The organism is Bradyrhizobium sp. MV1.5 (genome assembly GCF_055807615.1).
In genome coordinates this window covers 122,080-177,729 of the sequence record NZ_JBVVPL010000006.1, presented here as the reverse complement: position 1 = coordinate 177,729, position 55,650 = coordinate 122,080, and the positions used below count along the sequence as shown (strand labels likewise).

The following is a 55,650-nucleotide window of genomic DNA, read 5'->3' as shown; positions in this document are numbered from 1 at the left end:
TGCCCGTCGACGGTCGCGGTCACACCCGACGGCACCGCTACCGGCCTTTTGCCAACACGTGACATGGATCAAAAATCCTTCTCAGAACACCGTGAAGAGAACTTCGCCGCCCACGTTCGCTTCACGCGCACTGTGGTCAGCCATGATTCCCTTCGGCGTCGACAACACCGAAATGCCGAGTCCGTTATTGACCCGCGGCAGGTTCTTCACCGAGGCGTAAACGCGACGCCCGGGCTTGGAGACACGCTCGATCTCGCGGATAACGGGCTCGCCGTCGAAATACTTCAGCTCGATCTCGATCTCGCTGCGGCCCGAGGAGTGCTCGAGCGTGGCGTAACCGCGGATGTAGCCTTCGCTCTTCAGCACCTCGAGCACGTTCTCGCGCATCTTCGAGCCAGGCGTGGAGACCTTGTTCTTGGAGCGCATCTGCGCGTTGCGGATGCGGGTGATGAGATCGCTGATTGGATCGTGCGTAGACATCTAAACGACCCTCCTTACCAGCTGGACTTCACGAGGCCCGGGACCATGCCCTTGGAGCCAAGGTCCCGCATTGCGATGCGGGACAGTTTGGTCAAGCGATAGTTCGAGCGCGAACGGCCCGACAGCTCGCAACGCAGACGGATGCGGGTCGCCGACGAGTTGCGCGGCATTTCCGCCAACTTCAGGGTCGCGGCGAACCGCTCCTCCATCGGCAACGTCTTGTCGGCGATGATCGCCTTCAACCGCTCGCGCTTCGGGGCGGCGTTCTTCGTCATCCGCTTGCGCCGGTTGTTCTTCTCGATTGAACTCTTCTTTGCCATGCTTGGCTCCTGGGTATCCGCGTTTGAGAGGCTTTAGGTCAGCGTCTCACTGCCGGAACGGGAAATTGAAAGCGGTCAACAAGGCCCTCGTCTCGTCGTCGGTCTTGGCCGTGGTGCAGACGGTGATGTCCATGCCGCGGGATTCCGTGACCTTGTCGAAGTCGATCTCGGGGAAAATGATGTGTTCCTTGAGGCCGAGCGAGTAGTTGCCGCGGCCGTCGAAGCTCTTCGGGTTCAAGCCGCGGAAGTCGCGGACGCGCGGCAGCGCGACCGTCACAAGGCGATCGATGAACTCGTACATGCGGGCCTTGCGCAGCGTGACCTTGCAGCCGATCGGCTGGTTCTCACGCAACTTGAAGGTCGCGATCGCGACGCGCGAATAGGTCACGATCGCCTTCTGGCCGGCGATCTGGGTCAATTCCGCAGCGGCGTTCTCGGCCTTCTTGCGGTCGTTGACGGAATCGCCAACGCCCATGTTCAGCACGACCTTGTCCAGGCGCGGAACCTGCATGACGTTCTCATAACCGAACTTCTCGGTCATTTCCGTCCGGATCTTCGCGTCGTATTCCGCGCGCAGGCGCGGTGTGTAAGCGGCCTCAGCCATCGATCTCAGCTCCCGAGCTCTTGGCGATGCGGACCTTCTTGCCGTCCGCCAGAATCTTGAATCCGACGCGGGTCGGCTTCCCGTCCTTGCCGACATACGCGATGTTGGACAGTTGGATCGGCGACTCTTTCGAGATGATGCCGCCCTCCTGGGCCTGCGTCTGCTTCTGGTGACGCTTGACCATGTTAATGCCGCGAACCAGCGCCGTACCGGCGTCGGGACGCACTTCGAACACCTCGCCGGTGCGGCCCTTGTCGCGGCCGGTCAGCACGACGACCTTGTCGCCCTTGCGGATCTTCGCAGCCATCACAGCACCTCCGGCGCGAGCGAGATGATCTTCATGTGGTTCTTGGCGCGCAGCTCGCGCGGCACGGGCCCGAAGATACGGGTACCGACCGGCTCGGACTGATTGTTGATCAGAACGGCGGCGTTGCGGTCGAAGCGGATGACCGAACCGTCGGCGCGGCGGATGTCCTTGCGGACGCGCACTACGACGGCCTTCATCACGTCGCCCTTCTTCACCTTGCCACGCGGAATCGCTTCCTTGATCGAGACAACGATGATGTCGCCGATCGTGGCGTAGCGGCGCTTGGAGCCCCCGAGCACCTTGATACACATGACACGGCGTGCGCCAGAATTATCGGCCACGTCGAGGTTGGTCTGCATCTGAATCATTGATGCACCTCGTCCTCTTCTCTTTGCGCCAGCCCAGCCGGCGCTCAACATTTACCTGAAGTCAGTCGGCTAAAGCCAACAGATCAGGCGCTTTTCTTGTGTTCGCCCCGGATCACGACCCAGCGCTTCAACTTCGAAATCGGCTTCGATTCCTCGATCCACACCATGTCGCCCGGCTTGAACTCGTTGCTCTCGTCGTGCGCGTGGTAGTTCTTCGAACGGCGGATCGTCTTCTTGTAGATCGGGTGCGTAAAGCGGCGATCGACGCGCACCACGATGGTCTTGGCTTGCTTGTCGCTGACGACCACGCCCTGCAAAGTACGTTTCGGCATCTTCGTAAGCCTCTTACTTCTTCTTCGCGCGCGTCTGCGCGGCGACGGTCTTGATCCGGGCGATGTCACGGCGGGCCTCGCGCAGGCGCGAGGTGTTCTCGAGCTGCCCGGTGGCGCGCTGGAAGCGCAGGTTAAAGCGCTCCTTCTTCAGGTTCAGGATGGCGTCATCCTGCTGATCGGGGCTCAACGCGCGGATGTCTTCGATTTTCATCTGGGCCATGGCCATTACTCCGCAATACGCTCGACGAAGCGCGTCTTGATCGGCAGCTTGGCTGCCGCCAGGGTCAGCGCTTCACGCGCCGTCTGGGTGTTGACGCCGTCGATCTCGAACAGCACCCGGCCCGGCTTGACGCGCGCGACCCACAATTCCGGTGCGCCCTTGCCGGAGCCCATGCGGACTTCGGCAGGCTTCTTCGACACGGGAACGTCGGGGAATATGCGGATCCAGACGCGGCCGGCGCGCTTCATGTGGCGGGTCAGCGCGCGGCGAGCGGCTTCGATCTGGCGCGCGGTGACGCGCTCAGGCTCGGTCGCCTTCAGACCGAATTGGCCGAACGCCAACGTCGCGCCCGAAGACGCAACGCCGTGGATACGGCCCTTATGCGCCTTCCGGAACTTCGTTTTCTTAGGTTGCATCATGGCTTCAAGCCCTCAAATTCTCTGTGCTGGCGTCAGGCCGCAGCGTTGTCACGGCGCTGCCGGCCGCCGCGATCGCCGCCGCCACCAGTCTCACCTTCGGCCATTCTCTTGTCCTGGGCCATCGGATCGTGCTCGAGGATCTCGCCCTTGAAGATCCAGACCTTGACACCGCAGGTGCCGAAGGTCGTGAACGCGGTCGCAACGCCGTAGTCGATGTCTGCGCGCAGCGTGTGCAGCGGCACGCGACCTTCGCGGTACCACTCCATGCGCGCGATTTCCGCACCGCCCAGACGTCCCGAGCAGTTGATCCGGATGCCTTCCGCGCCGAGACGCATCGCCGACTGGACGGCGCGCTTCATGGCGCGGCGGAACGCCACGCGGCGCTCCAGCTGCTGCGCGATCGACTCGGCCACCAGCGTCGCATCGAGCTCCGGCTTGCGGATCTCGACGATGTTGATGACGACGTCGGACGAGGTGATGTCCGCGACCTTCTTGCGCAGCTTGTCGATGTCGGCGCCCTTCTTGCCGATCACCACGCCCGGACGAGCCGAGTGGATGGTGACGCGGCACTTCTTGTGCGGGCGCTCGATCACGATGCGGGCAACGGCCGCCTGCTTGAGCTCCTTGTGCAGGATCTCGCGGATCTTGACGTCCTCGTGCAGCAGCTTGCCGTATTCCTGCTTGCCGGCGTACCAGCGGGAATCCCAGGTCCGGTTGATGCCGAGACGCAGACCGATCGGATTGATCTTTTGACCCATCGTGTTCTCCTGCGTCCCTTAAGCCGCTGCTGCGGCTTCGACCTGACGAACGATGATCGTCAGCTGTGAAAATGGTTTGTAGACACGGCCCGAGCGGCCACGGCCGCGGGCGGCAAAGCGCTTCATCACGAGGCCGTTGCCGACGAAGGCCTGCGCCACGACGAGATCGTCGACGTCGAGGTCGTGGTTGTTCTCGGCGTTGGCAATAGCCGATTCCAGGCACTTCTTCACGTCAACCGCGATCCGCTTGCGCGAAAACTGCAGGTCGGCGAGCGCAGCAGCCGCCTTCCGGCCGCGAATGAGCTGGGCGACCAGGTTGAGCTTCTGCGGGCTCACCCGCAGCATCCGGGCGACCGCCTTGGCCTCGTTCTCGGCGAGGCTCCGTTCGCGCTTAGGTTTGCTCATCGTTTAATCCTCAAGCCTTCTTGGCTTTCTTGTCCCCGGAGTGGCCATGGAAGGTACGGGTCGGCGAGAACTCGCCGAACTTGTGACCGACCATTTCCTCGTTGACGGCCACCGGCACGTGCTTCTGACCGTTGTAGACGCCGAAGGTCAGGCCGACGAATTGCGGCAGGATCGTCGAGCGACGGCTCCAGATCTTGATGACGTCATGACGGCCGGACGAGCGCGCGGCATCTGCCTTCTTGAGCAGAGAACCCTCAACGAACGGGCCTTTCCAGACTGAACGAACCATGTCCGGCGTTCCTTACTTCTTCCGCTTGTGGCGGCTTAGGAGAATGAATTTGTTGGTCGACTTGTTCGAGCGGGTCTTCTTGCCCTTGGTCGGCTTGCCCCACGGAGTAACCGGGTGGCGACCGCCCGAGGTACGACCTTCACCACCGCCGTGCGGATGGTCGATCGGGTTCATCGAAACGCCGCGATTGTGCGGCTTGCGGCCCAGCCAACGGTTGCGGCCGGCCTTGCCGATCGACGTGTTCATGTGATCCGGGTTCGACACCGCGCCGATCGTGCCGCGGCAACGGCCGTGCACCAGGCGCTGTTCGCCCGAGTTCAGACGGATGATCACGTAGTCCTGGTCGCGACCGACGAGCTGGGCGTAGGTGCCCGCGGAACGGGCGAGCTGGCCGCCCTTCCCGATCTTGACCTCGATGTTGTGGATGATCGTGCCGACCGGCATGTTGCCGAGCGGCATGACGTTGCCCGGCTTCACGTCGACATAATTGCCGGCAACGACGGAATCACCGACGGCCAAACGCTGCGGCGCCAGGATATAGGCCTGGGTGCCGTCTTCGTACTTGACCAACGCGATGAACGCGGTGCGGTTCGGATCGTACTCCAGCCGCTCGACCGTCGCGGGCGCATCGACCTTGTCACGCTTGAAATCGACCGTACGCAGTGTCCGCTTATGACCGCCGCCGCGGAAGCGCACCGTGATGCGACCGGTGTTGTTGCGGCCGCCAGAGGAGTGCTTGCCTTCGGTGAGCGCCTTGACCGGCTTGCCCTTGTAGAGGGCCGAACGATCGACCATGACCAGCTGGCGCTGGCCCGGCGTCGTGGGATTGAATGTCTTCAGTGCCATCGTCGTACGACCTTACAGACCGGTGGTCACGTCGATCCGGTGACCCTCTTCGAGAGTCACGATCGCGCGCTTGGAGTTCGACTGCGAGCCGAGATTGCCGCGGAAGATCTTGGTCTTGCCCTTGCGGACCAGCGTGTTGACGCTCTTGACCTTGACGTCGAACAACTTCTCGATCGCTTCCTTGATCTGCGGCTTGGTCGCCTTCGCGGCCACCTTGAACAGCACCTTGTTGTGCTCCGAGGCGATTGTGGCCTTTTCGGTCACGACCGGCGACAGGATCACGTCGTAATGGCGAGGCTCGATGTTCTTCGTCATTTGAAGCGCGCCTCCAGCGCATCGATGGCGGCCTTGGTCAGAACAAGCTTCCGACGGCGCAGGATGTCATAGACGTTGATGCCCTGGATCGGCAGCACGTCCATGTTCGGGATGTTGCGGGCCGCAGCGGCGAAGCCGTTGTTGAGCTCCGCGCCGTCGATGATCAGCGCGTTGGTCAAACCCAGACCGGAGAAATGACCGAGCAGCGCCTTGGTCTTGGCAGCTTCCAGCGCGGCCTTGTCGATCACGATGAGATCGCCGTCCTTGGCCTTGGCCGAGAGCGCATGCTTGAGGGCGAGCGCACGGACCTTCTTCGGCAGGTCGGTGGCGTGCGAACGCACCACCGGACCGAAGGCACGGCCACCGCCGCGGAACTGCGGCACGCGAGCCGAGCCGTGACGAGCACCACCGGTGCCCTTCTGCTTGTACATCTTCTTGCCGGTGCGCCAGATCTCGGCGCGGCCCTTGGCCTTGTGCGTACCGGCCTGGCGCTTGTTGAGCTGCCACTGCACGCAACGTGCAATGATGTCCTGGCGCGGCTCGAGGCCGAAAATGGTGTCGGAAAGCTGGACCGAGCCGGCTTCCTTACCTTCGAGGGTCGTGACCTTCAATTCCATCTCACGCCTCCTGCGCAGCCGGAGCAGCGTCCGCTTCGCCAGCAACCTTGAACTTGCCGGGCTTCGGAGCTTCCTTCGGCAGCGGCTTCTTGACGGCGTCGCGCACGCGGATCCAGCCGCCCTTGGAGCCGGGAACGGCGCCTTCGACGAGGATCAGACCGCGCTCGACATCGAGCTGGACGACCCGAAGGTTGAGCGTGGTGATGCGGTCGACGCCCATGTGACCGGGCATCTTCTTGTTCTTCCAGGTCTTGCCCGGGTCCTGACGGCCACCGGTCGAACCGATCGAACGGTGCGAGACCGAGACGCCGTGAGTGGCGCGCAGACCGCCGAAGTTCCAGCGCTTCATACCGCCGGCAAAACCCTTGCCGACCGAAGTGCCGGTGACGTCGACGAACTGACCGACGACAAAGTGGTCGGCCAGGATCTCGGCACCAACGGGGATCATCTGATCCGCGGAGACGCGGAATTCCTCGACCTGCCGCTTCGGCTCGACCTTGGCGACCGCGAACTGGCCGCGCTCCGCCTTGGGCATGTACACGGTCTTGCGGCTGCCAGAACCAAGCTGGAGCGCGACATAACCGTTCTTCTCTTCGGTGCGGTGGCCTACGACCTGGCAATTGCCGAGCTTCAGCACGGTCACGGGGATATGTTCGCCGGCCTCTGTAAAGACCCGCGTCATCCCGACCTTTTGTGCGATCACTCCGGAGCGCATCGGCGTGCTTCCTGTTCTTTCTGTCCGCTAGTGGCGAACGTGATCCAAAAATCTTAGAGCTTGATCTCGACGTCGACACCGGCGGCCAGGTCGAGCTTCATCAAAGCATCGACGGTCTGCGGGGTCGGATCGACGATGTCGAGCAGGCGCTTGTGAGTGCGCATCTCGAACTGCTCGCGGCTCTTCTTGTCGACGTGCGGCGAACGGTTGACGGTGAACTTCTCGATGCGGGTGGGCAGCGGAATGGGTCCGCGGACCTGCGCGCCGGTGCGCTTCGCCGTGTTCACGATCTCGCGGGTCGACGTATCGAGGATACGATGGTCGAACGCCTTGAGACGGATGCGAATGTTTTGGCCGTTCATTGCCGTGGTCTTTCTTCAGTGGGGTGGCGAATAGCGAATAGCGAATGTCACATTCGCTATTCGCCGATCCCTATTCTCGTAATTACTCGATGATCGAGGCGACGACGCCGGCGCCGACGGTGCGGCCACCTTCGCGGATCGCGAAGCGGAGCTTCTCTTCCATCGCGATCGGCACGATCAGGTGCACTTCCATCGCGATGTTGTCGCCCGGCATCACCATCTCGGTGCCTTCCGGCAGATGCACGACACCGGTCACGTCGGTGGTGCGGAAGTAGAACTGCGGACGGTAGTTGGTGAAGAACGGGGTGTGGCGGCCGCCCTCTTCCTTGGTGAGGATGTAGGCCTCAGCCTTGAACTTGGTGTGCGGCTTGACCGAACCCGGCTTGCACAGCACCTGGCCGCGCTCGACGTCCTCGCGCTTGGTACCACGAAGCAGCGCACCGATGTTGTCGCCGGCCTGGCCCTGATCGAGCAGCTTGCGGAACATTTCGACGCCGGTGACCGTGGTCTTCTGCGTGGCGCGCAGACCGACGATCTCGATTTCCTCGCCGACCTTGACGATACCGCGCTCGACACGGCCGGTCACGACGGTGCCACGGCCCGAGATCGAGAACACGTCTTCAACCGGCATCAGGAACGGCAGGTCGACCGGACGCTCCGGCTGCGGAATGTAGGCGTCGACCTGCTTCATCAGCTCGAGGATGGCCTCATGGCCGAGCGTCTTGTCGGAATCTTCGAGAGCGGCGAGCGCCGAACCCTTGATGATCGGGATGGTGTCGCCCGGGAATTCGTACTTCGAGAGCAGCTCGCGCACCTCGAGCTCGACGAGTTCGAGCAGTTCCGGATCGTCGACCATGTCGCACTTGTTGAGGAACACGACGAGCGCGGGAACGCCGACCTGGCGGGCGAGCAGGATGTGCTCGCGGGTCTGCGGCATCGGACCGTCAGCGGCCGACACGACCAGGATCGCACCGTCCATCTGGGCAGCGCCGGTGATCATGTTCTTCACGTAGTCGGCGTGGCCGGGGCAGTCGACGTGCGCGTAGTGGCGGTTCTTGGTTTCGTATTCGACGTGCGCCGTCGAGATCGTGATACCGCGCGCCTTCTCTTCCGGCGCCTTGTCGATCTGGTCGTACGCCGTGAACGTCGCGCCGCCGGCTTCGGCGAGGACCTTGGTGATCGCCGCGGTCAGCGACGTCTTGCCATGGTCGACGTGACCGATGGTGCCGATGTTGCAGTGCGGCTTGTTACGTTCAAACTTTGCTTTGGCCATTTGACTCTCCGTTCAATCGTCAGTTCGAGACCGACGACAATCAGGCAAACTTCTTCTGGACTTCTGCCGACACGTTGGCCGGCGCTTCTGCGTAGTGGTCGAACTGCATGGTAAAGGTCGCGCGACCCTGGCTCATCGAGCGCAGGTTGTTCACGTAACCGAACATGTTCATGAGCGGCACCATCGCGTTGATGACGTTGGCATTGCCGCGCATGTCCTGACCCTGGATCTGACCGCGCCGGGAATTCAGGTCGCCGATGACGGAGCCGGTGTAATCTTCCGGGGTCACCACTTCGACCTTCATGATCGGCTCGAGCAGGACGGACTTGCCCTTCTGCAAGGCTTCGCGGAATGCAGCACGCGATGCGATTTCAAAGGCGAGCGCCGACGAGTCGACGTCGTGATACTTGCCGTCGACGAGCTGAACCTTGACGTCGACCACGGGGAAGCCCGCAACGACACCAGAGCCCATCACGCTGTTGAGGCCCTTTTCGACGCCGGGGATGTATTCCTTCGGAACCGCACCGCCGACGATCTTGGATTCGAACTCGTAACCCTTGCCGGGCTCGTTCGGCTCGACCACGATCGACACTTCCGCGAACTGACCGGTACCGCCGGTCTGCTTCTTGTGGGTGTACTTGACCTCGGCCCTCTTGGTGACGCGCTCACGGAACGCCACCTGCGGCGCGCCGATGTTGGCATCCACCTTGTAGGTGCGGCGAAGAATGTCGACCTTGATGTCGAGATGGAGTTCGCCCATTCCCTTGAGGATGGTCTGGCCGGACTCCTGGTCGGTCGACACGCGGAAAGACGGATCCTCCGCGGCGAGCTTCGCCAGCGCCACGCCGAGCTTTTCCTGGTCGGCCTTGGACTTCGGCTCGATCGCGATCTCGATGACCGGCTCGGGGAATTCCATCTTTTCGAGGATCACCGCCTTGTCGGGATCGCACAGCGTGTCACCGGTGCGCGCTTCCTTCAGGCCAGCCAATGCGACGATGTCGCCGGCATAGGCTTCCTTGATGTCTTCGCGGTTGTTCGCATGCATCAGCAACATGCGGCCGATGCGCTCCTTGCGGTCGCGCGTCGAATTGATGACGCCGGTACCCGACATCAGCGTGCCGGAATAGATGCGGCAGAAGGTGATGGTGCCGACGAACGGGTCATCCATGATCTTGAAGGCCAACAGAGCCAGCGGCTCCTTGTCGTCCGGCAGGCGAACGACCTCGTTGCCGTCTTCGTCGACGCCCTTGATGGCGGGCACGTCAACCGGCGACGGCAGATAATCCACGACCGCGTCGAGCAAAGGCTGCACGCCCTTGTTCTTGAACGCCGAGCCGCACAATACCGGGAAGAACGCGCCAGTCAGCACGGCCTTGCGGATCAAGCGCTTCAGCGTCGCCTCGTCGGGCTCCTTGCCGTCGAGGTAAGCGGCGAGAACGTCGTCGTCGAGCTCGACGGCGGCTTCCAACAGCTTCTCGCGATATTCCTTGGCCTTCTCGACCATGTCCTCGGGAATATCGATGTCCACGAACTTGGCGTCGAGCTTCTCTTCTTCCCAGACCACGCCCTTCATACGAACGAGATCGACCAAGCCCTTGAAGTTATTCTCGGAGCCGATCGGAAGCTGGATCGCGATCGGCTTCGCGCCGAGGCGGTCGACGATGTCCTGCATGCACTTGTAGAAGTCAGCGCCGGTCTTATCCATCTTGTTGGCGAAGACGATGCGCGGAACCTTGTACTTGTCACCCTGGCGCCAGACCGTCTCGGTCTGGGGCTCGACGCCCTGGTTCGAGTCGAGCACGCACACGGCGCCATCGAGCACGCGCAGGCTGCGTTCGACTTCGATGGTGAAGTCGACGTGGCCGGGAGTGTCGATGATGTTGAGACGCTTGCCTTCCCAGAACGCGGTGGTCGCGGCCGACGTGATCGTAATGCCGCGCTCCTGCTCCTGCTCCATCCAGTCCATCGTCGCGGCACCTTCGTGCACTTCGCCGATCTTGTGGCTCTTGCCGGTGTAATAGAGGATGCGCTCGGTGGTCGTGGTCTTGCCGGCATCGATATGCGCCATGATACCGAAGTTACGGTAGTTCTCTATGGCATGAACGCGGGGCATGGAGTGTTCCTTAGATTCCGTGTGTCGCCGTTACCAGCGATAGTGCGAGAAGGCGCGGTTGGCTTCCGCCATCCGGTGCACGTCTTCGCGCTTCTTGACGGCGTTACCCCGGTTGTTCGACGCGTCCAGGAGCTCCGCAGAGAGCCGCTCGGTCATCGTCTTCTCGTTGCGATCGCGCGCAGCCGAGATCAGCCAGCGAATGCCCAGCGCCTGACGGCGCACCGAGCGAACTTCGACCGGAACTTGATAGGTCGCGCCGCCGACGCGGCGGGAGCGCACTTCGATCGTCGGCATGACGTTCTCGAGTGCCTGCTCGAACACGCCGAGCGGGTTCTGCTTGGTCTTGCTTTCGATGAGGCCGAACGCGCCGTAGACGATGCCTTCGGCGACCGACTTCTTTCCGGCGTACATCACCGAATTCATGAACTTTGTGACGATGATGTTCCCGAACTTCGGATCGGGAAGGACTTCGCGCTTTTCGGCAGAATGGCGACGAGACATGGACCTGGTTCCCGCTTACTTCGGACGCTTGGCGCCGTACTTCGAACGGCGCTGCTTACGGTTCTTGACGCCCTGGGTATCCAGAACGCCGCGGAGGATGTGGTAGCGCACGCCGGGCAAGTCCTTGACGCGACCGCCGCGGATCATGACCACCGAGTGCTCCTGGAGGTTATGGCCCTCACCGGGGATGTAGCCGATCACCTCGAAGCCGTTGGTCAGGCGCACCTTGGCAACCTTACGGAGCGCCGAGTTCGGCTTCTTCGGGGTCGTGGTGTAAACGCGCGTGCAAACACCGCGCTTCTGCGGCGACTGCTGCAGTGCCGGCACCTTCTTGCGCGACTTCTGCACTTCCCGCGGTTGAGCGATCAGCTGGTTGATCGTCGGCATCCTGGCATTACCCTTTGTGTTCTGCCGCGGCCCGTCGCCGGGTCCGCAAATTCTTTCGAGCTACCCGCCCGACGAGGCCGCCTTGCGCGGAACAATCCGCACAAAGCGAAATCGCGCCAACCACCCATCAACGGGCGGAAAGCGCTTCGACGCCACAGAGGACCGCAGTAGTTGAACCGGTCAGCTTGAAGCTGCGGTCCGCGCACCGAGGTCATGCATCCGAATTCGATCTCGAGAGAACATGCTCACGAGACCTAAAATCGCACTGGCATTGCCTAGCTATGATCGACAGCGTTTGAGCGGCATTCGTCGAGGTTGGTGCCCGTCCTGGCGATCCCCAGGGGGATCAAACGGGTGGCCCGTTCCGACGTTGGCGATGCTCACCGCCTGTCGTTAAGTGAGGGGGTTCTATAAGTCGGAGTCGGTCAAGTCAAGGCGAAACGTCAGTCAGAAGCGCTTCCCGCGCCTGTCGAATTCGCTCCCTGGGCCGGTCGCTGCGCCTTCGCGAGGTGGAAATGAAGAGTGCGTCCCGCCACCGCGAATCCTATTTATACCCGGATTAAATATACTTTTATAACCATTGGCTAAGGCTTTCTTTCCTGTTGCAGCGTCAATGTGCCGCCTTGGGCAGAGATTGGCGCCATGCGGTACACCGACATTGCCATTGTTGGCGGGGGATTGTCCGGCTCGACGGCCGCCGCGATGCTCGGCCGTAGCGGCATTTCGACCATCCTGATCGATCCGCATGAGAGCTATTCTGCGGACTTTCGAGTCGAAAAACTCAGTGGTCACGTGCAGGTCGGGCGATTCCTGCAGACGGGAATCGCCGAATCGGTGCTGCGCCGCGCGACCTTTGTGGGTGAGAACTGGATCGCGCGCTTCGGCCGCCTTCTCGACAAGGCGCCGAGCCGGCAGTTCAACATCCTCTACGATTCCCTCGTCAACGCTGTCCGCGACGAAATTCCTGCCGGCGTCGAGCGCATCTGCGCCAAGGCCGTCTTGGTCGAGACAAGTGCGGAGCGGCAGAAGGTCACTCTCTCCAACGACGAGATGGTCTCCGCCCGGCTGGTCGTGCTCGCCAACGGCCTCAATGTCGGCCTGCGCCATCAGCTGGGAATCACGCGAAAGATCGTCAGTGCCTGCCATTCGATTTCGATCGGGTTCGACGTGGTGCCCGCGGGACGGGACTCGTTCGACTTCCCGGCGCTGACCTATTTCTCGGAACGGCCGAGCGACCGCATCCCCTACCTGACGCTTTTTCCGATCGGGACGCGGATGCGCGCCAATCTGTTCGTCTACCGCAGCTTCGACGATCCCTGGCTGCTTGAGCTGCGCCGCGCGCCCGCCGAGACGCTGAACGCCGCGCTGCCACGGCTCAAGTGCATCACCGGACCATTCGACATTCCCGGTGAGCTGAAAATCCGCCCGGTCGATCTCTATGTGAACGATGCCAGCGGCCAGCCGGGTCTCGTGCTGGTGGGCGATGCCTTCTCGACCTCCTGCCCGGCCGCCGGCACCGGATGCGACAAGGTCTTCACCGACGTCGAGCGGCTCTGCAACCTCTACATCCCGCGATGGCTGGCCTCCGACGGGATGGATACCAGCAAGATCGCCACCTTCTACGCAGATCCGGTCAAGCGGGCGTGCGACGATTGGTCGGCGGCGAAGGCGTTCGACTTCCGATCAGTCTCGATTGCGACGAGCCCCTATTGGACGGCGCAGCGCTGGGCGCGCTTCATTGCCTGGTCGGTTCAGGGGCTATTGCGACCGCTTGGAGGCGCGCTCCACCTGGAGCCGAACTTCCTCGGTCACTCCTCCTCATCGTCCTCGTCGAGATCGTCTTCATCCTCGTCGTCATCGTCGCTGTCTTCGTCGACGTGAGCCGGCGCGCCATGCGGTTGGTGGATCTGGTCGTTCCACAGCTTGCGATAGGTCCCGTTCTTGGCGAGCAGCTCGGCATGCGAGCCGCGCTCGATCGCCCTGCCCCCTGAAATCACGATGATCTCGTCCATCTCGACCACCGAGGTCAGGCGGTGGGTCGACCAGATCATGGTGCGGCCCTTGGCAACCTTCAGCAGCGTGCGGTTGATCGCGGCTTCCGTGGTCTGGTCGAGCGCCGAAGTGGCTTCGTCCAGCAGCAGTACGGAGGGATTTCGGATGACCGCGCGCGCGATCGCGATGCGCTGGCGCTGGCCGCCCGACAAAGTATCGCCGCGCTCGCCCACCGGCGTGTCGTATCGCTGCGGCAGGCTCATAATGTAACGGTGGATCTCGGCCTTCTTGGCCGCCTCCTCCACCTCCTCGTCGGTCGCGCCCTCCTTGCCGAGCCGGATGTTCTCCCGGATCGACATGTTGAACAGCATGTTCTCCTGGAACACCACCGCCATGCTCCGGCGCAGGGAATCCAGCGTTACCTTGCGGACGTCGACGCCGTCGATGGTGACGCGCCCCTCATCCGGCACATAGAGCCGCAGGATCAGATTCAGCAGCGTGCTCTTGCCGGAGCCCGAGGGACCGACGATGGCAATGCGCTTGCCGACATTGAGCTTGAGGCTGAGATTGTCCAGCACCGGCGTCTGGCTGCCTTCGTACTGGAATGTCACGTGGTCGAAGGTGATGTCGTTGGTGATGCGGGGCAGATCGGGCGCGCCGGCACGATCGGCGCTGCGCGTGGGCTCGTCGAGCAGCTCCTGCATATGACGGATAGCGGCTGCCGCGGAGATCGACACGGGGATGAAATGCATCACATGGGCGATGTTGTAAGACACCTCCCAGAACGCGCTCTCGAAGGTGACGAAGGTGCCGATGGTAATCTGGCCCTTGGTCGCCAGATACGCGCCGATCGCGAGCACGACGAGGTGCAAGAGCAGCACCGATATGGTGACCGTCCGCTCCACCATGGTCGACAGGAACGCCGCCGAGGCCATCCTGTTTCGCGTCTCGTCGTTGCGAAAGGTGAAGAATCCGAACATCCGGCGTTGCAGGCTGAACGCCTTGATCACGGCCTGCGCCGCGACGTTCTCCTGCACCATGCCGAGCAGCGCGGACTCATTGAGCTTCTGCTCGTAATTCGCCTGAACGGCCTTCGGCGTCAGCATGCGCGGACCGATCAGCGTGATCGGAAACACCAGCAGCGCAACCGCCGCGAGCTGCCAGTTCAGGAACACCATCAGGATGATGCCCGCGATCAACTCCAGGAATGGCAATGCCGCGCTGTTGGCGAAGGTCTTGACTGAGCCCTCGAAGGCCGCGAGGTCGACTGAGAAGCGCGACAGGATCTCGCCGCGCTTGGTTCGGCCGAAATAGGCCGCCGGCAGGTCCTGGACGTGCTCGAACAGCCGTTTGCGGACGTCGGAAATGATGCACGCCGCGAGCCGCGCATCCCAGCGCTCGTACCAGACCGCGACGATCGAGGTGAAGATGCCCGCGACCGCGAGCACGCCGAGGATCTTGTACAGCGCCTGAAAATCCTCCTCGCCGAGCGCGTCGTCGATCAGGTATTTCAGGCTGAGCGGCATGATGACGTTGAATAGCGTCTCGACGAAGACGCCGAACGCCACGAACGACAGCATCTGCTTGTAATTGACCAGGAAGGGTTTGACGAAGCCCAAGATGGTCGCGAGCGCGCCGGCAGCCTCGCGCGCGGTAAAGACGACAAGGTCCTCGTCCTCATCGTCGTCATCGAGCTCCAGCCCCCCATCCTCCTCGTCTTCATCGTCCTCGTCGTCTTCGAGGTCCGGCTTGGCGGTAGGGACAAGCTTGTCGTCGAGCTCGGCCGCCTGTTCCGCGGCGAGCTTCTGTTTGTCGGGCGGGAGGGGCTTGGACGCCATGAAACCAACCGATGCTGACGGCCGGCATGACCGCAGAGAAAGACGGAAATAGCGGAAACCGCTATTGCATCGATTCTATGCGATCAAGATGAATTCGGCAAAACAATTGGCGAAGGCGCCCGTTTCAGGCGGCTAGTCGTCTTCCTCGTCCTCGACCTTGTCGAAAAAGGAATAGCGCAGGGAATCGGCGTCGGCGTACCACTGACCCGGACCCTTGTTGGCGGCGAGCGTCGCCTCCCAGAGCGCGTCGGTGCAGTCCTTGCGGTGCATCGACAGCTCGAAGCCGTTGCCGAAGAACAATTCGGACCATTCCCACCAGGTGCCGAGCTTCTTGACCCCGCGCAGGAGGTCGTAGCGGTCGATCAGTGCCGGCGCCATGTCCGAGGTGACCGAGCCGAACACGAGCCCGGTCTTGACCACGCGGTTCAGCTCCCTGATCGCACGAACCACCTGCTTCGGGGAAACATGGCAGAGGCTGGTCTCGAACACGAAGTCGAACGCGCCGTCCTTGAACGGCATGTCGGTGATCGAACCGAGCTTGTTGTACTTCTTCAAGGCCTTTGGCGTTCTGGCGTGAATGGTGCGGTTGTTCTCGATGCCGAAGGCATCGATGCCGCGATCGCGCAGCGCGCCGACAAGCTCGCCGCTGGCCGAGCCCGCGATCAAGAGCTTCGTGCCTTTGGCCTTGCCCCAGACGATGCCAATCAGTTTTGTGAGATAGTCGGGATCCGTGAAGTGTTGCCACGCTTCGCTGTAGGGACCCTGGCCGCGATAATTCTCAAAATAGTCACGATCGATCTTGTCCGAGAGCGGCTTGTCGTCCTGCGAACGCTCGCGGCGCAGGCGCATCATCTCGGTCAAGATGATGTCGGTCGCCGCGTCCGAGGAATCGAGCAGGCCGTTCAGCGTCGAGTCGAACAGATAGTCGCCGACCACCACGATTCCGGGATGTTCCTTCGGCTCGGGCCGGTGATTGGTCATGACGTCACGTACGGGCAAGCCGCCCGGAATCGCGTTCACCGACGATAGCCAGCGGTGGATCTTGCCTTCCATGAAATGCGCGCGCGCATCGCCGAGCGATATCGGCAGCGATTTCAGCGCGGCATCGATCAGCTCCTGGTCGGAGAGATTCGCAAAGGCCAGCGCGTCGGAGCCCGGAATCAGCCAGTTCAGCACGCCGTGCTTGCCCACATCGTGGCGCGCGCCCTCGTTATAGACGCAGCAACCGCCAAAGGCTTCCGACATGAACCAGGCGCCGGCGATCTTGTCGCCCCAGAACGGCGTGTCGAACAGGATCGAGACACGCAAATAGTGCGCAGGACGGTCGAAGTACGAGACGTGCTTGACCATCGACTTGCGAAGCTGTTCGCCCTCCCAGCCGACGGTCCCGAGCCAGGAATGCGGCAAGCAGACCAGCACAAGGTCGAAGTCGCGCGTCTCCGGCCCCTTGCCGTTCATCATCTTGAGTTGATAGCGGCCGGTCGGCGCCTTGCCGACCGTGAGGACGCGATGATTGAGCTGGATGTCGGCATTGACCTCCGACTGGAGGCACTCGATGAGCTGCTCGTTGCCGTTCTGGATGGAATAGAGGCCGATATAGCCGTCGACGTCCATCAGGTAGTTCTTGAGCGCGTTGAGCCCGTTGGTGTTGTGGCTCTCGGTCGCGAGGTCCGAGCGCGCCATCACCTTGAAGAATCGCTTCGCGGTCTCGTCCTCGACCTCCTCGTCGAGCACCTGTTCGGCGGTCTTGTAGGCCCAGGGATTCTCGTTGTCGTGCGCGCCGACGCCCTCGTAATACTCGATCGGCGTCATCGCCTCGGCGCAGCGCTTACGGAACGCCTCGATCGCGGCCGCGGTCTTGGCGCCGTATTTGCGGCGCATGCCCGCGACGTCGTTGAGGAGCTCGCCGCCGAACTGGACCTGCTCGGCGTCCATCGGAATGGTCTGCAAGCCGAAATGCTGGATCAACTCGCGCAACGGATCCGGCCCGGTCATCGAGTAGTCGTAGATCTCGGCAACGCCGGCCTCGTACATCGCGGGCGCGGAATCGAATTTGCGCGTGACGATCTTGCCGCCGAGCCGGTCGGATGCCTCGTAGATGGTGACGCGGCAGAGATCGCCGAGCTTGCGCTTCAGATACCAAGCGCTCATCAGCCCGCCGGGGCCGCCGCCAACGATTGCGAGATCAAGCATGAGAATTCCGTGGTCTCCGGCCCGCCCCCTTCACGGGACCACCGGTCTAAGCTCTCCTAGCAGAAGCGCTTTTGCGCCTGAAGGAAAGATGAACAAAGGTTGATCCTGCACCGCAACAGGAAAACAAAGCAGCAAAAAGGCCGGCTTGCGCCGGCCTTTTCAGTGTCCTCGGTATTCCTACGGATGAACGATTATTCCGCAGGTGGCAGCGCCATCGGCTCCACTTCCGGCGCCGGCGGCACGACGGCCGCCTGCTTCTCGCGCTCGTCGAGGATCATCTTGTCGCGCTTCACGGCGACTTCGCGGATCTTCGCCATGGAGGCGCCGGTGCCTGCCGGAATCAGCCGGCCGACGATGACGTTCTCCTTGAGGCCTTCGAGCGGATCGACCTTGCCGTTGACCGCCGCTTCCGTGAGGACGCGGGTGGTCTCCTGGAACGAGGCTGCCGAGAAGAAGGAGCGGGTCTGAAGGCTCGCCTTGGTGATGCCGAGCAGAACCGGCGTTCCCGTGGCGATCTTCTTGCCCTCTTCCTTGGCCTTCGCGTTGATCTGGTCGAACTCGATCTTGTCGATCTGCTCGCCCGAGATCATGTCCGTGTCGCCCTGGTCGGTGACTTCCACCTTCTGGAGCATCTGACGGACGATCACCTCGATGTGCTTGTCGTTGATGAGCACGCCCTGGAGCCGGTAGACCTCCTGGATTTCGTTGACCAGATAGGCCGCGAGTTCCTCGATGCCCTTGACCGCCAGAATGTCGTGCGGCGCCGGGTTGCCTTCCACGATGAAGTCGCCCTTTTCGACGACGTCGCCGTCCTGAAGGTGGATGTGCTTGCCCTTCGGGATCAGGTACTCGCGCGCCTCGTCGGTCTTATCCATCGGCTCGATCGAGATGCGACGCTTGTTCTTGTAGTCGCGCCCAAACCGGATGGTGCCCGCGATTTCGGCGATGATCGCCGCATCCTTCGGACGCCGAGCCTCGAACAGTTCCGCCACCCGCGGCAGACCGCCGGTGATGTCGCGCGTCTTGGCGCTTTCGGTCGAGACACGGGCGAGAATGTCGCCCGCCTGGACCTTGGCTCCGACGTCGACCGACAGAATGCCGTCGACCGACAGCATGTAGCGGGCATCGCCGCCACGGGCGAGCTTGAGCACCTTGCCGTCCTTGCCCTTGATCACGATGGCGGGACGCAGGTCCCCGCCGCCGCGCATCGAGCGCCAGTCGATGACCACGCGCTTGGCGATACCGGTGGCCTCGTCGAGCGTTTCCGAGATCGACTGTCCCTCGACCAGATCCTCGAAGCCGATGGTGCCTTCGACCTCGGTGAGGAGCGGACGGGTGTAGGGATCCCATTCGACGATACGTTGGCCGCGCTTGACCATGTCGCCCTCGTCGACGTGCAGGCGCGAACCGTACTGAATACGGTGCGTCGCACGCTCGGTGCCGTCGGCATCGACGATCGCGATCACCATGTTGCGAACCATCGCGACCAGGTGGCCTTCGCTGTTGCGGGCGATGGCCTTGTTCCTGATCACGATCTTGCCGTCGAAGTTGGATTCGACGAAAGATTGCTCGTTCAGCTGCGCCGCACCGCCGATGTGGAAGGTGCGCATGGTGAGCTGGGTGCCCGGCTCGCCGATCGACTGGGCCGCGATGACCCCGACCGCTTCGCCATGGTTGACCGGCGTGCCGCGAGCGAGATCGCGGCCGTAGCACTTGCCGCAGATGCCGTTGACGAGCTCGCAGGTCAGCGCCGAGCGGATCTTCACCTCCTGGACGCCGCCCTGATGGATGGCATCCAGATGGCTCTCTTCCATCAGCGTACCGCGCTTGAAGATCACCTTGCCCGTGCTGTCACGCACGTCTTCGCAGGCCGTGCGTCCGAGGATGCGCGAGCCGAGCGAAGCGACCACGGTGCCGGCATCGACGATGGCGCGCATCTTGATGCCGAGCTTGGTGCCGCAATCGTCCTGCGTGATGATGCAATCCTGCGCGACGTCGACGAGACGACGGGTCAGGTAGCCGGAGTTCGCGGTCTTCAACGCGGTGTCCGCGAGGCCCTTGCGGGCGCCGTGGGTCGAGTTGAAGTACTCGAGCACCGAGAGGCCTTCCTTGAAGTTCGAGATGATCGGCGTCTCGATGATCTCGCCCGACGGCTTGGCCATCAGGCCGCGCATGCCGGCGAGCTGGCGCATCTGGGCCGGCGAACCGCGGGCACCGGAGTGAGCCATCATGTAGATCGAGTTGATGTCGGCATCCGCCCCGCTCGCCGTCTTCTTGGTCGAGGAGATCTCCTTCATCATCGCCTTGGCGATTTCTTCCGTGGCCTTCGACCATGCGTCGACGACCTTGTTGTACTTCTCGCCATGGGTGATCAGACCGTCGTTGTACTGCTGCTCGAAATCCTTCGCCAGCGTACGGGTGGTATCGACGATCTTCCACTTGGAGTGCGGCACGACCATGTCGTCCTTGCCGAACGAGATGCCGGCCTTGAACGCGTTGTAGAAGCCGAGCGCCATGATGCGGTCGCAGAAGATCACCGTCTCCTTCTGACCGCAGTGGCGGTAGACCTGGTCGATGACGCCGGAGATCTCGCGCTTGGTCATCAGCTTGTTGATGATCTCGTACGGAACACGCGGGTTCTTCGGCAGCAGATTGCCCAGCATGACGCGGCCGGCGGTGGTCTCGATCCAGCGCTTGGAGATCTTGCCGGTATCGTCGATGCCTTCCCACCGGTACTTGATCTTGGTGTGGAGGTGGATGACCTTCGCGTGCAGCGCGTGCTCGAGCTCCGCCATCTCGCCGAAGATCTTGCCCTCGCCGGGCAGGCCTTCGCGCATGATAGAGACGTAGTAGAGACCGAGCACGATGTCCTGCGACGGCACGATGATCGGCTGGCCGTTCGCCGGATGCAGGATGTTGTTGGTCGACATCATCAGGACGCGCGCTTCCAGCTGCGCTTCGAGCGACAGCGGAACGTGCACGGCCATCTGGTCGCCGTCGAAGTCGGCGTTGAACGCGGCGCAGACCAGCGGGTGGAGCTGGATCGCCTTGCCCTCGATCAGCACGGGCTCGAACGCCTGGATGCCGAGGCGATGCAGCGTCGGTGCGCGGTTGAGCAGCACCGGATGCTCGCGAATGACCTCGTCCAGGATGTCCCAGACCTCGGGCCGCTCCTTCTCGACCAGCTTCTTGGCCTGCTTCACGGTGGTGGACAGACCCTTGGCGTCAAGCCGCGAGTAGATGAACGGCTTGAACAGCTCGAGCGCCATCTTCTTCGGCAGGCCGCACTGATGCAGGCGCAGCTCGGGACCGACCACGATCACCGAACGGCCCGAATAGTCGACGCGCTTGCCGAGCAGGTTCTGACGGAACCGGCCCTGCTTGCCCTTGAGCATGTCGGCGAGCGACTTCAGCGGACGCTTGTTGGCACCCGTGATGACGCGGCCGCGGCGGCCGTTGTCGAACAGCGCGTCGACGGCCTCCTGAAGCATGCGCTTCTCGTTGCGGATGATGATGTCCGGCGCGCGCAGCTCCATCAGCCGCTTCAAGCGGTTGTTGCGGTTGATGACGCGGCGGTAGAGGTCGTTGAGGTCCGAGGTCGCGAAGCGGCCGCCGTCCAGCGGCACCAGCGGACGCAGGTCCGGCGGAATCACCGGGACCACGGTCATGATCATCCATTCCGGCTTGTTGCCGGAGTGGCGGAACGCTTCCACGATCTTCAGGCGCTTGGCGAGCTTCTTGTGCTTGATGTCGGAGTCGGTCTCCTGCATCTCCGCGCGCAAGGTCAGCTCGAGCTTCTCGAGATCCATGCCCTTGAGCAGCTCGCGGATCGCTTCCGCGCCGATCATGGCGGTGAAGGAATCCTGGCCGTATTCGTCCTGCGCCTTCAGGTACTCGTCTTCCGACAAGAGCTGACGGTCCTTCAGCGCGGTGAGGCCCGGCTCGAGCACGACGTAATATTCGAAGTAGAGGATCCGCTCGAGATCCTTCAACGTCATGTCGAGCAGGAGGCCGATGCGCGAGGGCAGCGACTTCAGGAACCAGATGTGGGCGACGGGGGCCGCGAGCTCGATATGGCCCATGCGCTCGCGCCGGACGCGCGACAGCGTGACCTCGACCGAGCACTTCTCGCAGATGATGCCCTTGTACTTCATGCGCTTGTACTTGCCGCACAAGCACTCGTAGTCCTTGATCGGCCCGAAGATGCGGGCGCAGAACAGGCCGTCGCGCTCGGGCTTGAAGGTACGGTAGTTGATGGTTTCCGGCTTCTTGATCTCGCCGTACGACCAGGACAGAATCTTCTCGGGGCTCGCGATCGAGATCCGGATCTGGTCGAAGACCTGAGCCGGCGTCGTCGGATTAAAGAGATTCATAATTTCTTGGTTCATCGTCTTCTCCTCGCGTGCCGGTCGCCTCCGGCAGCAAATTCGAAAATCACTATGCGGGGCGCCCTGCCCTCGCGACTCCAGGACTGGGCGCCGATGCCCGGCCGTTCAGGCCGGGCATGAGGGTCGTATTACTCGGCCGCTTCCGCCGTTCCCGGTCCGACCTTGGAATTGTGCAGATCGACGTTGAGGCCGAGCGAACGCATTTCCTTGACCAGCACGTTGAACGATTCCGGAATACCGGCCTCGAAGGTGTCGTCGCCACGCACGATCGCCTCGTACACCTTGGTACGGCCGGCGACGTCGTCTGACTTCACGGTCAGCATCTCCTGGAGCGTGTACGCCGCGCCGTAAGCCTCGAGCGCCCACACTTCCATTTCGCCGAAACGCTGGCCGCCGAACTGCGCCTTGCCGCCCAGCGGCTGCTGGGTAACGAGCGAGTACGGACCGATCGAACGCGCGTGGATCTTGTCGTCGACGAGATGGTGCAGCTTGAGCATGTAGATGTAGCCCACCGTCACCTTGCGATCGAAGGCATCGCCGGTGCGGCCGTCATAGACGGTCGACTGGCCCGAAGCGTCGAGACCGGCAAGCTTCAGCATCTCCTCGATGTCGGCTTCCTTGGCGCCGTCGAACACCGGCGTCGCGATCGGAACGCCGCGGCTCAGATTGTGACCGAGCTCGATCAACTCGTTGTCGTTGAGCGACTTGATCGTCTCGTCCTCGCCGTAGACCTTCTTCAAGGTTTCCTTCAGCGGCCTGATGTCCTGCTTCGACAAATAGGCATCGACCGTCTGGCCGATACGCTTGCCGAGGCCGGCACAGGCCCAGCCGAGATGGGTCTCGAGGATCTGTCCGACGTTCATGCGCGAGGGCACGCCGAGCGGATTGAGCACGATGTCGGCATGCGTACCGTCTTCGAGGAACGGCATGTCCTCGATCGGCACGATCTTCGACACCACGCCCTTGTTGCCGTGGCGGCCGGCCATCTTGTCGCCGGGCTGGATCTTGCGCTTCACCGCGACGAAGACCTTGACCATCTTCATCACGCCGGGCGGCAATTCGTCACCGCGCTGAAGCTTTTCGACCTTGTCGAGGAAGCGCTGTTCCAGCCCCTTCTTCGACTCGTCGTACTGCTTCCGCATGGCCTCGATCTCGGCCATCAGCTTGTCGTTCGGCGAAGCGAACAGCCACCACTGCGACTTCGGGTACTCCTCGAGCACCGCACGGGTGATCTTGGTGTCCTTCTTGAAGCCCTTCGGACCGGCGATGCCCTGCCGTCCTTCGAGCAGCTCGGCAAGACGGTTGTAGACGTTGCGGTCCAGGATCGCCTGCTCGTCGTCGCGGTCCTTGGCCAGACGCTCGATCTCTTCCCGCTCGATCGCCAGCGCACGCTCGTCCTTGTCGACGCCGTGCCGGTTGAACACGCGCACCTCGACGATGGTGCCCTGCACGCCCGGAGGAACGCGCAGCGAGGTGTCGCGGACGTCGGAAGCCTTCTCGCCGAAGATGGCGCGCAGGAGCTTTTCCTCCGGCGTCATCGGGCTTTCGCCCTTCGGCGTGATCTTGCCGACCAGGATGTCACCGGCGCGCACTTCCGCGCCGATGTACACGATGCCGGCTTCGTCGAGGTTCTTCAGCGCTTCTTCCGACACGTTGGGAATGTCGCGGGTGATTTCCTCGGGTCCGAGCTTGGTGTCGCGGGCCATCACCTCGAATTCTTCGATATGAATTGAGGTGAACACGTCTTCCTTCACGATCCGCTCGGAGAGCAGGATCGAGTCTTCGAAGTTGTAGCCGTTCCACGGCATGAACGCGACCAGCACGTTCCGGCCGAGCGCGAGCTCGCCGAGATCGGTCGACGGACCGTCGGCGATGATGTCGCCCTTCTTGACGATGTCGCCGACCTTCACCAGCGGACGCTGGTTGATGCAGGTCGACTGGTTGGAGCGCTGGTACTTCATCAGCCGGTAGATATCGACGCCCGACTTGGTCGGATCGAGATCTTCCGTGGCGCGGATGACGACGCGGGTTGCGTCGATCTGGTCGATCACGCCCGAACGGCGCGCTGCGATCGCAGCACCCGAGTCACGCGCAACCACGCCTTCCATGCCGGTGCCGACGAACGGCGCCTCGGCGCGAACCAGCGGCACCGCCTGGCGCTGCATGTTCGAGCCCATCAGCGCGCGGTTGGCGTCGTCGTTCTCGAGGAACGGGATCAGCGCGGCTGCGACCGAAACGAGCTGCTTCGGCGACACGTCCATGTAGTCGACCTTGTCCGGGGTCACCGGCAAGACTTCGCCGGCGTGACGGCAGACCACGAGATCTTCGGTGAAGCGGCCCTTCGGATCGAGCGGCACGTTGGCCTGCGCGACCGTGTAGCGGCCCTCTTCCATCGCCGAGAGGTACACGACCTCGTCGGTGACGCGGCCGTCCTTGACCTTGCGGTAAGGGGTCTCGACGAAGCCGTACTTGTTCACGCGCGCGAAGGTCGCGAGCGAGTTGATCAGGCCGATGTTCGGACCTTCCGGCGTCTCGATCGGGCAGATGCGGCCGTAATGCGTCGGATGCACGTCGCGCACCTCGAAGCCGGCGCGCTCGCGGGTCAGACCGCCCGGTCCAAGCGCCGAGAGACGGCGCTTGTGGGTGATCTCCGACAGCGGGTTGGTCTGGTCCATGAACTGCGAGAGCTGCGAGGAGCCGAAGAACTCGCGCACGGCGGCGGCCGCCGGCTTGGCGTTGATCAGGTCCTGCGGCATGACCGTGTCGATGTCGACCGAAGACATGCGCTCCTTGATCGCGCGCTCCATGCGGAGCAACCCGATGCGGTACTGGTTCTCCATGAGCTCGCCGACCGAACGCACACGGCGGTTGCCGAGATGGTCGATGTCGTCGATCTCGCCCTTGCCGTCGCGCAGATCCACCAGCGTCTTGATGACGGAGAGGATGTCTTCCTTGCGCAGCGTGCGCTGGGTGTCGGGCGCATCGAGGTCGAGGCGCATGTTCATCTTGACGCGGCCGACCGCCGAGAGGTCGTAGCGCTCGGCGTCGAAGAACAGCGACTGGAACATTGCCTGCGCCGAATCCAGCGTCGGCGGCTCGCCGGGACGCATCACGCGGTAGATGTCGAACAGCGCGTCCTCGCGCGTCATGTTCTTGTCGGCCGAGAGCGTGTTGCGGATGTAGGCGCCGACATTGACATGGTCGATGTCGAGCAGCGGCAACTCCTTGTAGCCCTGCTCGTTGAGAGCCTTCATCGACTTGTCGGTGATCTCTTCACCGGCTTCCGCGTGGATCTCGCCGGTCTTGGGATTGACGAGGTCCTCGGCGATGTAGTTGCCGACCAGCTCCGCATCCGACAGGCGCAGCGCCTTCAGGCCCTTCTCCTGCATCTGACGCGCACCGCGCACGGTGAGCTTCTTGCCGGCTTCGAGCACGACCTTGCCGGTATCGGCGTCGATCAGGTCGTTGATGGTCGAGTAGCCGCGGAAACGATTGGCGTCGAACGGAACGCGCCAGCCTTCCTTGATCCGCTTGTACTGGATCTTCTTGTAGAAGGTGCTGAGGATCGCCTCGCCGTCGAGGCCGAGCGCGAACATCAGCGACGTCACCGGAAGCTTGCGGCGACGGTCGATACGCGCATAGACGATGTCCTTGGCATCGAACTCGATGTCGAGCCAGGAGCCGCGATACGGGATCACGCGGGCGGCGAACAGCAGCTTGCCCGACGAATGGGTCTTGCCTTTGTCGTGGTCGAAGAACACGCCCGGCGAACGGTGCATCTGCGAGACGATGACGCGCTCGGTGCCGTTGACGATGAAGGTGCCGTTCATCGTCATGAGCGGGATATCGCCCATGTAGACGTCCTGCTCCTTAATGTCCTTGACCGACTTCGCGCCGGTTTCCTCGTCGATATCGAACACGATGAGGCGCAGCGTCACCTTGAGGGGGGCCGCGAAGGTCATGCCGCGCTGGCGGCACTCGTCGACGTCGTATTTCGGCGGCTCGAACTCGTAGCGGACGAATTCCAGCATCGAGGTGCCCGAGAAGTCGGAGATCGGGAACACCGAGCGGAACACCGCCTGCAAGCCCTCGTCCGACCGCCCGCCCTGGGGCTCGTCGACCATCAGGAACTGATCATAGGACGCCTTCTGAACCTCGATGAGGTTCGGCATCTCGGCCACTTCCTTGATGTGTCCGAAGAACTTGCGAACGCGTTTGCGACCGGTGAATGTCTGCTGCGCCATCGTGGCCTCTCATTTTCGTCGCCCGATTTGGGCGCGCCCTCCGGAACGCGGCGACCGCCGCTCCCCGGGTTGAATTTTTTCGAACCCGTCTTGGGGGCCGGAGACTCAGTTTCAGGCAGGAATGTCCTGAATCTGTTCTTCAGACCTTCAAAACGCAAAACGACGCGCGGGGCGCAGGAGCGCGCCCGCCCGTCACAACCATCCTCTTCACGGACTGCAAAAGCCCGAAATAGCTTGCTCTCCCAACGGCTTACAGGGAATGCGACATCCCTGCCCACCGCGCTTTCGTGCTGCCGACCCGATATGGGGCGACATTAGTGCAGATTCGAGGGATAAACCCTCAAATCCCCACACTTTTTCGTGTTCGACCTGCGTCGGGCGGTTCCGTCGCACGCCTTTTGCATCTGGCCCATCCCTTTCGGGGAGTGGACCGAGATCCCGGTTGCGCTGATGCTGACCGGGATCTCGTGCCAGTAAGCGATGCTTACTTGAGCTCGACCTTCGCGCCAGCCTTCTCGAGCTGGGCCTTGAGCTTCTCGGCTTCGTCCTTGTTCACGCCTTCCTTGACAGGCTTCGGCGCGCCCTCAACGAGGTCCTTTGCTTCCTTGAGGCCCAGGCCGGTGATGGCGCGGACTTCCTTGATGACCTCGATCTTCTTGTCGCCGGCGGCGGCAAGAACGACCGTGAACTCGGTCTTCTCTTCGGCCGGAGCGGCGGCAGCGCCACCACCAGCCGGGCCGGCCACGGCGACAGCCGCGGCAGCCGAAACGCCCCACTTCTCTTCGAGGAGCTTCGCGAGTTCGGCAGCTTCGAGCACGGTGAGGCTCGAGAGGTCGTCAACGATCTTCTGCAGGTCAGCCATTGTTCAGTTTCCTTGAATGTAAGTCTGGTTCGGGTTTGAGTTTTGCGAAGGGCGTCAGGCCGCTTCGCCCTTTGAGGCATAAGCCTGGATGACGCGCGCGAGCTTGCCCGCGGGCGCGTTGGCGAGCTGAGCGATCTTGGTCGCCGGGGCCACAAGCAGGCCGACGATCTTGGCGCGCAGTTCGTCAAGCGACGGCAGCGAGGCAAGTGCCTTCACGCCGTCGACATTCAGGACGGTCTTTCCCATCGAGCCGCCAATGATGACGAACTTTTCGTTCGCCTTGGCGAATTCGACGGCGACCTTTGGCGCCGCTACCGGATCGTCCGAAGTGGCGATCACGGTCGGTCCCTTCAGCATGGGGCCGATGGCAACGACGTCAGTGCCTTCAAGAGCAATTTTGGCGAGACGGTTCTTCGAGACCTTCACCGAGGCGCCAGCCTGCTTCATCTGCGAGCGCAGCTTCTGCATCTGGGCAACGGTCAGGCCGGAATATTGGGCAACGACCGCGACGCTCGTGGTCTTGAAGACCCCATTGAGCTGTTCGACCGCTTCCTTTTTTGCCGCTCGTTCCACAGCAAGCTCTTTCCGGTTGGCGGTCATCGCGAAAGCGGGACCGCCGGGTTGCACCCATCGTCCCGCCCAAACCTGAACCTCAGGGCCAAACCCATCGGACACGCCGGGCAAGACGACAATTCAAAGCCTGCCCTCCGGGAGCCCACAGGGGCCCACGGCGTGTCGAGGTCCGAACCAAACCCATTCCGCAACCGACCCTAAGGTGGTCACGAAGTGAAATCCGGTCTTCACCCGTCTATGCAGGCCATGCGATTAAGCCGTTGAGAAATCGAAATTCCCCGCGGGCGCCTGCAGTCTTGGACAGGACAAGGTCAGCCGGCGAACCGTCCGACCTCTGCCCGCATCCCACAACCGACGAATTTCCCTCCTTTTCCGGCAAATCCTCACGGACGGCCTGAAAAGGAATGATCTCCATCTCTTGTTTTCGGAATGCGTGCACGAACGCGCCAGCCGAGGCCGGCACGTCCGGAAGCGGTTCTTTAACCGCTCGGGGCCTGCTTGCCAAGAGCAAAATTCACACCAGTTCCAACCCCTTGCCGCTCGCGCTTGACCGTAGCCAAAAAGGGCCGGTTTCAGCTCATTTGACCCCGTAAGGCAGCTTCTTGCCCTCGAAAAATGCGGTCAGGTTCGCCAGCACGCAGTTCTGCATGGCGACGTGCGATTCTAGGGTGTGGCCGCCAATATGGGGAGCGAACACGACGTTGGGCAGCGCCGTCAGCGCGTCCGGAGCGTGCGGTTCCTTGTCGTAGACATCGAGACCGGCTCCGGCGATGGTCTTGTCGGTGAGCGCCACCACCAGGGCTTTCTCGTCGATCACCGAGCCGCGGGAGATGTTGACGACATAACCGTCCGCCCCGAGGCGCTTGAGGATATCGGCGCTGACGGCATGCTGGGTCTCGGCTCCTGCCCGGACCGCGATCATCAGCACGCTGCACCAGTCGGCCAGCGCCTCCAGGGTCGGGAAATATTGATAGGGCAGATCGAATTTGCTGCGGCTGAAATAGCCGATTTCGCTCTCGAAGGATGCGCAGCGCGCTGCGATCTTGCGGCCGATCTCGCCCATGCCGTAGACGCCGATGCGGCGGCCCGGCATCCCGGCCTGCGGACGCATCATCGGCGAGGGCTTTGACGCCGCCCAATCGCCGCTACGGACGTACTGGTCGGCCACCAGGATTCGCCGCGTCGCCGCGAGCATCAGGGTCATCGCGATGTCGGCGACCGAGGCCGCATTGGCACCCGGGCTATGGCCGACCGCAATGTTGCGGGCAGCAGCGGCCTTCAGGTCAACACCGTCATAGCCGGTGCCGTAGCAGACGATGGCCCCGAGCTTCGGAAACAGGTCCATCGCCTCCGCGCCCAGCGGCGTGCCGCCGGCGGTGAGCACTGCGCGGATATCGCCGAGCGCGTCGGCCGAAAACATCTCCCGCGCCGGCTTGCCGCCGGTGTCGAGCAGCTCGAACCGCTCGGCGAAGCGCGCCATCATCGTCTTGGGAAAGCGCGAGTAGATCAGGACCTTGTCAGTCATTGTTCTTGTTTCCGGTGAACGCCGTCACAAACGACGAGGGGCGGAATCGGTTGCCCAATTCCGCCCCTCGCCTCATACAATTTACAAACCTTAGCCGAGAATGGTGCCCGGCTCGACCTTCACGCCGGGGCCCATCGACGAAGACACCGCAACGCGCTGGATGTAGGTGCCCTTGGAACCGGCCGGCTTGGCCTTGGAGACAGCGTCAGCCAGAGCCTTGATGTTCTCGACCAGTTTTTCCTCGGTGAACGAGGCCTTGCCGACGCCAGCCTGCAGGATGCCGGCCTTCTCGACGCGGAACTCGACCGAGCCGCCCTTGGCGCCCTTTACGGCGCCGGTGACGTCCATGGTCACGGTGCCGATCTTCGGGTTCGGCATCAGGCCGCGCGGGCCGAGCACCTTACCAAGGCGGCCGACCAGCGGCATCATGTCGGGGGTTGCGATACAGCGGTCGAAATCGATCGTACCGTTCTGCACCTTCTCGACCAGGTCCTCGGCGCCGACGACATCGGCTCCGGCAGCCTTGGCCTCGTCGGCCTTGGCGCCGCGGGCGAACACGCCCACGCGGAGCGTACGGCCGGTGCCGTTCGGCAGGGTCACAACGCCGCGGACCATCTGGTCGGCGTGACGCGGATCGACGCCGAGATTGATCGCGACCTCGATGGTTTCGTCGAACTTCGCTTTCGCGCGTTCCTTGACCATCTTGATGGCGTCCGCGAGCGGGTAAAGCTTTTCGCGATCAATACCTTCGCGGGCTTTGTTCAAACGTTTTCCGATTGCCATGAGCCCTTACCCCGCCACTTCCAGACCCATCGAACGGGCAGAGCCCTCGACCATCTTCATGGCCGACTCGATCGAGTCGCAATTGAGATCCTTCATCTTCTTCTCGGCGATCTCGCGCACCTGCGCCTTGGTCACCGCACCCGCCTTGTCACGGCCCGGCGCCTTGGAGCCGGACTGGATCTTGGCAGCCTGCTTGAGGAAGAAGGACATCGGCGGCGTCTTCATCTCGAAGGTGAAGGAACGGTCCGCATAGATGGTGATGACCACCGGGATCGGGGTGTTCTTCTCTTCCTTCTGGGTCTGGGCGTTGAACGCCTTGCAGAACTCCATGATGTTGAGACCGCGCTGACCGAGCGCGGGACCGATCGGGGGCGAAGGATTCGCCGCACCGGCCGGGACCTGAAGCTTCAGGTATCCGGTCACTTTCTTTGCCATGTATCACTCCTGTTGGGCCGGCCTGGGCCGGCGGTTTCAGGTTCGTGGTCTGGGTCGGATGCGGCTGGCAACCGCCCTCTCCCTCCCACGGCCTCTTTTTGCGCGAGACCGAAGTCTCACGCCTACGCGATCAGACCTTCTCGACCTGACCGAATTCCAGTTCGACCGGCGTGGCGCGGCCGAAGATCGACACGGCGACCTTCACGCGCGAGCGCGCCTCGTCGATTTCCTCGACCACACCCGAGAACGAGGCAAACGGGCCATCGGCCACGCGCACGTTCTCGCCGATCTCGAACGACACCGACGCCTTCGGCCGCTCCACGCCCTCTTGAACCTGGTGCAGAATGCGCATGGCTTCGGCTTCCGAGATCGGCATCGGCTTGTTTTCCGCGCCGAGGAAGCCGGTCACCTTCGGCGTATTCTTGATCAGATGAAACGCCTCGTCGGTCAGCTTCATCTTCACCAGCACGTAGCCCGGGAAGAACTTGCGCTCGGCGTCGATCTTGCGGCCGCGGCGCACCTCCGTGACCTTCTCGGTCGGAACCAGCACCAGCTCGAACAGCTCCTCGAGCCCGCGCTGCTTGGCCTGCTCGCGGATCGATTCGGCGACCTTCTTCTCGAAATTCGAATAGGCGTGGACGATGTACCAGCGCTTGTCAGACAATTGAGCCGTTGCTGTTGCCATCAGTGAATGCCCAGAAGGAAGGTGATGAGGTAACGGATGATCTGGTCGGCAGCGAAGAAGAAGATCGAGGCCACGGCGACCATGACGAACACCATGATGGTGGTGATCGTGGTCTCGCGGCGGGTCGGCCAGGTAACCTTGGCGGTCTCCGAGCGCACTTCCTGCAAGAACTTGAACGGGCTGACTGCCATCGTTTGATGTCCAACGTCCGTCGACAGACGCGAATGAATTTCAGGGATCCGAACAGCCGCCGTTGGCCCAGCCCTCTGTCTCGAAGGATGAGCCGGAAACCGGGCTCGATTGTTCGGGGATTTCAAAGCCGCGCCGGAGATCCGCGTCTAACGGGCCGGCTGCGAGTGCGGGGTATCTACTGCGGATGGGACCAAAGGTCAAGATAGAGAGGATCCGCCAGGGTAAACCGACTCCGCGGGCGACCGACCAGAGATCAGGCCGATCAAGGGCTTATCTGCCGCCTGCAATGCGCCGTCCCAGGGCCTCAGCCAGTTCCTCGCAGGACGACACCACCGGGCCCCCTCAGCCGCCGCCCCTCAAGGTCAATCGGCCCGATCGATCATCGAAATGCCCGGCAACGGCACAACGAACTTTCCGCCCTCGGCGAAATAGCCGGCATGCTTGGCCCGGATCGGATCCACATAGCGCCAGGCGAAGACGACGACGAACGCCGGCTTGCGCTCGTAAAGGGCGGCGGGCGGCAGGATCGGGATGTCGTATCCCGGGCCGGCCATCACGTTCCCCTTCTTGGGGTCGTCGTCCACCAGGAAGTCGATCTTGTTCTCCAGGCCGAACTGCGGCAGCAGGGTCGTGGTCCCGACCGAGACGCCGTAGCCGGCCACGAGCCGGCCGCGCGCATGGGCGGCATCGGCCATCGCGACCAGCTCGTCGCGGATCGCGGCGATCCTCTTCGCATAGGGCACATAGTAGGCCGGCTGGTCGACGCCGAGCCGGTCTTCCTCGGCAATGAAGCGCGCGACCTCCGCGGACGGTGTCTTCGCGCCGCCAGCACGCTGCACCGTCACCCGGATCGAGCCGCCCTTGGTCTCGATGTGCCGGACGTCGATCAATTCCATGCCAAGCCGCGCGAAGAAGCGCGTCAGCGGCTTGATGTTAAAATACGACAGATGCTCGTGATAGACGGTGTCGAGAAGGTTCTTCTCGGTGACGTCGACGCCATACTGCGTTTCGAACACGAACAGCCCGTCCGGCGCAAGCACGTCGCGAACGCCGATCACCAGCGGGTCGAGATTGTCGACATTGGCGATCATGTTGTTGGCGATCACGATGCTGGCCGCGCCATGGCTTTGCAGGATGCGGCGGCCGATGGCATCGGTGAAGAAATCGCCGATGGTCTCGATTCCCGCTTCCGTCGCACGCCGCGCGATGTCGACGGCGGGATCGACACCCAGCACCCGCATGCCGCGCTCCCTGAAGAAACCGAGCAGCGATCCGTCGTTGCTGCCGAGCTCGACGACCAGCGAGCCCGGCGCGATGGCGAACCGGCTGACGACGTCGTTGGCATAGGCTGCGAAGTGCTCCCGCAGACCAAGCGAGAGCGAGGTGGTATAAACGTAGTTTCGGTACTGGATCTCTGGATTGCCGACGTGGAGAATCTGCAGGTGGCCGCAGTCCGCGCACAGGTGCAGCGCCATCGGCACCGCGGCCCGAAAGACGGGATCGTCGACGCTTGCGTCCGGCACCTGGAAGTTCGGCGTGCCAATGGGCATGCCTGCCATCGGGACGACAAGCTCTTGCTTGTCCGAATGACAGAGGCGGCAGGTATGACGGACGTAGAACAGGTTTTTCATCGTAGGACCGTAAGACGGAGACATGCGAACAGGTGAGGCAATCTCACCCCGTGGTGATCAGATCGACGGCACCGCCTCAGGACGCCGGATATTCCGCCCGACCGATGATGAGGTCGATCGCGGCCATCATCCAGAACTGATGCGTGGTCTCGACGATGTTGTAGCTGCGGCTGTCGACGTAATAATTGACGTCGCCGAGATTGCGCAGCGGATTCTCCGCGTTCATGCCCGACAGCGTGACCACATCGAGCTTCATCGTCCGCGCCTGCGCGACCGCATTGAGAATGTTCTTCGAGCGTCCCGACGAGCTGATCGCGACGAGGCAATCGCCGGCGCGGGCGCTCAGCCTCACAGCATGCGCAAGCCAGTCCTCGAAACCGTAATCATTGGCGAGGCACGACATCATGCTGGCATCGCTGAAGCAGAGCGCTGGCACCGATGCGTTCTTCGCCAGATCGATCGCGAGATGCGAGGCGATGCCGGCCGACCCTCCATTGCCGATGAAGATGACGCGGCCGCCCCGCTCGCGCGCACGCAACCAGGCCGTGCGGGTGGCGGAAATCCTGGCGAAAACCCCGTCGTCAATTGCCGTCGCACGATGGAGCCGCCCTACGTAGTCGACAAGGAAAGCCTTGTGATCGGGATCGACGGACTCGGCAGGCATGGGCTCGCGGCTCGACGGCGACATGACGCCCTGATACCGGCTATCACCAGCGATTGCAAAGGTATATTACCTTCGAAGTTGACCAGCAGCCGATTCGGTTTCCACCTTACACACAACATTGGCGGGCCTGTTTCGCTGGGCATTCGCATCACGGATGTTCCTATGAAATGCATCGTTACCGGTGGCGCCGGCTTCATCGGCAGTCACCTCGTCGACCGCCTCCTCGACGATGGCCACGAGGTCATCGCGCTCGATAATTTCGTGATTGGACGCCCCGAAAATCTGGCCTCGCGCGTCGATTCGAGTCGACTCAAGATCGTACGGGCCGACGTCACCGAACTCGAATCGATCACGCCGCATTTCGAGGGCATCGACTGGGTGTTCCATCTCGCCGCGCTAGCCGACATCGTTCCCTCGATCGAGTCCCCGATCCCGTATCACCGCGCCAATGTCGACGGCACGGTCAACGTTCTCGAGGCTGCACGGCAGGCCGGCGTCAGCCGCTTCGTTTATGCCGCGTCGTCCTCCTGCTACGGAATTCCCGACGTCTATCCGACGCCGGAGAGCGCCGAGATCCGGCCGATGTATCCCTATGCCCTCACCAAGAATCTGGGCGAGCAGTGCGTCATGCACTGGTGCCAGGTCTACAAGCTGCCCGCGGTCGCGCTGCGCCTGTTCAACGTGTACGGGCCGCGCCATCGCACCACGGGCACCTACGGTGCCGTGTTCGGCGTGTTCATGGCGCAGAAGTTCGCCGGCAAGCCCTTCACGGTGGTCGGCGACGGCGAGCAGACCCGCGACTTCACCTTCGTCAGCGATGTCGCCGATGCTTTTGTGACCGCCGCGCGCTCCGAGGTCTCGAACGAAGTTTTCAACGTCGGCTCCGACAACACCTACAGTGTCAACCGGCTGATCGAGCTTCTCGGCGGCGACAAGGTCCACATTCCCAAGCGTCCCGGCGAACCCGATTGCACCTATGCCGACATCACCAAGATCAAGCGGGTCCTGAAATGGACGCCGAAGGTAAAATTTGAGGGCGGGGTCGCGACGATGCTGAAGTCGATGGATCAGTACAAGGACGCCCCCCTGTGGACGGTGGACAAGATCGCGGACGCCACGAAGGGCTGGTTCAAATATCTGGGGGACAACAACGACGCGGCGTCCGGCGCGCCGCAGAAGGCAAGCCAGTGAACAGGTTCACCCGGTATCGTTGCCGCGAATCGATCAATTCCGGGCCGCCCGGCTGAGGCCGGCTGGCGCTTTAGGTTATTCACATGGGCAATATTCCGACCGACAGACCCGCGTTGAACGACCAGCTGGCGGCGCACGAGAAGATCAAGACGATCGAGGAACTGGGCGAGATCGCGCGGTCCACGCAAGCGCGGGGCCGGAAAGTTGCACTCTGCCACGGCGTCTTCGACCTCGTGCATCTCGGCCATATCAGGCACATCCAGGCGGCGCGCAACGAGGGCGACGTCGTCATGGTGACGATTACCGCCGACCGTTACGTCAACAAGGGACCGGGTCGGCCGATCTTCCCCGAAAACATGCGGGCCGAGATGCTGGCCTCGCTCGCGACGGTCGATTGGGTCGGCATCAATCACACCTCCAGCGCCGAGCCGATCCTGGATACGGTGCGGCCGGACATCTATGTGAAGGGGTCTGACTATGAAAACCCCGAGGACGATGTAACTGGCAAGATCCAGAGCGAGCGCGACGCCGTCGAGCGTCACGGCGGACGCATCGTGTTCACGCGCGACGTGACGTTTAGCTCCTCGTCGCTGGTGAACCGGTATTTCGACATCTACGACCCTCCACTCCGCGACTACCTGCAAAAGGTCCGCGAAGGTGGCGGCGCCGATCGCCTGCTGAAGCTGATCGACAAGGTGCAGGACATGCACGTCGTGCTGGTCGGCGACACCATCATCGACGAATACCAGTACGTCACGGCGCTCGGAAAGGCCTCGAAGGAAAACATCGTCGCCACGCTGTTCAAGAGCGGCGAGCAATTTGCCGGCGGCGTCATTGCCGCGGCGAACCATGTCGCGAGCTTCTGCAAGTCGGTGGAGATCGTCACGACGCTGGGTGGCAACGACTACCCCGAGGAGTTCATTCGTGAGCATGTCCGCCCGAATGTCACGTTGACGCCGATCCGCCTTCAGGGCCGTCCGACGACCCGCAAATCGCGGTACGTCGAGCTCGGCTATCTGCACAAGCTCTTCGAAGTCTACACCATGGACGATACGCCGCTCGACGAGGCCGATCGGAAGGAGATCGACCGTATCACGACGGAGCGCGTCCGTGGCGCGGACGTGGTGATCGCCACCGATTTCGGTCACGGCATGATCGCGTCGAGCACGATCGACACCCTGATCGCCAACTCCAAGTTCCTGGCGGTCAATGCCCAGAGCAACAGCGGCAATCACGGCTACAATTTGATCACGAGGTATCCGCGGGCCGACTACATCTGCATCGATGCGCCGGAGGCGCGTCTGGCCGCAACCGACAAGTTCAGCGACATCGCGTCCGTGATCGAGGCCGGCCTGCATGGCAAGATCGACTGCGACAACATGATCATCACGCACGGCTCCTTCGGCTGTTACCCCTTCTCGTCGAAAACCGGCGTCACGCGCGTCCCCGCCTTCACCAAGACCGTCGTCGATACCGTCGGCGCGGGGGATGCCTTCCTGACGATCACCGCGCCGCTGGTCGCCGCCGGCGGCAATATCGAGGACGTCGCCTTCATCGGCAACGCGGCCGGCGCGATCAAGGTCGGGATCGTCGGCCACCGCAGTTCGGTCGAGAAGGTGCCGCTGGTCAAGTTCGTCACCGCGTTATTGAAGTAGCGCGACGGCAGATACTGGAGAACGACAGTGATTGGTCAAAAATGGAATGTGATGGTCACCGGTGGTGCCGGCTATGTCGGTAGCGTGCTGGTTCCCCAGTTGCTCGCTGCGGGCCACAAGGTCACCGTGCTCGATCTGTTCATGTATGGCGAGGACGTGTTCGATGGCGTCCGCAACAATCCCGATTTGCGCCTGATCAAGGGCGACATCCGTGACGAAGCCGCGATCAACGAGGCCCTGCGCGGCAACAACGCCGTGATTCACCTCGCCTGCATCTCCAACGACCCGTCGTTCGAGCTGGATCCGGGGCTCGGCAAGTCCATCAATTACGACTGCTTCCGGCCGATGGTGCGCGCCGCCAAGAAGGCGGGCATCAAGCGCTTCATCTACGCCTCCTCGTCCAGCGTCTACGGCATCAAGGACGAAGCCGAGGTGACCGAGAACCTGTCCTGCGAGCCGCTCACGGACTACTCGAAGTTCAAGGCGATGTGCGAGACCGACCTTGCCGACGAGGCCGCGCCCGGCTTCGTCACATGCACGGTTCGCCCCGCCACCGTCTGCGGCTACGCACCGCGGCAACGGCTCGACGTTGTCGTCAACATCCTGACGAATCTCGCGGTCAACACCGGCCGCATCCGCGTGTTCGGTGGAACGCAGCGCCGGCCCAATCTGCACATCGAGGACATGTCAGCCGCCTATCTGTTCCTGCTCCAGCAGGATGACGCAAAGATCGACGGCAAGACCTACAATATCGGCTACGAGAACCATTCGCTGATGAAGATCGCCGACATCGTCAAGTCGGTGGTCGGCAGCAATGTCGACGTCGTCGTCGAGCCGACCGACGATCTCCGCTCCTACCACGTCTCTTCGGAGAAGATCCGCCGCGAGCTCGGCTTTGCGCCGACCCACACGATCGAGCAGGCCGTGTCCGGACTCGTGAACGCCTTCAAGGGGGGCCGCCTGCCGAACTCGCTCAACGACCCCCGGTACTTCAACATCAAGATGATGCAGAACATCAGCCTGAAGTGAGCGGCGTGCGGATCGGCATCGATTTCGACAACACGATCATCTGCTACGACAAGGTCTTTGCCGCCGTCGCACGTCAGCGTGGGCTGGTGCCGGAAGGATGGGAGGGGCTGAAGACCGACCTACGGGATCATCTCCGGTCCCGCGCGGGCGGCGAGCTCGCCTGGCAAGGACTGCAAGGCTTCGTCTACGGCAAGGGAATTGGCGGCGCCGAGATCTATCCCGGAGTGCGGGAATTCCTGGCGGCGTGCAGGCAGACCGGCGCGAAGGTCTCCATCGTCAGCCACAAGACCCGATTCGGTCATCAGGACCCCGACCGCATCGACCTGCGTGACGCCGCGCGCAGCTGGCTACGGGAAGCCAGCCTGATCGACGCTGCGGATGCGGCGCTGGCCATCGGCGACGTCTATTTCGAGGACACACTGGCCGCCAAAGTCGCGAGGCTCGCGCGCCTGGAGCTCGACGTCTTCATCGACGATCTCGTCGACGTCTTCGAGCAACCGCATTTTCCGAAGACCACGCGATCGATCCTGTTCACGCAGGCGCAGCCTCCCCACCCCGAACACTGCAAGCCGATCGCGACATGGGCCGATATCCGCCGCGAGGTGTTTGCGGCATGAGCGAGACCGACATCACCGCGCCGGATGCGATAGCGATCGGCAGCCGCCTGGCCGGTGCGCGTGTCGCAACCGCCCAGCCGGCACGGTCCGGCGGCAACAACAGGGTGTTTCGGCTGGAGATGGCGGAGGGACCGCCCCTCGCCCTCAAGCATTATCCGTCCGACGGGCGCGATCGCCTGGGACAGGAGTATGATGCGCTCTCGTTCCTGGCGCGCCACGGCATCACGTCGACACCGCAGCCGGTCGCGAAGGACGCAGATGCGTTCTGCGCGCTGTACCAATGGTTCGACGGCGAGGCCGCGGTGCTGCGCCCCCAAGGCGACGATGCCGATCAGCTCGCCGATTTCCTCATCGAGCTGCAGAAGCTGCGCGAGGCCGAAGGCGCGCAAAATCTGCGCAACGCCTCAGCCAGCATCTTTTCGCCCGAAGCGGCCATCGCCCAGTACGAGCAGCGGCTGGACGGACTGAGGCGGGCTTCGGATGATCATCCCGACCTGCGCGCGTTCATGGAAGGCAGCCTGGTTCCCAGCACTGGCGTCGCGATTCGGCAGCTCCGCCGGCGCTACGCGGAACTGGGCTGGGATCCAACGGCGGACCTCGCGCCCAGCCATCGCGCGCTAAGTCCGTCCGATTTCGGACTGCACAACGCGTTGCGCGCCGAAGACGGGCGCTTGCGATTCATCGACTTCGAATATTTCGGCTGGGACGATCCGGTCAAGCTCGTGTCCGACACCGCCATTCACCCCGGCAGCAACCTGCCTGAAGCGAGCGCGAATCGCTTGATCGAACGGCTGTCGCGCGCCTTCGAGGCGAGCGATGACGCGTTTGCGATCCGACGTGACGTACTGTATCCTGTGTTCAAGGGAATCTGGTGCCTGATTGTCCTGAACGCCTATTTGCCGGACAGCCGCTCCCGGCGCGCAATGGCTGCGCAAGGTGGCGATGTTAGGATCCGCCTCGCCGGTCAGCTCGACAAAGCCCGCCGGCTTCACCAGACGATTCGGCCAACCGATTTACCGAAGTGACCCAGATCTCACCTCACGCTGAAGCCGCCCTCACCTGCACGCTGGATGAGCGCAGCCTTTATCTGCGCCGCCTGGTGCTCGGTTCTGTCCGCTCCGCGGGGCGCGGACATGTCGGTCCGGCGTTGTCGCTGATCGAGATGGTCCGCGTGCTCTACGACGACGTGCTGCGGATCGATCCGGACAACCCGCGCGATCCGGCCCGCGACCGCGCGATCCTCAGCAAGGGACACGGCTGTCTGGCACTCTATGCGCTGTTGGCCGATCGCGGCTTCTTTCCTTTGTCGGAGCTGGACGGTTTCTGCGGCCCCGACAGCATTTTAGGCGGACATCCCGAGTACGGTATGGTGCCGGGTGTCGAGGCCTCGACCGGCGCGCTCGGACACGGCCTGTCGATCGGTGTCGGCCTCGCGCTCGCCGCGCGCATGCGCGAGCGCTCCTATCGCACCTTCGTCCTGCTCGGCGACGGCGAGATCAACGAGGGGTCTGTGTGGGAAGCCGCCATGGGCGCCGCCAAGCACGGGCTCGACAATCTGGTCGCGCTGATCGACTACAACAAGCTGCAGAGCTACGGGCCCACCGATTACGTCCTGCCGCTGGAGCCGCTCGCGGACAAATGGCGCAGCTTCGGCTTTGCCGTCCAGGAGCTCAACGGCCACGACGTCGGCGCCCTGCGCACCGTCCTGAAGCAGGTCCCGGCCGTTCCGGGAAAGCCCACCGCGATCATCTGCCATACCGTCAAGGGCAAGGGTCTGCCGGCCGCGGAATCCAACGCCGATTGGCATCACAAGAACAAGCTCACCGACGGCGAGCTCGACGCCATCCGCGTCGCCGTCGGCGATTTTTGATCGGCTCCTCATGCGCAACACCGCGATGAACATGGTCCACAAGCTCGCCGCGCGCGACGAGCGTGTGCTCTACATCGGCTCCGATCCCGGCGCGGGCACCTTGCGCGCGATGAGCAAGGAGTTTCCCAAGCGCCATCTGATCGAAGGCATTTCGGAAGCACACATCATCGGCATGTCGGCCGGTCTCGCGATGGAAGGCTTCGTGCCCTACGTCAACACCATCGCCACATTCCTCACCCGCCGCTGCTACGAGCAAGTCGCCGTCGATCTCTGCCTGCATAATCTACCGGTGCGGCTGATCGCCAATGGCGGCGGGCTCGTCTACGCGCCGCTCGGCCCCACTCACCAGGCGATCGAGGACATCGCTATCATGCGGGCGCTGCCGAACATGACGGTGGTCTGCCCGTGCGACGCCGACGAGGCGGCGCGGCTGATGGAGCAAACGCTCGACTGGACCGGACCGATCTACATCCGGCTCGGCAAAGGTGGCGACGCAATCGTCTCGAAGGCCGAGCACGGCTTCGAGATCGGCAAGGCCATCCTGATGCGGCCCCCCGGCGACGTCGTCATGGTCACGACAGGCATCATGCTCCAGCGCGCACTCGCTGCGGCGGATCTGCTGGCGGCGCAGGGCATTCGCGCCGGCATCCTGCACATGCACACCGTCAAGCCGCTCGACACCGAGGCGCTGCTGCAAGCGATCCGGGGCACCAGGCTGGTCGCGACGCTGGAGGAGCACGTGCCCTCCGGCGGCCTCGGCAGCGCGGTCGCCGAGGCGCTGATCGACAAGCTCGGCTCCGGCCTGCCCGCGATGCTGCGGTTGTCGCTGCCGGACCGGTTCATGCACAATTACGGATCGCAGGACTCGCTGCTGAAGAAGCACGGACTTTCCGCCGACGCCATTGCGACCTCGATCGCGCGCGCGCTCCCCGCCTCGCACACCTCCTCTCCGCAACTTCATTCCACCTGACGGGCCCCATGCAGGACGTTCGATATTCCTATCTGCTCGAGCAATTCTCCGACCCGGCACCGATCCTGGCCGAGATCGGCCGACTGGTGGCGACGGGTGACTTCACCCTGGGCAAGCCGGTCGCCGAATTCGAACGGCGCTTTGCCGAGCTGATCGGCGTGCGTCACGCCATCGGCGTCGGATCGGGCACCGATGCACTCAAGTTGCCGCTCAAGGCACTCGGCATCGGCCATGGCGACGAGGTCATCACGGCCGCCAACACTTTCATCGCCACCGTCGGCGCCATCGCCGAGACCGGCGCGACCCCGGTGCTGGTCGACTGCGACGACTCCTTCTGCATGAACGTCGATTACGTCGAAGCCGCGATCACGGAGAAGACCAAGGCGATCATGCCGGTTCAGTTGACCGGCGAGGTCACCGACATGGGCAAGCTGATGGCGATCGCCCAGCGCCACAACATCCCCGTGGTCGAGGATTCCTGCCAGGGCATCCTGTCGGAGTTCGCGGGAAAACGGTCCGGCACCCACGGTATCGCGGCCGGCTTCTCCCTGCATCCGCTCAAGAACCTCAACGTCTGGGGCGATGCCGGTGTCGTCGTCACCAATGACGATGGGATGAACGAGCGGCTTCGTCTGATCCGCAACCACGGCATGAAGAATCGCGACGAGATCGCGATCCTCGGCTGCAATTCGCGGCTCGATTCCCTCCAGGCGGTCGTCGGCAACTGGCTGATCGGCCAGACCAGCGAGATCACGCGCCGTCGGATCGAGAACGCGGCCTATTACGATTCGGGCCTTGCCGGCCTGCCCGGCCTGCGCATTCCGCCGCGCCGGCCCAACGTGAAGCACGTCTACCATCTCTACATGGTGTTCGCCGAGCGTCGCGACGAGCTCTACAAATACTGCCTGGACAACGGCATCGAAGCGAAGATCCACTATCCCATCCCGCTGTATCAGCAGGAAGGTCTCAAGCACCTCGGCTACGCGCCGGGCACCTTCCCGGTCACCGACCGCCATGCCCAGGAGGTCATCAGCTTCCCCGTCGACCAGCATCTGACGCGCGCCCAGCAGGACCGCGTCATCGAGATCGTCCGGAAGTTCTGCCATGGACGCTGACACCGGCTGCCGACGCATCGGTTACGTCAATCTTCCCGCGCAATTCGAGGAAGAGCGCGGCGAGATCATGCAGGCGGTCGAGGGTGTGTTCCGCCGCGGCGATTTCATCGGCGGCGCGGCCGTCGCGAAGCTCGAAGAGGAGCTCACAACGTATCTCGGCTCGCCGCACGTGCTGACGCTGAATTCCGGCACCGATGCGCTGATCCTGTCGTTGCGGGCGCTCAACATCGGTCCCGGGGACGAGGTGATCACCCCGCCGAATTCGTTCGTGGCATCGACCGCCGCCATCATCGCCGTCGGCGCGAGGCCCGTGTTTGCGGACGTGCTACCGGACCAGAATATCGATCCCGCCGCAGTCGAGGCCGCCGTCACCTCGCGGACCAGGGCGATCATGCCGGTGCACCTGACCGGGCGCATGGCCGACATGAACCCGCTGATGGCGATCGCCGCCAAGCATGCTCTCGCCGTGATCGAGGACAGCGCGCAGGCCGTCGGCTCGACCTATGAAGGGCGGATGAGCGGAACCATCGGAACGTTCGGCTGCTTCTCCGCCCACCCCCTGAAGAACCTCAATGCCGCGGGCGACGCCGGGTTCGTCGTCACTGCCGACGCCGAGCTTGCCGCGAGGATTCGCCGCCTGCGCAATCACGGCCTGATCAATCGCAGTGACGTCCAGGAATGGGGCATCGTGTCACGCCTCGACACGGTCCAGGCCGAGGTGCTCCGGATTCGCTTGCGTCACCTGCCCTCTGTCATCGGACGCCGGCGCAGCAACGCCGCGCAATACCGCGCCGAACTCGCCGGCCTTCCCCTGTTCATCCCGGTTTGCCGCAACATCGAGTTCAACACGTTCCACACCTTCGTCGTGCAGACGGACCGTCGCGACGACTTCCAGAAATATCTTGCCGACAAGGGCATCGAGACCGCGATCCACTATCCGGTGCCGATCCACCTCCAGCAGGCGGCGGCGCATCTGGGTCACGGTCGCGGCGCGTTCCCGGTGACCGAGCGGCAGGCGGATCAGATCCTCACGCTTCCCATCAACCAGTTCCTCTCGGCCTCGGATATCAGCTATGTTTGCGCGACCGCCCGGGAGTACTTTGCATGACGGACACGGCTTTCCTCGAGGCCGATGAGCAGGCAATGGCGCAACGCTTCATCGACGACGGCTTCGTCACTACGCCGGCCGACGATCGCGCCGGGCTCGACCGGATCCAGCGGCGCGCCGCCGAACTCGCGGCGGACTATCTGAAGCTGCCACACGGCAACGACCCCTACGCGATGCTCGACACCATCCACACGCGGGTGAGCGTCGATGATCTCAACGGCCTGCGGCTGCACGTCTTCAACGGCCTCAACGCCGAGCCCTGGTTCCGGCCGACCTATTTCCGTCTGGCGCGCTCGACGATCGAGACCATCGTCGGCAACGAGCTCTGCATGCAGCGCCGCGTCAATCTCAGCATCCAGCTGCCCGGAGACGATTCGTCGCTGCTCGCCACCCATTCCGACGTCTGGTCGGGCGACTCGCCGTTCGAGGTCGTGGTGTGGGTACCGCTGGTCGACGTCCACCGCACCAAATCGATGTATCTGCTGCCGCCATCCCTGAACGGCGAGATGCAGGACCGGATGGCCAGCCTGCGCAGCGCCGAGGAACTCTACCAGACCATCAAGCCGCACGCGACGTTCATCGAGATTCCCTACGGTCACGTGATGCTGTTCAACCAGACCCTGATGCACGGCAATCGCATCAACGAGGAAGCCGGCTCGCGCTGGAGCATGAACTGCCGTTTCAAAAGCATCATGTCGCCCTACGCGGACAAGCGATTTGGCGAATTCTTCGAACCGATCCTGCTGCGTCCGGCGACACGTGTCGGCATGCAATACAGGCTCCCGGGAGGTTTCCATGGCTGAGCGAGCCGGCCATCGCGGCTATATCGGCGCCCGGCCGCTGAACGGCAGCCGTACTCCCCAGCACGTCCAGAACATCGTAATTCGCGACTATGCGCGGCGGAAGAATCTGCATTATCTGCTCAGCGCCGCCGAGCACACCATGCAAGGCAGCTACATGGTGCTCGAGGACATCCTCGACGAGCTGCCCCGGTTGCGCGGCCTGATTCTCTACAGCATCTTCATGCTGCCGCCCGACGAGGCACGGCGGCGGGAGATCTATGACCGCGTACTGAGCGAGGGCTGCGATCTGCACGCGGCCGTCGAGGAGATCACGCTGTCCTCGCGCGACAACATCCAGGCCGTCGAGGACATCCTGCTCGTCAACAAATTCGCGACCATCCTGTGACGACGCCGCGGACCGGTTGAGGACAATGACCGAGATCAACCTGCTCCAGCCGATGCACGCATCGACCAAGCGGAACTACGTTCAGCGGGTCGTCGAGCACGACAAGGCGGAATCCGCCACCGTCGCGCGGCAATGGGGGCGCGACTACTGGGACGGCGACCGCCGCTATGGCTATGGCGGTTACCGCTACGACGGACGCTGGCGCCCGCTCGCCCAGACCCTGATCGACCGCTATGGCATCAAGTCCGGGATGAGCGTGCTCGATGTCGGCTGCGGCAAGGGCTATTTGCTCTACGAGTTCACCCAGCTCGTCCCTGGCCTCACCATCGCCGGCATCGACATCTCCGACTATGGCATTGCCAACGCCAAGGAAGAGGTGCGACCGCAATTGAAGGTCGGCAGCGCCGTCGAGCTCCCCTACCCCGACCACAGCTTCGATCTCGTGGTGTCGCTCGGCGTGCTCCACAATCTTCCGCTCGAGGACGTCTTCCGCGCCGTGTCGGAGATCGAGCGCGTGGGGCGCGGCACCTCGAAATATCTGATGGTGGAGTCGTTCCGCGACGAGCGCGAGAAGGCGAACCTGCTCTACTGGCAGCTCACCTGCCTGAGTTTTCATGGTCCGGAGACGTGGGCCTGGATCTACGACAAATGCGGCTACCGGGGCGACCATGGGTTCATCTTCTTCGAATGAAGCAACGGGCCTGCGCCGGCCGGCCTCGCTGCGAGCGCAAAATCCCGAAGTGTATTATTCGGACGACGCCATCGTCACGGCGAACGACGCCACGATCGCGGAGCTGAAGCGCATCGCCGCGGGCAATCCGCGTCTGCGCAGCCGGCTGTGCACGCATCCTGATCCCTCGTCCGGCCTGCACGAGATGCTGATCGTGCATCATCGCGAGGCGTATGTGCGGCCTCACAAGCACTTTGGCAAACCTGAATCGTTTCATCTGATCGAGGGCACTGCGCAGGTCGTGATCTTCGAGGATGACGGCCGCATTCGCGACGTGCTCGAGATGGCGCCGTACGGCCGGGGCGCGCTCTGCTACTACCGGATGCCCGAGCAGTTGTTTCACTCGATCCTGATCACCTCGGAGTGGCTGGTGTTTCACGAAACCACCGCGGGTCCGTTCGATCCCTCCCGCACGGCATTTCCCGACTGGGCACCGGATGGCAGCGATGCCGCGGCAGTGCAGAACTATGTCACATCGACCGGTGCGCTCGCCGCGGAGCATCTGGCCCATCGCCATACTTCACGAGCCATTCGAGCAGAGGTTCCTACCGATGACTGATCATTGCCGCCTCTGCCATTCGAGCAATTTGCGCCCGGTCATCGACCTCGGACAGATGCCGATTGCGCATCGGCTTCGGCACAGCCGCGACGAACAGGACGAACGGTATCCGTTCGAGGTGCTGGCGTGTGGCGAGTGCGGCCTGCCCCAGATCGTCAAGCCGATCGATCCCGACATTCTGTACCGGCAATTCAACTACAATTTCAGCAGCTGGAAGCCGGAGCCGCACCAGGTCGACGAGCTCGATACCATCGCCAAATTCTCGAGCCATCAATCCGTGTTCGAGATCGGATGCAACGACGGCCTGTTCATGGACAGGCTTCGCGAACGCGGTGCGAAGGTTTTGGTGGGCGTCGAGCCCAACCCGGTGTCGGGCAAGATCGCCCGCGAGCGCGGCATCAAGGTCTATGCCGACATGATCAGCCCGGCGCTGTGTCATGACGCGGTCGCCGAGGCCGGCAGGTTCGACCTCGTCGTCTCGCGCCAGGTGCTGGAGCACATCGTCGATTTCGAGAACTTTTTCGACTGCGTGAAAATCGCGCTGCGCGACGACGGGCTGCTGTTCATCGACGTGCCTGATTTCGCGCCCGGCTCGACGGCAGGTGATCTCTCGGTCCTGTGGGAGGAACACGTCAGCTACTTCACCGAGCCGACGCTGCTCGCGCTGCTGGCCCGTCACGGCTTCGAGGCGATTTCGGTGAAGAAATACAATTTCAGCGGCGGCAGCCTCGCGATCGCAGCCCGGCGCGCGACGCGCGACGTGAGGCCTCCGCCCGCTCCTGCCGGCGTCGGCGAAAGGTTCGGCCAGCGCGCCAGGGAGTACGGCGCGCGTCTTCGCCCGATCCTCGCCAAGGCCCGCGCCAACGGCGCCGAGATCGCCATCTATGGCGCCGGCTGCCGCGCCTGCACCTTCACCAATGCCCATGAACTCGCGGATCTCGTCGACCTCTCGGTCGACGACCAGAAGGAGCGCCAGGGCTTGTTCCTGCCCGGCACCGGCATTCCGATCCGCCCGCCGGAGAACCTCGCCGGCAAGTCGGATCCGCTTGTCTGCCTTCTGGCCGTGAACCAGGAGAACGAAGACAAGGTCGGCAGACGGCTGCGCGAAAACGTGAAGCGTCCGCTCCACATCGTATCGATCTTCGCGCCCTCGGACATCTGGAGCGAGCTCGATCGCCTCGAGGCCGCCGCAGGGTCGCGGCATGGCTGAGGACAAGCTCTTCAACTATTACGAACGTCAGGACGTCCTGCCGACGTTCGGGAATTTCAAATCCGCCGCCGAACTCGAAGCCTATGCCGGCCTGCGGCGCGAGTTGTTTTCAGACAAGCTGGTGCTGCCGCCGCGGTTGTTCCGCGACGCAGACGTGCTTGAATTCGGCCCTGACTCCGGTGAGAACGCGCTGGTGTTTGCCGGCTGGGGCGCGAACATGACGCTCGCCGAGCCGAACCGGCATGCGCACGCGAAAATCCAGGCTTACTTCGCGCATTTCAACCAGGCTCAACGTCTGCGCGAACTCGTATCGTTCGATGTCGAAGGATTTCGCAGCGATCGTCGCTTCGACATCATCGATGCCGAAGGATTCATCTACACGGTGCAGCCGACTGAAAATTGGCTCGGCATCTTTCACCGGCTGCTCAACCCGGACGGCTACGCCGTCGTGTCCTACTACGAGCGCTATGGCGGCTTCTTCGAGCTCGCGCTCAAGGCGATTCATGCGGCCGGCAAGGTGCTGACGGGCCGTCCCGCGCTCGAAACGGCGAAGCTGCTGTTCGACGCGAAATGGAACAGCATTCCGCACACGCGCAGCTTCGACTCCTGGCTGATGGACGTGCTCGAAAATCCTTTCGTCCGGCACCGCTACTTCCTCGACGCGGGAGCCTTGTGCAAGGCGGCGCATGAGCAGGGATTCGACATCCATTCGGGGTGGCCCGTCTATCGCGACAGCCTGGACGTCTACTGGCACAAGAAGGTCCTCTCCGACGACGAGAAGCTGCGCCGCGCGACGCGCCACCTCGGTCGCAGCCGTCTGAGCTTTCTCGGTGGACGGAAGCTCTATCTGGCCGGCAAGACCGAGATGGTCGAGGCGATCTCGGCTTCGATCGAGACACTGGTTGTCGATGTCGATGCGATGATCGACGATCCCTTCGGCGCCAGCCTGCCCCGTGTGATCGCGAGCCTTGCGTCGCTGCGCGAGACGATACCGGCGACGGACATTCTTGCCGACGATGCGTCCGACATCGACGCCATCATGGCGACCCTCGACAGCTTCCATCGTATCTTTGGCGCGATCGGGCGACGGGACGTGTCCACAGTCACGGCCCTCACCCAGTCCGACCAGGCGTTCATCAACACCTGGGGACAGCCGGCGCACTTTCTTGTTATCCGGAAACGCTTCGAGGGGTCCTAGCAAGTGAGGCCAGGCATTGGCATCATCGGAACGGGCATGGTCGGTCAGATGTGCCACCTCGCCAATTTCGTCGCCAACCCCGCCTGCCGCGTCGTCGCGATCGCGGATCTCCGGCCCGAGCTCGCTGCCGCAGCGGCGCAAAAATTCGACATCGCGCGGGTCTACGGCACGCACCGGGAACTGCTGGCGGACAGCGAAGTGTCGGCCGTCGTCGTCGTGACGAAGCGTCGCGCCACCGGCCCGATTGTGCTGGATGCGTTGAGCAGCGGTCGCCATGTGCTCTCGGAAAAGCCGATGGCCTACACCGCGGCTCAGGCCGTTTCACTGGCCGAGGCGGCGCGGCGGCACAACCTCGTCTACAGCATCGGCTACATGAAGCGTCACGACGCCGGGGTGGCGCGCGCGATTGCCGAGTTGACGCGCCTGCGAGCGGATCAATCGCTTGGACGCGTTGTCGGCGCGCGAGGCTGGTGCTTCGGCGGCAGCACTGGCCGGTCCCAGGACAACTTTGTCATGACCGGCGAAGTGCGGCCGGACGGGCTCGAGCTCTGGCAGGACGGCCCCGACTGGATGCCGGGTGCGATGCGACCCGGCTACGACAGTTTTCTGAACGTGTTCAGCCATATCATCAACCTCGCGCGCTACATGCTCGGATCGTCACCGACGGTCGCGGAAAGCACCATCGAGAGCTCGGGCGCGGCGACCGTGACACTCGACTTCGACGGCGTCGCCTGCGCGCTGCAACTCGCAAATGGATCCGACGGCGTCTGGCGCGAGGGGCTGAGCATCGCGTTCGAACAGGGCGCGCTGACCATCGAATTGCCCCCACCGTTTGCCGAGCAGGAGGCGGAGGTCATCCTCGATCAGCAAGGACAACGCACGCGATTGTCGCGCGGCACGAGCTGGGCGTTTCGGCGTCAAGCCGATGCATTCGTCGCCGATATCGTGGAGCAGAGGACGCCGCTGGCTTCCGGCGCAGATTCCGTGGCCGACATCGCCCTTGCGGAGGCGATCTGGAAACGGCAGGTCAGCGGTTAGGCTTCACGCCGTCCGGCGGCAATACCCGGGCGATGGCTGATTGCCCACATTCTAGCTAAGTGTTTGATTTCGCTGGCAGGAGTGGCAGGGCTCGAACCTGCGACCCCCGGTTTTGGAGACCGGTGCTCTACCAATTGAGCTACACTCCTACGGACCCTGCGTTGCCGCGCGGATCAGGCCGCTTTGAAGCACAGGGGGCGGCCGGATTGCAAGGCCGGATTGCAAGGGTGAAGCGCGCTGGCTTCGCTTGTTTGTGCCGCGCCTTCTGGGCCACAGTCCGCTCCGAACAATAATAAGCAACCGGGAGTGCCCATGACTGCCCAAGCCTCTGCGACTGCCCAAGCGTCCGTGACAGCCGCCCACCGCCCCTCGACCGCGCCGAAGACCCCGCCTCTGCCGGAATCCCGCCCCGAGACGCTCGGGCTGTCGCGCCCTCGCCTCCAGGCCATGTCGGACGCCTTCAAGCGCGAGATCGACAAGGGAACCGTTCCGGGCGTCACCGTGCTGGTGGCACGGCACGGCCAGGTCGGCTGGTTCGAGGCGCTCGGCAGGCAGAGCCCGACGGGCGCGGCGCCGATGGCGCATGATTCGATCTTCCGCATCTTCTCGATGACCAAGCCGATCGTGTCGGTCGGCATCATGACGCTGGTCGAGGATGGGCACCTGATTCTTGCCGACCCCGCCGCGAAATTCATCCCGGAGTTCGCCGATCAGAAGGTCGGCGTGATCAGCGGCGGCAAGCTGGAACTGGTTCCGCCGAAGCGCCCGATGACGGTGCAGGACCTGCTCCGCCACACCTCCGGCCTGACCTACGAGCACCAGGGCGACGGCCCCGTGCACAAGATCTACCAGGAGTCGCGGGTGCGCAGCCGCAAGATCACCAACGCCGAGCACGCCGCCCTGGTGGCGAGCTTCCCGCTCGTCTGCCATCCCGGCGACGAGTTCAACTACAGCCGCTCCACCGACATCCTCGGGCGCATCATCGAGGTGGTCAGCGGCAAGTCGCTCGGCACGTACCTCACTGAGCGCATCCTCGCGCCGCTTCAGATGACCGAGACCGCCTTCTCGACTTCTGAGGCCAATGCCGGCCGGCTCGCCGAGCCGTTCGCGGCCGATCCCTGGACCGGCGACAAGGTCGCGCTGTTCAACATGCTCGAGCAGCCCATCATGGAGTCGGGCGGCGGCGGCCTCGTCTCCACCACCATGGACTATGCCCGCTTCGCGCTGATGCTGCGCAACGGCGGCACCCTCGACGGCAACAGGATCATCGGCCGCAAGACGCTGGAACTGATGGCCTCCGATCATCTCGGACCTCACGTCGTGACCAACGGCACGCTGCTGTCGTCCGGCCATGGTTTCGGCCTCGGCTTCGCGGTGCGCCGCGAGGCCGGCATCGCGCCCTTCCCCGGCAGCGTCGGCCAGTATTTCTGGAGTGGCATTGCGGGGACGTTCTTCTGGATCGATCCCAAGGAGGATCTGTTCGTCGTGTTCATGAGCCAGGGCCCGGGGCAGCGCGATTATACGCGAACGCTGGTGCGGGATCTGGTGTACGCGGCGGTGGATTGAGATCCGGCTCTCGTGCCCCGGACGCGCTGCAACGCCCTTAGCGTTGCTGCGCAGAGCCGGGGCCTATGCCTCCGCGATCTCGACCCCCTCACCTCTGGCTCCCGGCTCTGCGGAGCGGCACTTCGCGCCGCACCGCGTCCGGGACACGAGACCGTCAACTGATCGTCGCGCCGCCGTCGATCACCATGGTCTGGCCGGTCATGAAGTCGCCGGCCCTCGAGCCCAGGAACACCGCGGCGCCCGCGATTTCGTCGGGGATGCCGATGCGCAGCAGCGGCGAACGCGCGGTCGAGGCTTTCAAATTCTCCGGATTGTCCCACAAGGCTTTCGCAAAATCGGTCTTGATCAGGCCCGGCGCGATGCAGTTCACGCGGATGTTGTGCGGGCCATATTCGCAGGCCAGATTGCGCGCGAGCTGCATGTCCGCGGCTTTCGAGATCGCGTAGGCGCCGAGGATGGTCGAACCTTTCAGGCCGCCGATCGAGGAGACGATGATGATCGAACCGTCCTTGCGCTCGATCATCTGCGGCACCACCATCGAGATTAGCCAGTTGTTGGCGACGATGTTGTTGTCCAGGATCTTCCTGAACTGATCGTCGGAGATGCCGGCGAGCGGACCGTAATACGGGTTCGACGCGGCGTTGCAGACCAGCACGTCGATCTTGCCGAAGGCGCGGTTGCTCTCGTCGATGAGATTTTGCAGGTTTTCCTTCGACGAGATGTTGGCGGCGATCGCCACCGCCGTGCCCTTGCCGAACTTGTCGTTGATGCTCTTCGCAACCTGGTCGCAAACGTCGGCCTTGCGCGAGGAGATCACCACCTTGGCGCCGTGCTCGGCCATGCGCTCGGCGATCGCAAGCCCGATGCCGCGCGTCGAGCCGGTAATGACGGCGACTTTCCCCTTCATGTCGAACAAGGTCATGTTTCTCTCCCAGATTGATCTTCGTGTTCATTGTCATTCCGGGGCGGCGAAGCCGAACCCGGAATCTCGAGATTCCGGGTCCGGTCCTGCGGACCGTCCCGGAATGACAGCTCACTCAGGCGAGCTTCTTGACTTCCGGTCCCGCGGGTTGATGCATCGCCGCATGCGCATCGTCCGCGATCCACGGCTGCTGGTTCACCATCGGCAGCCGCCAGACATTGCGTTCGGAACTTGCAAAATAGTCGAGCCGCGTCACCGAACAATTGTCGATATCGAACGCGAGCCCCCGCTCCGGCTGATTGTCGAGCGCCAGCCCCAGCGCAGCCTTGATGGTGCCGCCATGCGCGACCGCGATCACGTCCTGCCCGGCTGCATCGACGTTGATCCGCTCGATGGTGCGGCGGGTGCGGTTGTAGAGGTCCATGAAACTTTCGCCGCCCGGCGCAGGCTCGTTGATGTCCGCAAACCAGCTGGAGCCGACGGGACGGCTGGCGATGAACTCGGCACGGTTCATGCCCTGCCAGCGGCCGAGGTTTTGTTCGGCGAGGTCGGCTTCCCATGTCATCGATGCGGGCCTCGGGAAGCCGGCCGCCCAGATCGCTTCGGCGGTCTGATGCGTACGCATCAGGTTGCTCGAATACCAGACCGCCTTGCGTGGCAGCACCTTGGCAACAGCATTGAAGACGTAGGTATCGCTGGTGTCGCAGGCGAGATCAGACTGACCGTAGATGTTGCCGCCGTCATTGCGCACGGGCGCATGACGGACCCACCACCAGCGCGTCGTCACCACTTTGGGCTTGTCTGCACCTGCCATCGAAACCCTTCCATCCCGTTTGATGTCGCTGTACGTCAGTAGCGAACGTGTCTCAAGACACTTTACCGTTTGAAATCTTGTTTGAAATTCCGTCGCGCGGCAAGCGTCGCGTGCGAACCAAAGGGAGACAACGCATGGGCCGTCTGCAAGGCAAATCCGTCATCATCACCGGTGCCGGCAGCGGCATCGGCCGCGCGGCCGCGCTGCTGTTCACCAAAGAAGGCGCCAGGCTGATCGCAGTCGATCGCAGCGAGGCGGTGAAGGAAACGGTCGACGAGGTGAAGAAGGCCGGCGGTGTCGCGGAAGCGATGATAGCGGATGCGGGCTCCGAAAAGGACGTCATGGCCGTGATCGACAAGGCGGTGAAGACGCACGGCCGGCTCGACGTGATCTGGGCCAATGCTGGCGTCTCCGGCGGACTCGTCCCGCTCGGCGAGCAGACCGTCGAGCAATGGCAGGAGGTTTTGCGCATCAATCTGATCGGGCCGTTTCTCGCGGTGAAGCATGCGATGCCGCACATGGTGAAGCAGCAGTCCGGCGCGATCGTGCTGACCGCGTCCGTCGCGGGCCTCAAGGCTGGCGCCAGCGGACATCCCTATGCGGCGAGCAAGGCCGGCGTCATCTCCCTGGTGCAGACCACAGCCTACTCGCTCACCGGCACCGGTGTGCGCATCAACGCGGTGTGCCCGGGCCTGATCGAGACCGGCATGACCAAGCCGATCTTCGACCGCGCCAAGGAGCGCGGCACCCAAGACAAGATCGGCCAGCTCAATCCGCTCAAGCGTCCCGGCCAGCCGCACGAGCTCGCCGCGATGGGATTGTTCCTGGCCAGCGACGAGGCGTCGTATGTCAACGGCCAGGCCTTCCCGGTGGACGGCGGACTGACGGCGTCGATGCCGTATACGGGGAAGCCGGTTTAGTTCGCGAACTCCCCTGTCCCGGACGCGGTGCGGCACGCAGTGACGCTCCGCAGAGCCGGGATCCAGAAAGCCACAGCACGTGCTGCGGCATGGGCCCCGGCTCTGCAGCGCATCGTCGAAGAGACGCTGCGCTGCGTCCGGGGCACGAGACTGTTGATGAATAACTGACATCGGATCGCATCCTCGCGGCTTGTCTCGCCCGAGCTTTGCTTCATCGCCTCACCCTCACATGAAAGAGGGCGCAGGGAAGACCGGGTGCCGGCTGGCACCCGCGGTCCACTGTGCGAGATTGTCGTGAACAAAATTGCACAGCGGCATACAGGTGAAGCCAAAACATCCGGCCTTCCCTGCGCAGTGGCTTTACGGCTTATGTCGTGATCTCCCCGGGGAGCGATGCACTATTGCCCCCGTCGCCTTGCGGATGGCTGACGCGCGTGCCCGGTTGGGCAACCCACATCACCGCAACACTTGGCGCACAGACCCCGGGCGCCAGGACCACACGATTTTGCCGTACGCCGATCACACCGGTCGTGTGCGCGACGCCTTCACTCACGGTTGCCCGCCCTGCGAAGCCGTTCGCGCCGATGTGATCCACGTCCACCGCCGTCCGGCCCGCGTTCGTGACGATCGCGATACGCCCCTCTTCCTTGGGCCGGAGTGAGGCATGGATACGCCGTTTCCGAATTTCGGTAAAGTGGAATATTTTTAGCGCCCCGCGTTGACCGACAGCTTGGGTGTTTTGCCCGACAGGTAACGCAAGGTCTTGTAGCCCGGATGAGCCAAGCGACATCCGGGAGTCCTACACGAGCTGCCCCGGGTCTCGCTTCGCTCACCCGGGCTACGGGACCGACATTGATTTGCCCACCGGAGCACGGTGTTGGTATGGTTCGTGCAAGCACTTCAGCTTCGATCCCCCTGACAAGAACGTGACAATGCCAAGCTCGAGACCCGACCGTATTCGCACGCTGCTCGCCGACCTCGTCGGCTTCGACACCATCAGCGATCGCTCCAACCTACCCCTGATCGCGCATATCGAGAGCTATCTCGCCGCGCTCGACGTCAAGAGTGAGCGCATCACCGACGAGACCGGGCAGAAGGCCTCGCTATGGGTCACCATTGGACCCGAGGACCGCCCCGGCCTCGTCCTGTCCGGCCATACCGACGTCGTGCCCGTCGTCGGCCAGGACTGGAGCCACGATCCGTTCAAACTCGTCGAACGCGACGGCAAGCTCTATGGCCGCGGCACCACCGACATGAAGGGCTTTGTGGCGGTGTGCCTTGCCATGGTGCCGGAGATGCTGGAAGCGAAGCTCGCAACGCCCATTCACCTCGCGATCTCCTATGACGAGGAGATCGGCTGCGTCGGCGTGCGGCCGATGCTGCGCGAGGTCGCGAAGAAACGGATCAAACCGCTCGGCGCCTTCATCGGCGAGCCGACCGAGATGAAGGTCATCATCGGCCATAAGGGCAAGCACGGCGTGCGCGCCACGTTCAAGGGGCTCGCCCGCCACTCCTCGATTGCGCCCGACGGAGTCAACGCCATCGAATACGCCGCCGAGCTGATCGTCGAGATCCGACGCCGCGCCGTGGCGCTCGCAGCCGTGCGAGCGGCCGACAGCCTCTACGACGTCCCGCACTCGACGCTGCTCACCAGCATCGTGCATGGCGGCGCCGCGCTGAACATCGTGCCGGATAGCTGCACGGTCGATTTCGAATGCCGTGGCATCGGCATCACCGAATCGCGCGAGGTTACGGATGCGATCGTCGCCTGGGCCAAGGCCGAGCTCGAGCCCGCGATGAAAAAGCAGCATCCGGATTGCGGCATCGATTTCGAGGAGATCCTCGACTATCCCGCGCTCGACACGGCGGCCGATGCGACAATCGTCACGCTGGCCAAGAGCCTTGCGGGGCGCAACGACCACGCCAAGGTCGCGTTCGGCACCGAGGCAAGCCTGTTCGCCAGCATGGCCGATATCCCGTCCGTGGTGATCGGCCCCGGTTCAATCGCGCAGGCGCATACACCGGACGAATTCGTGGAAATGGCGGAGCTGGAGAAATGCGCAGGCTTCGTGGAGAAGCTGATCGCGCATTGCGTGAAGGGGTAGCGGAGTTCGCAATTACTGGGTCCCGGCTCTGCGCAGCAACGCTTAGGCGTTGCAGCGCGTCCGGGACACGAGCACCGCCGCTAATCCATCCCGCCACGATGGAATTATAGACGCCGGGAAATACGGTCTCGTGTCCCGGACGCGGTGCGGCACGAAGTGCTGCTCCGCAGACCAAGTGTTCTGGGTCCCGGCTCTGCGGAGCGTCACTT

Annotated in this window: 57 protein-coding genes and 1 tRNA gene (1 of these 58 only partly in view); 20 read left to right on the top strand and 38 right to left on the bottom strand. The window is 63.2% G+C overall.

Annotation, left to right across the window (positions count from 1 at the left end):
- The 21 genes from rplF to rpsL all read right to left on the bottom strand — a co-directional run.
- On the bottom strand, positions 1–65 hold the 5' portion of the coding sequence (gene rplF / locus AC0L2J_RS08550; protein ID WP_007611603.1) for a 50S ribosomal protein L6. Its footprint begins 469 nt before the window's first position; only the first 65 of its 534 coding nucleotides appear in the window; the start codon lies at positions 63–65; the stop codon falls past the left edge of the window.
- 16 nt (positions 66–81) lie between these two features.
- Entirely contained in the window at positions 82–480 is a 399-nt protein-coding gene (gene rpsH / locus AC0L2J_RS08545) for a 30S ribosomal protein S8 (RefSeq protein WP_007603034.1), read from the bottom strand.
- 14 nt (positions 481–494) lie between these two features.
- Positions 495–800: a 30S ribosomal protein S14 gene (rpsN, locus tag AC0L2J_RS08540; protein WP_007611604.1), complete on the bottom strand. Its 306-nt coding sequence runs from the start codon at positions 798–800 to the stop codon at positions 495–497.
- 46 nt (positions 801–846) lie between these two features.
- Positions 847–1,404, bottom strand: a complete 558-nt coding sequence (rplE, locus tag AC0L2J_RS08535) for a 50S ribosomal protein L5 (protein ID WP_473388621.1) — start codon at positions 1,402–1,404, stop codon at positions 847–849.
- Positions 1,397–1,711, bottom strand: coding sequence for a 50S ribosomal protein L24 (rplX, locus tag AC0L2J_RS08530; RefSeq protein WP_007603031.1), 315 nt, complete (start codon positions 1,709–1,711; stop codon positions 1,397–1,399). Before rplX ends, rplE begins: the two co-directional genes overlap by 8 nt.
- Positions 1,711–2,079, bottom strand: a complete 369-nt coding sequence (gene rplN / locus AC0L2J_RS08525) for a 50S ribosomal protein L14 (protein WP_007603030.1) — start codon at positions 2,077–2,079, stop codon at positions 1,711–1,713. The genes rplX and rplN overlap by 1 nt, the downstream gene beginning before the upstream one ends.
- A gap of 83 nt (positions 2,080–2,162) precedes the next feature.
- Positions 2,163–2,411, bottom strand: coding sequence for a 30S ribosomal protein S17 (rpsQ, locus tag AC0L2J_RS08520; protein ID WP_007603028.1), 249 nt, complete (start codon positions 2,409–2,411; stop codon positions 2,163–2,165).
- Between the two features lie 13 nt (positions 2,412–2,424).
- The gene (gene rpmC, locus AC0L2J_RS08515; RefSeq protein ID WP_007603026.1) at positions 2,425–2,631 is read right to left on the bottom strand and encodes a 50S ribosomal protein L29; all 207 of its coding nucleotides are present in this window, start codon (positions 2,629–2,631) and stop codon (positions 2,425–2,427) included.
- A 5-nt stretch (positions 2,632–2,636) separates the two neighbouring features.
- Complete coding sequence (rplP, locus tag AC0L2J_RS08510) at positions 2,637–3,050, bottom strand: 50S ribosomal protein L16 (protein WP_007603024.1); 414 nt, start codon at positions 3,048–3,050, stop codon at positions 2,637–2,639.
- Between the two features lie 32 nt (positions 3,051–3,082).
- Positions 3,083–3,808, bottom strand: a complete 726-nt coding sequence (gene rpsC / locus AC0L2J_RS08505) for a 30S ribosomal protein S3 (RefSeq protein ID WP_007611608.1) — start codon at positions 3,806–3,808, stop codon at positions 3,083–3,085.
- A gap of 18 nt (positions 3,809–3,826) precedes the next feature.
- Positions 3,827–4,213 carry a 50S ribosomal protein L22 gene (rplV, locus tag AC0L2J_RS08500; RefSeq protein ID WP_007603022.1) on the bottom strand — a complete coding sequence of 129 codons (387 nt, stop codon included), beginning with the start codon at positions 4,211–4,213 and terminating at the stop codon, positions 3,827–3,829.
- A 10-nt stretch (positions 4,214–4,223) separates the two neighbouring features.
- Positions 4,224–4,502 (bottom strand): 30S ribosomal protein S19, encoded by a 279-nt coding sequence (rpsS, locus tag AC0L2J_RS08495; RefSeq protein WP_007603021.1) that lies wholly within the window; start codon positions 4,500–4,502, stop codon positions 4,224–4,226.
- A gap of 12 nt (positions 4,503–4,514) precedes the next feature.
- Entirely contained in the window at positions 4,515–5,348 is an 834-nt protein-coding gene (gene rplB / locus AC0L2J_RS08490; RefSeq protein ID WP_007611609.1) for a 50S ribosomal protein L2, read from the bottom strand.
- Between the two features lie 12 nt (positions 5,349–5,360).
- On the bottom strand, positions 5,361–5,663 hold the full coding sequence (locus tag AC0L2J_RS08485) for a 50S ribosomal protein L23 (protein WP_007603019.1): 303 nt from the start codon (positions 5,661–5,663) through the stop codon (positions 5,361–5,363).
- Positions 5,660–6,280 (bottom strand): 50S ribosomal protein L4, encoded by a 621-nt coding sequence (rplD, locus tag AC0L2J_RS08480; RefSeq protein WP_007603018.1) that lies wholly within the window; start codon positions 6,278–6,280, stop codon positions 5,660–5,662. Before rplD ends, AC0L2J_RS08485 begins: the two co-directional genes overlap by 4 nt.
- 1 nt (position 6,281) lies before the next feature.
- Complete coding sequence (gene rplC / locus AC0L2J_RS08475; RefSeq protein ID WP_007603016.1) at positions 6,282–6,995, bottom strand: 50S ribosomal protein L3; 714 nt, start codon at positions 6,993–6,995, stop codon at positions 6,282–6,284.
- A gap of 53 nt (positions 6,996–7,048) precedes the next feature.
- On the bottom strand, positions 7,049–7,357 hold the full coding sequence (gene rpsJ, locus AC0L2J_RS08470) for a 30S ribosomal protein S10 (RefSeq protein WP_002712302.1): 309 nt from the start codon (positions 7,355–7,357) through the stop codon (positions 7,049–7,051).
- Positions 7,358–7,439: 82 nt separating this feature from the next.
- On the bottom strand, positions 7,440–8,630 hold the full coding sequence (gene tuf / locus AC0L2J_RS08465; RefSeq protein WP_007603012.1) for an elongation factor Tu: 1,191 nt from the start codon (positions 8,628–8,630) through the stop codon (positions 7,440–7,442).
- A 40-nt stretch (positions 8,631–8,670) separates the two neighbouring features.
- Positions 8,671–10,743, bottom strand: a complete 2,073-nt coding sequence (fusA, locus tag AC0L2J_RS08460) for an elongation factor G (protein ID WP_473388617.1) — start codon at positions 10,741–10,743, stop codon at positions 8,671–8,673.
- 30 nt (positions 10,744–10,773) lie between these two features.
- Entirely contained in the window at positions 10,774–11,244 is a 471-nt protein-coding gene (rpsG, locus tag AC0L2J_RS08455) for a 30S ribosomal protein S7 (protein WP_007603009.1), read from the bottom strand.
- 15 nt (positions 11,245–11,259) lie between these two features.
- The gene (gene rpsL / locus AC0L2J_RS08450) at positions 11,260–11,631 is read right to left on the bottom strand and encodes a 30S ribosomal protein S12 (RefSeq protein WP_007603006.1); all 372 of its coding nucleotides are present in this window, start codon (positions 11,629–11,631) and stop codon (positions 11,260–11,262) included.
- 642 nt (positions 11,632–12,273) lie between these two features.
- Between rpsL and AC0L2J_RS08445 the strand changes: the two genes are divergently transcribed.
- Positions 12,274–13,512, top strand: coding sequence for an FAD-dependent oxidoreductase (locus tag AC0L2J_RS08445; RefSeq protein WP_473388615.1), 1,239 nt, complete (start codon positions 12,274–12,276; stop codon positions 13,510–13,512).
- On the opposite strand, the gene AC0L2J_RS08440 is transcribed toward AC0L2J_RS08445, so the two are convergent.
- The 13 genes from AC0L2J_RS08440 to AC0L2J_RS08380 form a co-directional block, all read right to left on the bottom strand.
- A complete protein-coding gene (locus AC0L2J_RS08440) occupies positions 13,440–15,461 on the bottom strand; it encodes an ABC transporter ATP-binding protein (protein WP_063995931.1) in 2,022 nt (673 codons plus the stop codon). The genes AC0L2J_RS08445 and AC0L2J_RS08440 overlap by 73 nt on opposite strands.
- 132 nt (positions 15,462–15,593) lie before the next feature.
- Positions 15,594–17,654: an FAD-dependent oxidoreductase gene (locus tag AC0L2J_RS08435; RefSeq protein WP_473388611.1), complete on the bottom strand. Its 2,061-nt coding sequence runs from the start codon at positions 17,652–17,654 to the stop codon at positions 15,594–15,596.
- Between the two features lie 191 nt (positions 17,655–17,845).
- Positions 17,846–22,042, bottom strand: a complete 4,197-nt coding sequence (gene rpoC / locus AC0L2J_RS08430) for a DNA-directed RNA polymerase subunit beta' (protein WP_063995929.1) — start codon at positions 22,040–22,042, stop codon at positions 17,846–17,848.
- 128 nt (positions 22,043–22,170) lie between these two features.
- Positions 22,171–26,286 carry a DNA-directed RNA polymerase subunit beta gene (rpoB, locus tag AC0L2J_RS08425; protein WP_007602996.1) on the bottom strand — a complete coding sequence of 1,372 codons (4,116 nt, stop codon included), beginning with the start codon at positions 26,284–26,286 and terminating at the stop codon, positions 22,171–22,173.
- A 484-nt stretch (positions 26,287–26,770) separates the two neighbouring features.
- Complete coding sequence (rplL, locus tag AC0L2J_RS08420) at positions 26,771–27,148, bottom strand: 50S ribosomal protein L7/L12 (RefSeq protein ID WP_007602994.1); 378 nt, start codon at positions 27,146–27,148, stop codon at positions 26,771–26,773.
- A 54-nt stretch (positions 27,149–27,202) separates the two neighbouring features.
- Positions 27,203–27,721 (bottom strand): 50S ribosomal protein L10, encoded by a 519-nt coding sequence (gene rplJ, locus AC0L2J_RS08415; protein ID WP_035975090.1) that lies wholly within the window; start codon positions 27,719–27,721, stop codon positions 27,203–27,205.
- Between the two features lie 577 nt (positions 27,722–28,298).
- Positions 28,299–29,246, bottom strand: a complete 948-nt coding sequence (locus tag AC0L2J_RS08410; protein ID WP_473388605.1) for a 2-hydroxyacid dehydrogenase — start codon at positions 29,244–29,246, stop codon at positions 28,299–28,301.
- 90 nt (positions 29,247–29,336) lie between these two features.
- Entirely contained in the window at positions 29,337–30,029 is a 693-nt protein-coding gene (rplA, locus tag AC0L2J_RS08405; protein ID WP_007602988.1) for a 50S ribosomal protein L1, read from the bottom strand.
- A 6-nt stretch (positions 30,030–30,035) separates the two neighbouring features.
- Positions 30,036–30,464 (bottom strand): 50S ribosomal protein L11, encoded by a 429-nt coding sequence (gene rplK, locus AC0L2J_RS08400; protein ID WP_007602986.1) that lies wholly within the window; start codon positions 30,462–30,464, stop codon positions 30,036–30,038.
- A gap of 130 nt (positions 30,465–30,594) precedes the next feature.
- Complete coding sequence (gene nusG, locus AC0L2J_RS08395; protein ID WP_007602985.1) at positions 30,595–31,149, bottom strand: transcription termination/antitermination protein NusG; 555 nt, start codon at positions 31,147–31,149, stop codon at positions 30,595–30,597.
- Positions 31,149–31,340 (bottom strand): preprotein translocase subunit SecE, encoded by a 192-nt coding sequence (gene secE, locus AC0L2J_RS08390; RefSeq protein WP_007611620.1) that lies wholly within the window; start codon positions 31,338–31,340, stop codon positions 31,149–31,151. Before secE ends, nusG begins: the two co-directional genes overlap by 1 nt.
- A gap of 363 nt (positions 31,341–31,703) precedes the next feature.
- The gene (locus AC0L2J_RS08385; RefSeq protein WP_473388601.1) at positions 31,704–32,972 is read right to left on the bottom strand and encodes a methyltransferase domain-containing protein; all 1,269 of its coding nucleotides are present in this window, start codon (positions 32,970–32,972) and stop codon (positions 31,704–31,706) included.
- 76 nt (positions 32,973–33,048) lie between these two features.
- Positions 33,049–33,636 (bottom strand): SIS domain-containing protein, encoded by a 588-nt coding sequence (locus AC0L2J_RS08380; protein WP_473388597.1) that lies wholly within the window; start codon positions 33,634–33,636, stop codon positions 33,049–33,051.
- Between the two features lie 162 nt (positions 33,637–33,798).
- Between AC0L2J_RS08380 and AC0L2J_RS08375 the strand changes: the two genes are divergently transcribed.
- The 16 genes from AC0L2J_RS08375 to AC0L2J_RS08300 all read left to right on the top strand — a co-directional run bounded on the left by AC0L2J_RS08375 (position 33,799) and on the right by AC0L2J_RS08300 (position 49,114).
- Positions 33,799–34,827 (top strand): SDR family oxidoreductase, encoded by a 1,029-nt coding sequence (locus AC0L2J_RS08375; RefSeq protein WP_473388592.1) that lies wholly within the window; start codon positions 33,799–33,801, stop codon positions 34,825–34,827.
- Positions 34,828–34,910: 83 nt separating this feature from the next.
- Positions 34,911–36,482 carry a PfkB family carbohydrate kinase gene (locus tag AC0L2J_RS08370; RefSeq protein ID WP_473388588.1) on the top strand — a complete coding sequence of 524 codons (1,572 nt, stop codon included), beginning with the start codon at positions 34,911–34,913 and terminating at the stop codon, positions 36,480–36,482.
- 27 nt (positions 36,483–36,509) lie between these two features.
- Complete coding sequence (locus tag AC0L2J_RS08365) at positions 36,510–37,511, top strand: NAD-dependent epimerase/dehydratase family protein (protein WP_473388586.1); 1,002 nt, start codon at positions 36,510–36,512, stop codon at positions 37,509–37,511.
- A 5-nt stretch (positions 37,512–37,516) separates the two neighbouring features.
- Positions 37,517–38,128: an HAD family hydrolase gene (locus AC0L2J_RS08360; protein WP_473388582.1), complete on the top strand. Its 612-nt coding sequence runs from the start codon at positions 37,517–37,519 to the stop codon at positions 38,126–38,128.
- Positions 38,125–39,153 carry an aminoglycoside phosphotransferase family protein gene (locus AC0L2J_RS08355; protein WP_063995923.1) on the top strand — a complete coding sequence of 343 codons (1,029 nt, stop codon included), beginning with the start codon at positions 38,125–38,127 and terminating at the stop codon, positions 39,151–39,153. The genes AC0L2J_RS08360 and AC0L2J_RS08355 overlap by 4 nt, the downstream gene beginning before the upstream one ends.
- A complete protein-coding gene (locus AC0L2J_RS08350) occupies positions 39,150–39,998 on the top strand; it encodes a transketolase (protein WP_007611630.1) in 849 nt (282 codons plus the stop codon). The genes AC0L2J_RS08355 and AC0L2J_RS08350 overlap by 4 nt, the downstream gene beginning before the upstream one ends.
- Before the next feature lie 10 nt (positions 39,999–40,008).
- The gene (locus AC0L2J_RS08345; RefSeq protein ID WP_473388574.1) at positions 40,009–40,968 is read left to right on the top strand and encodes a transketolase family protein; all 960 of its coding nucleotides are present in this window, start codon (positions 40,009–40,011) and stop codon (positions 40,966–40,968) included.
- An 8-nt stretch (positions 40,969–40,976) separates the two neighbouring features.
- Positions 40,977–42,083, top strand: coding sequence for a DegT/DnrJ/EryC1/StrS family aminotransferase (locus tag AC0L2J_RS08340; protein WP_473250601.1), 1,107 nt, complete (start codon positions 40,977–40,979; stop codon positions 42,081–42,083).
- Positions 42,073–43,191, top strand: coding sequence for a DegT/DnrJ/EryC1/StrS family aminotransferase (locus AC0L2J_RS08335; protein ID WP_473388570.1), 1,119 nt, complete (start codon positions 42,073–42,075; stop codon positions 43,189–43,191). Before AC0L2J_RS08340 ends, AC0L2J_RS08335 begins: the two co-directional genes overlap by 11 nt.
- Positions 43,188–43,994 carry a sporadic carbohydrate cluster 2OG-Fe(II) oxygenase gene (locus tag AC0L2J_RS08330; protein WP_473388567.1) on the top strand — a complete coding sequence of 269 codons (807 nt, stop codon included), beginning with the start codon at positions 43,188–43,190 and terminating at the stop codon, positions 43,992–43,994. The genes AC0L2J_RS08335 and AC0L2J_RS08330 overlap by 4 nt, the downstream gene beginning before the upstream one ends.
- On the top strand, positions 43,987–44,379 hold the full coding sequence (locus AC0L2J_RS08325) for an LIC12192 family sporadic carbohydrate cluster protein (protein ID WP_007611636.1): 393 nt from the start codon (positions 43,987–43,989) through the stop codon (positions 44,377–44,379). Before AC0L2J_RS08330 ends, AC0L2J_RS08325 begins: the two co-directional genes overlap by 8 nt.
- Positions 44,380–44,404: 25 nt before the next feature.
- Positions 44,405–45,070, top strand: a complete 666-nt coding sequence (locus AC0L2J_RS08320) for a class I SAM-dependent methyltransferase (protein WP_063995920.1) — start codon at positions 44,405–44,407, stop codon at positions 45,068–45,070.
- Positions 45,048–45,668 carry a WbuC family cupin fold metalloprotein gene (locus AC0L2J_RS08315; RefSeq protein WP_007611638.1) on the top strand — a complete coding sequence of 207 codons (621 nt, stop codon included), beginning with the start codon at positions 45,048–45,050 and terminating at the stop codon, positions 45,666–45,668. The genes AC0L2J_RS08320 and AC0L2J_RS08315 overlap by 23 nt, the downstream gene beginning before the upstream one ends.
- Entirely contained in the window at positions 45,661–46,878 is a 1,218-nt protein-coding gene (locus AC0L2J_RS08310; RefSeq protein ID WP_473388556.1) for a class I SAM-dependent methyltransferase, read from the top strand. Before AC0L2J_RS08315 ends, AC0L2J_RS08310 begins: the two co-directional genes overlap by 8 nt.
- Entirely contained in the window at positions 46,871–48,076 is a 1,206-nt protein-coding gene (locus tag AC0L2J_RS08305; protein ID WP_473388554.1) for a class I SAM-dependent methyltransferase, read from the top strand. Before AC0L2J_RS08310 ends, AC0L2J_RS08305 begins: the two co-directional genes overlap by 8 nt.
- Before the next feature lie 3 nt (positions 48,077–48,079).
- Positions 48,080–49,114 (top strand): Gfo/Idh/MocA family protein, encoded by a 1,035-nt coding sequence (locus AC0L2J_RS08300; RefSeq protein WP_473388550.1) that lies wholly within the window; start codon positions 48,080–48,082, stop codon positions 49,112–49,114.
- Between the two features lie 73 nt (positions 49,115–49,187).
- On the opposite strand, the gene AC0L2J_RS08295 is transcribed toward AC0L2J_RS08300, so the two are convergent.
- Positions 49,188–49,263: transfer RNA gene (locus tag AC0L2J_RS08295), tRNA-Trp, on the bottom strand.
- A 163-nt stretch (positions 49,264–49,426) separates the two neighbouring features.
- Between AC0L2J_RS08295 and AC0L2J_RS08290 the strand changes: the two genes are divergently transcribed.
- The gene (locus AC0L2J_RS08290; protein ID WP_473388547.1) at positions 49,427–50,680 is read left to right on the top strand and encodes a serine hydrolase domain-containing protein; all 1,254 of its coding nucleotides are present in this window, start codon (positions 49,427–49,429) and stop codon (positions 50,678–50,680) included.
- Between the two features lie 154 nt (positions 50,681–50,834).
- On the opposite strand, the gene AC0L2J_RS08285 is transcribed toward AC0L2J_RS08290, so the two are convergent.
- Complete coding sequence (locus AC0L2J_RS08285; protein WP_063995914.1) at positions 50,835–51,602, bottom strand: SDR family NAD(P)-dependent oxidoreductase; 768 nt, start codon at positions 51,600–51,602, stop codon at positions 50,835–50,837.
- Positions 51,603–51,717: 115 nt separating this feature from the next.
- Positions 51,718–52,416, bottom strand: coding sequence for a histidine phosphatase family protein (locus AC0L2J_RS08280; protein ID WP_473388541.1), 699 nt, complete (start codon positions 52,414–52,416; stop codon positions 51,718–51,720).
- Between the two features lie 134 nt (positions 52,417–52,550).
- On the opposite strand from AC0L2J_RS08280, the gene AC0L2J_RS08275 reads away from it, so the two are divergent.
- Positions 52,551–53,336 (top strand): SDR family NAD(P)-dependent oxidoreductase, encoded by a 786-nt coding sequence (locus AC0L2J_RS08275; RefSeq protein ID WP_473388537.1) that lies wholly within the window; start codon positions 52,551–52,553, stop codon positions 53,334–53,336.
- A gap of 367 nt (positions 53,337–53,703) precedes the next feature.
- Here AC0L2J_RS08275 and AC0L2J_RS08270 read toward each other — a convergent pair whose 3' ends face one another.
- A complete protein-coding gene (locus AC0L2J_RS08270; RefSeq protein ID WP_473388534.1) occupies positions 53,704–54,126 on the bottom strand; it encodes a hypothetical protein in 423 nt (140 codons plus the stop codon).
- Positions 54,127–54,268: 142 nt separating this feature from the next.
- Between AC0L2J_RS08270 and argE the strand changes: the two genes are divergently transcribed.
- The gene (gene argE, locus AC0L2J_RS08265; RefSeq protein WP_473388530.1) at positions 54,269–55,441 is read left to right on the top strand and encodes an acetylornithine deacetylase; all 1,173 of its coding nucleotides are present in this window, start codon (positions 54,269–54,271) and stop codon (positions 55,439–55,441) included.
- Positions 55,442–55,650: the final 209 nt, after the last annotated feature.

Bases quoted from the DNA above. Each gene is read 5' to 3' on its own strand.
- rpsH (WP_007603034.1), bottom strand. From the start codon at position 480: ATGTCTACGCACGATCCAATCAGCGATCTCATCACCCGCATCCGCAAC.
- rpsN (WP_007611604.1), bottom strand. From the start codon at position 800: ATGGCAAAGAAGAGTTCAATCGAGAAGAACAACCGGCGCAAGCGGATG.
- rplE (WP_473388621.1), bottom strand. From the start codon at position 1,404: ATGGCTGAGGCCGCTTACACACCGCGCCTGCGCGCGGAATACGACGCG.
- rplX (WP_007603031.1), bottom strand. From the start codon at position 1,711: ATGGCTGCGAAGATCCGCAAGGGCGACAAGGTCGTCGTGCTGACCGGC.
- rplN (WP_007603030.1), bottom strand. From the start codon at position 2,079: ATGATTCAGATGCAGACCAACCTCGACGTGGCCGATAATTCTGGCGCA.
- rpsQ (WP_007603028.1), bottom strand. From the start codon at position 2,411: ATGCCGAAACGTACTTTGCAGGGCGTGGTCGTCAGCGACAAGCAAGCC.
- rpmC (WP_007603026.1), bottom strand. From the start codon at position 2,631: ATGGCCCAGATGAAAATCGAAGACATCCGCGCGTTGAGCCCCGATCAG.
- rplP (WP_007603024.1), bottom strand. From the start codon at position 3,050: ATGATGCAACCTAAGAAAACGAAGTTCCGGAAGGCGCATAAGGGCCGT.
- rpsC (WP_007611608.1), bottom strand. From the start codon at position 3,808: ATGGGTCAAAAGATCAATCCGATCGGTCTGCGTCTCGGCATCAACCGG.
- rplV (WP_007603022.1), bottom strand. From the start codon at position 4,213: ATGAGCAAACCTAAGCGCGAACGGAGCCTCGCCGAGAACGAGGCCAAG.
- rpsS (WP_007603021.1), bottom strand. From the start codon at position 4,502: ATGGTTCGTTCAGTCTGGAAAGGCCCGTTCGTTGAGGGTTCTCTGCTC.
- rplB (WP_007611609.1), bottom strand. From the start codon at position 5,348: ATGGCACTGAAGACATTCAATCCCACGACGCCGGGCCAGCGCCAGCTG.
- AC0L2J_RS08485 (WP_007603019.1), bottom strand. From the start codon at position 5,663: ATGACGAAGAACATCGAGCCTCGCCATTACGACGTGATCCTGTCGCCG.
- rplD (WP_007603018.1), bottom strand. From the start codon at position 6,280: ATGGAATTGAAGGTCACGACCCTCGAAGGTAAGGAAGCCGGCTCGGTC.
- rplC (WP_007603016.1), bottom strand. From the start codon at position 6,995: ATGCGCTCCGGAGTGATCGCACAAAAGGTCGGGATGACGCGGGTCTTT.
- rpsJ (WP_002712302.1), bottom strand. From the start codon at position 7,357: ATGAACGGCCAAAACATTCGCATCCGTCTCAAGGCGTTCGACCATCGT.
- tuf (WP_007603012.1), bottom strand. From the start codon at position 8,630: ATGGCCAAAGCAAAGTTTGAACGTAACAAGCCGCACTGCAACATCGGC.
- fusA (WP_473388617.1), bottom strand. From the start codon at position 10,743: ATGCCCCGCGTTCATGCCATAGAGAACTACCGTAACTTCGGTATCATG.
- rpsG (WP_007603009.1), bottom strand. From the start codon at position 11,244: ATGTCTCGTCGCCATTCTGCCGAAAAGCGCGAAGTCCTTCCCGATCCG.
- rpsL (WP_007603006.1), bottom strand. From the start codon at position 11,631: ATGCCGACGATCAACCAGCTGATCGCTCAACCGCGGGAAGTGCAGAAG.
- AC0L2J_RS08445 (WP_473388615.1), top strand. From the start codon at position 12,274: ATGCGGTACACCGACATTGCCATTGTTGGCGGGGGATTGTCCGGCTCG.
- AC0L2J_RS08440 (WP_063995931.1), bottom strand. From the start codon at position 15,461: ATGGCGTCCAAGCCCCTCCCGCCCGACAAACAGAAGCTCGCCGCGGAA.
- AC0L2J_RS08435 (WP_473388611.1), bottom strand. From the start codon at position 17,654: ATGCTTGATCTCGCAATCGTTGGCGGCGGCCCCGGCGGGCTGATGAGC.
- rpoC (WP_063995929.1), bottom strand. From the start codon at position 22,042: ATGAACCAAGAAATTATGAATCTCTTTAATCCGACGACGCCGGCTCAG.
- rpoB (WP_007602996.1), bottom strand. From the start codon at position 26,286: ATGGCGCAGCAGACATTCACCGGTCGCAAACGCGTTCGCAAGTTCTTC.
- rplL (WP_007602994.1), bottom strand. From the start codon at position 27,148: ATGGCTGACCTGCAGAAGATCGTTGACGACCTCTCGAGCCTCACCGTG.
- AC0L2J_RS08410 (WP_473388605.1), bottom strand. From the start codon at position 29,246: ATGACTGACAAGGTCCTGATCTACTCGCGCTTTCCCAAGACGATGATG.
- rplA (WP_007602988.1), bottom strand. From the start codon at position 30,029: ATGGCAATCGGAAAACGTTTGAACAAAGCCCGCGAAGGTATTGATCGC.
- rplK (WP_007602986.1), bottom strand. From the start codon at position 30,464: ATGGCAAAGAAAGTGACCGGATACCTGAAGCTTCAGGTCCCGGCCGGT.
- nusG (WP_007602985.1), bottom strand. From the start codon at position 31,149: ATGGCAACAGCAACGGCTCAATTGTCTGACAAGCGCTGGTACATCGTC.
- secE (WP_007611620.1), bottom strand. From the start codon at position 31,340: ATGGCAGTCAGCCCGTTCAAGTTCTTGCAGGAAGTGCGCTCGGAGACC.
- AC0L2J_RS08385 (WP_473388601.1), bottom strand. From the start codon at position 32,972: ATGAAAAACCTGTTCTACGTCCGTCATACCTGCCGCCTCTGTCATTCG.
- AC0L2J_RS08380 (WP_473388597.1), bottom strand. From the start codon at position 33,636: ATGCCTGCCGAGTCCGTCGATCCCGATCACAAGGCTTTCCTTGTCGAC.
- AC0L2J_RS08375 (WP_473388592.1), top strand. From the start codon at position 33,799: ATGAAATGCATCGTTACCGGTGGCGCCGGCTTCATCGGCAGTCACCTC.
- AC0L2J_RS08370 (WP_473388588.1), top strand. From the start codon at position 34,911: ATGGGCAATATTCCGACCGACAGACCCGCGTTGAACGACCAGCTGGCG.
- AC0L2J_RS08355 (WP_063995923.1), top strand. From the start codon at position 38,125: ATGAGCGAGACCGACATCACCGCGCCGGATGCGATAGCGATCGGCAGC.
- AC0L2J_RS08345 (WP_473388574.1), top strand. From the start codon at position 40,009: ATGCGCAACACCGCGATGAACATGGTCCACAAGCTCGCCGCGCGCGAC.
- AC0L2J_RS08340 (WP_473250601.1), top strand. From the start codon at position 40,977: ATGCAGGACGTTCGATATTCCTATCTGCTCGAGCAATTCTCCGACCCG.
- AC0L2J_RS08335 (WP_473388570.1), top strand. From the start codon at position 42,073: ATGGACGCTGACACCGGCTGCCGACGCATCGGTTACGTCAATCTTCCC.
- AC0L2J_RS08330 (WP_473388567.1), top strand. From the start codon at position 43,188: ATGACGGACACGGCTTTCCTCGAGGCCGATGAGCAGGCAATGGCGCAA.
- AC0L2J_RS08325 (WP_007611636.1), top strand. From the start codon at position 43,987: ATGGCTGAGCGAGCCGGCCATCGCGGCTATATCGGCGCCCGGCCGCTG.
- AC0L2J_RS08320 (WP_063995920.1), top strand. From the start codon at position 44,405: ATGACCGAGATCAACCTGCTCCAGCCGATGCACGCATCGACCAAGCGG.
- AC0L2J_RS08315 (WP_007611638.1), top strand. From the start codon at position 45,048: ATGGGTTCATCTTCTTCGAATGAAGCAACGGGCCTGCGCCGGCCGGCC.
- AC0L2J_RS08310 (WP_473388556.1), top strand. From the start codon at position 45,661: ATGACTGATCATTGCCGCCTCTGCCATTCGAGCAATTTGCGCCCGGTC.
- AC0L2J_RS08305 (WP_473388554.1), top strand. From the start codon at position 46,871: ATGGCTGAGGACAAGCTCTTCAACTATTACGAACGTCAGGACGTCCTG.
- AC0L2J_RS08290 (WP_473388547.1), top strand. From the start codon at position 49,427: ATGACTGCCCAAGCCTCTGCGACTGCCCAAGCGTCCGTGACAGCCGCC.
- AC0L2J_RS08285 (WP_063995914.1), bottom strand. From the start codon at position 51,602: ATGACCTTGTTCGACATGAAGGGGAAAGTCGCCGTCATTACCGGCTCG.
- AC0L2J_RS08280 (WP_473388541.1), bottom strand. From the start codon at position 52,416: ATGGCAGGTGCAGACAAGCCCAAAGTGGTGACGACGCGCTGGTGGTGG.
- AC0L2J_RS08275 (WP_473388537.1), top strand. From the start codon at position 52,551: ATGGGCCGTCTGCAAGGCAAATCCGTCATCATCACCGGTGCCGGCAGC.
- AC0L2J_RS08270 (WP_473388534.1), bottom strand. From the start codon at position 54,126: ATGTCGCTTGGCTCATCCGGGCTACAAGACCTTGCGTTACCTGTCGGG.
- argE (WP_473388530.1), top strand. From the start codon at position 54,269: ATGCCAAGCTCGAGACCCGACCGTATTCGCACGCTGCTCGCCGACCTC.